48 protein-coding genes and 1 riboswitch are annotated in these 54,929 nt (G+C 72.3%); of the genes, 37 read left to right on the top strand and 11 right to left on the bottom strand.

The features are described from left to right. Window positions 1-34: 34 nt before the first annotated feature. The 3 genes from glyA to gcvT all read right to left on the bottom strand — a co-directional run bounded on the left by glyA (window position 35) and on the right by gcvT (window position 2,929). Window positions 35-1,297, bottom strand: a complete 1,263-nt coding sequence (glyA, locus tag ACFC02_RS19790) for a serine hydroxymethyltransferase (RefSeq protein WP_376358535.1) — start codon at window positions 1,295-1,297, stop codon at window positions 35-37. Window positions 1,298-1,314: 17 nt separating this feature from the next. Beyond that, window positions 1,315-1,692: a glycine cleavage system protein GcvH gene (gene gcvH, locus ACFC02_RS19785; RefSeq protein WP_360974749.1), complete on the bottom strand. Its 378-nt coding sequence runs from the start codon at window positions 1,690-1,692 to the stop codon at window positions 1,315-1,317. A gap of 109 nt (window positions 1,693-1,801) precedes the next feature. After that, window positions 1,802-2,929, bottom strand: coding sequence for a glycine cleavage system aminomethyltransferase GcvT (gene gcvT / locus ACFC02_RS19780; protein WP_376358532.1), 1,128 nt, complete (start codon window positions 2,927-2,929; stop codon window positions 1,802-1,804). Window positions 2,930-3,088: 159 nt separating this feature from the next. Further along, a riboswitch (glycine riboswitch) is annotated at window positions 3,089-3,188 on the bottom strand. A gap of 170 nt (window positions 3,189-3,358) precedes the next feature. On the opposite strand from gcvT, the gene ACFC02_RS19775 reads away from it, so the two are divergent. The 10 genes from ACFC02_RS19775 to ACFC02_RS19730 all read left to right on the top strand — a co-directional run bounded on the left by ACFC02_RS19775 (window position 3,359) and on the right by ACFC02_RS19730 (window position 15,318). Continuing rightward, window positions 3,359-4,057, top strand: coding sequence for an AAA family ATPase (locus tag ACFC02_RS19775; RefSeq protein WP_376358529.1), 699 nt, complete (start codon window positions 3,359-3,361; stop codon window positions 4,055-4,057). 41 nt (window positions 4,058-4,098) lie between these two features. Next, window positions 4,099-4,902 carry an enhanced serine sensitivity protein SseB gene (locus tag ACFC02_RS19770; RefSeq protein ID WP_376358526.1) on the top strand — a complete coding sequence of 268 codons (804 nt, stop codon included), beginning with the start codon at window positions 4,099-4,101 and terminating at the stop codon, window positions 4,900-4,902. 396 nt (window positions 4,903-5,298) lie between these two features. Further along, window positions 5,299-6,093: an enhanced serine sensitivity protein SseB C-terminal domain-containing protein gene (locus ACFC02_RS19765; RefSeq protein WP_376358523.1), complete on the top strand. Its 795-nt coding sequence runs from the start codon at window positions 5,299-5,301 to the stop codon at window positions 6,091-6,093. Between the two features lie 324 nt (window positions 6,094-6,417). Next, window positions 6,418-7,425, top strand: a complete 1,008-nt coding sequence (locus ACFC02_RS19760; protein WP_376358520.1) for an ABC transporter permease — start codon at window positions 6,418-6,420, stop codon at window positions 7,423-7,425. A gap of 68 nt (window positions 7,426-7,493) precedes the next feature. Further along, complete coding sequence (locus ACFC02_RS19755; RefSeq protein WP_376358518.1) at window positions 7,494-9,281, top strand: ABC transporter substrate-binding protein; 1,788 nt, start codon at window positions 7,494-7,496, stop codon at window positions 9,279-9,281. Window positions 9,282-9,392: 111 nt separating this feature from the next. Then, on the top strand, window positions 9,393-10,391 hold the full coding sequence (locus ACFC02_RS19750; protein ID WP_376358515.1) for an ABC transporter permease: 999 nt from the start codon (window positions 9,393-9,395) through the stop codon (window positions 10,389-10,391). Then, window positions 10,388-11,485 carry an ABC transporter ATP-binding protein gene (locus ACFC02_RS19745; protein ID WP_376358512.1) on the top strand — a complete coding sequence of 366 codons (1,098 nt, stop codon included), beginning with the start codon at window positions 10,388-10,390 and terminating at the stop codon, window positions 11,483-11,485. Before ACFC02_RS19750 ends, ACFC02_RS19745 begins: the two co-directional genes overlap by 4 nt. 23 nt (window positions 11,486-11,508) lie before the next feature. Beyond that, on the top strand, window positions 11,509-13,113 hold the full coding sequence (locus tag ACFC02_RS19740; RefSeq protein WP_376358546.1) for an ABC transporter ATP-binding protein: 1,605 nt from the start codon (window positions 11,509-11,511) through the stop codon (window positions 13,111-13,113). 101 nt (window positions 13,114-13,214) lie between these two features. Continuing rightward, window positions 13,215-14,606, top strand: coding sequence for a M1 family metallopeptidase (locus ACFC02_RS19735; RefSeq protein ID WP_376358509.1), 1,392 nt, complete (start codon window positions 13,215-13,217; stop codon window positions 14,604-14,606). A 55-nt stretch (window positions 14,607-14,661) separates the two neighbouring features. After that, window positions 14,662-15,318, top strand: a complete 657-nt coding sequence (locus tag ACFC02_RS19730) for a trimeric intracellular cation channel family protein (RefSeq protein WP_376358506.1) — start codon at window positions 14,662-14,664, stop codon at window positions 15,316-15,318. On the opposite strand, the gene ACFC02_RS19725 is transcribed toward ACFC02_RS19730, so the two are convergent. Continuing rightward, window positions 15,227-16,471: an alpha/beta hydrolase gene (locus tag ACFC02_RS19725; protein WP_376358503.1), complete on the bottom strand. Its 1,245-nt coding sequence runs from the start codon at window positions 16,469-16,471 to the stop codon at window positions 15,227-15,229. The genes ACFC02_RS19730 and ACFC02_RS19725 overlap by 92 nt on opposite strands. 154 nt (window positions 16,472-16,625) lie before the next feature. Between ACFC02_RS19725 and ACFC02_RS19720 the strand changes: the two genes are divergently transcribed. Further along, window positions 16,626-17,486, top strand: coding sequence for a thioesterase family protein (locus ACFC02_RS19720; protein WP_376358501.1), 861 nt, complete (start codon window positions 16,626-16,628; stop codon window positions 17,484-17,486). 101 nt (window positions 17,487-17,587) lie between these two features. Here ACFC02_RS19720 and ACFC02_RS19715 read toward each other — a convergent pair whose 3' ends face one another. Then, window positions 17,588-18,214 carry a TetR family transcriptional regulator gene (locus tag ACFC02_RS19715; protein WP_376358498.1) on the bottom strand — a complete coding sequence of 209 codons (627 nt, stop codon included), beginning with the start codon at window positions 18,212-18,214 and terminating at the stop codon, window positions 17,588-17,590. A gap of 134 nt (window positions 18,215-18,348) precedes the next feature. Between ACFC02_RS19715 and ACFC02_RS19710 the strand changes: the two genes are divergently transcribed. The 3 genes from ACFC02_RS19710 (at window position 18,349) to ACFC02_RS19700 (ending at window position 20,153) form a co-directional block, all read left to right on the top strand. Then, the gene (locus ACFC02_RS19710) at window positions 18,349-18,513 is read left to right on the top strand and encodes a hypothetical protein (RefSeq protein ID WP_376358496.1); all 165 of its coding nucleotides are present in this window, start codon (window positions 18,349-18,351) and stop codon (window positions 18,511-18,513) included. Between the two features lie 103 nt (window positions 18,514-18,616). After that, the gene (locus ACFC02_RS19705) at window positions 18,617-18,883 is read left to right on the top strand and encodes a DUF4190 domain-containing protein (RefSeq protein ID WP_376358494.1); all 267 of its coding nucleotides are present in this window, start codon (window positions 18,617-18,619) and stop codon (window positions 18,881-18,883) included. Window positions 18,884-18,983: 100 nt separating this feature from the next. Beyond that, on the top strand, window positions 18,984-20,153 hold the full coding sequence (locus ACFC02_RS19700) for a cysteine desulfurase family protein (protein WP_376358491.1): 1,170 nt from the start codon (window positions 18,984-18,986) through the stop codon (window positions 20,151-20,153). A 15-nt stretch (window positions 20,154-20,168) separates the two neighbouring features. On the opposite strand, the gene ACFC02_RS19695 is transcribed toward ACFC02_RS19700, so the two are convergent. Next, window positions 20,169-20,948, bottom strand: a complete 780-nt coding sequence (locus tag ACFC02_RS19695) for an N-acetylmuramoyl-L-alanine amidase (protein ID WP_376358488.1) — start codon at window positions 20,946-20,948, stop codon at window positions 20,169-20,171. Between the two features lie 60 nt (window positions 20,949-21,008). On the opposite strand from ACFC02_RS19695, the gene mnmA reads away from it, so the two are divergent. Further along, the gene (gene mnmA / locus ACFC02_RS19690) at window positions 21,009-22,139 is read left to right on the top strand and encodes a tRNA 2-thiouridine(34) synthase MnmA (protein WP_376358485.1); all 1,131 of its coding nucleotides are present in this window, start codon (window positions 21,009-21,011) and stop codon (window positions 22,137-22,139) included. Between the two features lie 44 nt (window positions 22,140-22,183). Here the strand turns inward: mnmA and ACFC02_RS19685 are convergent, their stop codons facing one another. Next, window positions 22,184-22,963 (bottom strand): alpha/beta fold hydrolase, encoded by a 780-nt coding sequence (locus tag ACFC02_RS19685; protein ID WP_376358544.1) that lies wholly within the window; start codon window positions 22,961-22,963, stop codon window positions 22,184-22,186. A gap of 38 nt (window positions 22,964-23,001) precedes the next feature. Then, window positions 23,002-23,325, bottom strand: a complete 324-nt coding sequence (locus ACFC02_RS19680) for a DUF427 domain-containing protein (protein ID WP_360974692.1) — start codon at window positions 23,323-23,325, stop codon at window positions 23,002-23,004. 96 nt (window positions 23,326-23,421) lie between these two features. Between ACFC02_RS19680 and ACFC02_RS19675 the strand changes: the two genes are divergently transcribed. From ACFC02_RS19675 to ACFC02_RS19655, 5 genes are all read left to right on the top strand, one after another. Further along, window positions 23,422-23,961 (top strand): TIGR00730 family Rossman fold protein, encoded by a 540-nt coding sequence (locus ACFC02_RS19675; RefSeq protein ID WP_376358480.1) that lies wholly within the window; start codon window positions 23,422-23,424, stop codon window positions 23,959-23,961. A 15-nt stretch (window positions 23,962-23,976) separates the two neighbouring features. Further along, window positions 23,977-24,675 carry an SDR family oxidoreductase gene (locus ACFC02_RS19670; protein ID WP_376358477.1) on the top strand — a complete coding sequence of 233 codons (699 nt, stop codon included), beginning with the start codon at window positions 23,977-23,979 and terminating at the stop codon, window positions 24,673-24,675. Window positions 24,676-24,756: 81 nt separating this feature from the next. Next, window positions 24,757-25,713 (top strand): methionine synthase, encoded by a 957-nt coding sequence (locus ACFC02_RS19665; RefSeq protein ID WP_376358541.1) that lies wholly within the window; start codon window positions 24,757-24,759, stop codon window positions 25,711-25,713. 15 nt (window positions 25,714-25,728) lie between these two features. Then, a complete protein-coding gene (gene ligA / locus ACFC02_RS19660; protein ID WP_376358474.1) occupies window positions 25,729-27,924 on the top strand; it encodes an NAD-dependent DNA ligase LigA in 2,196 nt (731 codons plus the stop codon). Between the two features lie 259 nt (window positions 27,925-28,183). Beyond that, a complete protein-coding gene (locus ACFC02_RS19655; protein ID WP_376358471.1) occupies window positions 28,184-30,448 on the top strand; it encodes a putative bifunctional diguanylate cyclase/phosphodiesterase in 2,265 nt (754 codons plus the stop codon). Window positions 30,449-30,789: 341 nt separating this feature from the next. On the opposite strand, the gene ACFC02_RS19650 is transcribed toward ACFC02_RS19655, so the two are convergent. Next, window positions 30,790-31,377: a TetR/AcrR family transcriptional regulator gene (locus ACFC02_RS19650; protein WP_376358468.1), complete on the bottom strand. Its 588-nt coding sequence runs from the start codon at window positions 31,375-31,377 to the stop codon at window positions 30,790-30,792. 96 nt (window positions 31,378-31,473) lie between these two features. On the opposite strand from ACFC02_RS19650, the gene ACFC02_RS19645 reads away from it, so the two are divergent. The 12 genes from ACFC02_RS19645 to ACFC02_RS19590 all read left to right on the top strand — a co-directional run bounded on the left by ACFC02_RS19645 (window position 31,474) and on the right by ACFC02_RS19590 (window position 43,963). Then, window positions 31,474-31,845, top strand: a complete 372-nt coding sequence (locus ACFC02_RS19645; protein ID WP_376358465.1) for a DUF4267 domain-containing protein — start codon at window positions 31,474-31,476, stop codon at window positions 31,843-31,845. A gap of 121 nt (window positions 31,846-31,966) precedes the next feature. Beyond that, window positions 31,967-32,263 carry an Asp-tRNA(Asn)/Glu-tRNA(Gln) amidotransferase subunit GatC gene (gatC, locus tag ACFC02_RS19640; RefSeq protein WP_006130840.1) on the top strand — a complete coding sequence of 99 codons (297 nt, stop codon included), beginning with the start codon at window positions 31,967-31,969 and terminating at the stop codon, window positions 32,261-32,263. 3 nt (window positions 32,264-32,266) lie between these two features. Then, window positions 32,267-33,760: an Asp-tRNA(Asn)/Glu-tRNA(Gln) amidotransferase subunit GatA gene (gene gatA, locus ACFC02_RS19635; RefSeq protein ID WP_376358462.1), complete on the top strand. Its 1,494-nt coding sequence runs from the start codon at window positions 32,267-32,269 to the stop codon at window positions 33,758-33,760. Beyond that, window positions 33,757-33,999, top strand: a complete 243-nt coding sequence (locus ACFC02_RS19630) for a hypothetical protein (protein ID WP_037858086.1) — start codon at window positions 33,757-33,759, stop codon at window positions 33,997-33,999. The genes gatA and ACFC02_RS19630 overlap by 4 nt, the downstream gene beginning before the upstream one ends. 16 nt (window positions 34,000-34,015) lie before the next feature. Next, a complete protein-coding gene (gene gatB, locus ACFC02_RS19625) occupies window positions 34,016-35,530 on the top strand; it encodes an Asp-tRNA(Asn)/Glu-tRNA(Gln) amidotransferase subunit GatB (RefSeq protein ID WP_376358459.1) in 1,515 nt (504 codons plus the stop codon). Between the two features lie 229 nt (window positions 35,531-35,759). Continuing rightward, entirely contained in the window at window positions 35,760-36,158 is a 399-nt protein-coding gene (locus ACFC02_RS19620; RefSeq protein WP_376358456.1) for a hypothetical protein, read from the top strand. 363 nt (window positions 36,159-36,521) lie between these two features. Beyond that, window positions 36,522-38,759, top strand: a complete 2,238-nt coding sequence (locus ACFC02_RS19615; RefSeq protein WP_376358453.1) for an MMPL family transporter — start codon at window positions 36,522-36,524, stop codon at window positions 38,757-38,759. Continuing rightward, entirely contained in the window at window positions 38,737-39,309 is a 573-nt protein-coding gene (locus tag ACFC02_RS19610) for a GNAT family N-acetyltransferase (RefSeq protein WP_376358450.1), read from the top strand. Before ACFC02_RS19615 ends, ACFC02_RS19610 begins: the two co-directional genes overlap by 23 nt. Before the next feature lie 51 nt (window positions 39,310-39,360). After that, window positions 39,361-40,089, top strand: coding sequence for a hypothetical protein (locus ACFC02_RS19605; protein WP_376358448.1), 729 nt, complete (start codon window positions 39,361-39,363; stop codon window positions 40,087-40,089). 212 nt (window positions 40,090-40,301) lie between these two features. Beyond that, window positions 40,302-40,487, top strand: coding sequence for a hypothetical protein (locus ACFC02_RS19600; RefSeq protein WP_376358445.1), 186 nt, complete (start codon window positions 40,302-40,304; stop codon window positions 40,485-40,487). Window positions 40,488-40,654: 167 nt separating this feature from the next. After that, window positions 40,655-43,705 (top strand): AAA family ATPase, encoded by a 3,051-nt coding sequence (locus ACFC02_RS19595; RefSeq protein WP_376358442.1) that lies wholly within the window; start codon window positions 40,655-40,657, stop codon window positions 43,703-43,705. Window positions 43,706-43,741: 36 nt separating this feature from the next. Beyond that, window positions 43,742-43,963: a DUF6191 domain-containing protein gene (locus tag ACFC02_RS19590; RefSeq protein WP_376358439.1), complete on the top strand. Its 222-nt coding sequence runs from the start codon at window positions 43,742-43,744 to the stop codon at window positions 43,961-43,963. Window positions 43,964-43,972: 9 nt separating this feature from the next. On the opposite strand, the gene ACFC02_RS19585 is transcribed toward ACFC02_RS19590, so the two are convergent. Then, a complete protein-coding gene (locus ACFC02_RS19585; protein WP_376358538.1) occupies window positions 43,973-45,109 on the bottom strand; it encodes a PQQ-dependent sugar dehydrogenase in 1,137 nt (378 codons plus the stop codon). A 190-nt stretch (window positions 45,110-45,299) separates the two neighbouring features. After that, complete coding sequence (locus ACFC02_RS19580; protein ID WP_376358436.1) at window positions 45,300-46,298, bottom strand: aldo/keto reductase; 999 nt, start codon at window positions 46,296-46,298, stop codon at window positions 45,300-45,302. Between the two features lie 77 nt (window positions 46,299-46,375). Here ACFC02_RS19580 and ACFC02_RS19575 point away from each other — a divergent pair, with 77 nt between their 5' ends. The 5 genes from ACFC02_RS19575 to ilvC all read left to right on the top strand — a co-directional run bounded on the left by ACFC02_RS19575 (window position 46,376) and on the right by ilvC (window position 54,892). Continuing rightward, window positions 46,376-47,338: a 2-hydroxyacid dehydrogenase gene (locus ACFC02_RS19575; RefSeq protein ID WP_376358433.1), complete on the top strand. Its 963-nt coding sequence runs from the start codon at window positions 46,376-46,378 to the stop codon at window positions 47,336-47,338. Between the two features lie 400 nt (window positions 47,339-47,738). Further along, window positions 47,739-51,089 carry an EAL domain-containing protein gene (locus ACFC02_RS19570; RefSeq protein ID WP_376358430.1) on the top strand — a complete coding sequence of 1,117 codons (3,351 nt, stop codon included), beginning with the start codon at window positions 47,739-47,741 and terminating at the stop codon, window positions 51,087-51,089. A 266-nt stretch (window positions 51,090-51,355) separates the two neighbouring features. Next, window positions 51,356-53,203 (top strand): acetolactate synthase large subunit, encoded by a 1,848-nt coding sequence (locus tag ACFC02_RS19565; RefSeq protein ID WP_376358427.1) that lies wholly within the window; start codon window positions 51,356-51,358, stop codon window positions 53,201-53,203. A 35-nt stretch (window positions 53,204-53,238) separates the two neighbouring features. Next, window positions 53,239-53,766 (top strand): acetolactate synthase small subunit, encoded by a 528-nt coding sequence (gene ilvN, locus ACFC02_RS19560; protein WP_376358424.1) that lies wholly within the window; start codon window positions 53,239-53,241, stop codon window positions 53,764-53,766. 127 nt (window positions 53,767-53,893) lie between these two features. After that, complete coding sequence (gene ilvC, locus ACFC02_RS19555; RefSeq protein WP_376358421.1) at window positions 53,894-54,892, top strand: ketol-acid reductoisomerase; 999 nt, start codon at window positions 53,894-53,896, stop codon at window positions 54,890-54,892. Window positions 54,893-54,929: the final 37 nt, after the last annotated feature.

Raw genomic sequence — 54,929 nt, 5'->3', positions numbered from 1 at the left:
GGGTCACCGGCGCCCGCGCGCTGCTGCCGGTGACTTACTTGTTCAGCCCCGCGTACAGCGGGTGCTTGTCGGCCAGGGCCTTCACCCGGGCCTTGAGGGCCTCGGCGTCGTAGGACGGCTTCAGCGCCTCGGCGATCACGTCCGCGACCTCGGCGAAGTCCTCGGCCGCGAAGCCTCGGGTGGCCAGGGCCGGGGTGCCGATGCGCAGTCCGGAGGTGACCATCGGCGGCCTCGGGTCGTTCGGGACGGCGTTGCGGTTGACCGTGATCCCGACCTCGTGGAGGCGGTCCTCGGCCTGTTGGCCGTCCAGCTCCGAGTCGCGCAGGTCCACCAGGACCAGGTGCACGTCCGTGCCGCCCGAGAGCACGTCCACGCCGACCGCCTTGGCGTCCTCCTGGACCAGGCGCTCGGCCAGGATGCGGGCGCCCTCCAGGGTACGCCGCTGGCGCTCCTTGAAGTCGTCGCTCGCGGCGACCTTGAACGCGACCGCCTTGGCGGCGATCACGTGCTCCAGCGGGCCACCCTGCTGACCGGGGAAGACCGCGGAGTTGATCTTCTTGGCGAGTTCGGCCGTGGACAGGATCACACCGCCGCGCGGGCCGCCCAGCGTCTTGTGGGTCGTGGTGGTGACCACGTGGGCGTGCGGCACCGGGTTGGGGTGCAGGCCCGCCGCGACCAGACCGGCGAAGTGCGCCATGTCGACCATCAGGTACGCGCCGACCTCGTCCGCGATCCGGCGGAACGCGGCGAAGTCGAGCTGCCGCGGGTACGCCGACCAGCCGGCCACGATCAGCTTCGGCTTCTTCTCCTTGGCCAGCCGCTCCACCTCGGCCATGTCGACCTGACCGTCCTCGCCCACGTGGTAGGCGACGACGTCGTAGAGCTTGCCGGAGAAGTTGATCTTCATGCCGTGGGTCAGGTGCCCGCCGTGCGCGAGGTTCAGGCCCATGATCGTGTCGCCGGGCTTGAGCAGGGCGAACATCGCCGCCGCGTTGGCCTGGGCGCCGGAGTGCGGCTGCACGTTGGCGTGCTCGGCGCCGAACAGCGCCTTGACCCGGTCGATCGCGATCTGCTCGACCACGTCGACGTGCTCGCAGCCGCCGTAGTAGCGGCGGCCCGGGTAGCCCTCGGCGTACTTGTTGGTGAGGACCGAGCCCTGCGCCTCCATGACCGCGACCGGGGCGAAGTTCTCCGAGGCGATCATCTCCAGCGTGGACTGCTGGCGGCGCAGCTCGGCGTCGACCGCGGCGGCCACGTCCGGGTCGAGTTCGTGCAGGGGCGTGTTGAGAACAGTCATCTGGGTCCCTTTGCTCCTCAGCCGGCGTTCTGCGCGCTGTACTCGTCGGCGGAGAGCAGGTCGGCCGGCTCCTCCGACAGGCGCACCTTGAACAGCCAGCCGCCCTCGAAGGGCGCGGAGTTCACCAGGGACGGGTCGTCCACCACGTCCTGGTTGATCTCGGTGATCTCACCGCTGACCGGGGAGTACAGGTCGGAGACCGACTTGGTCGACTCCAGCTCGCCGCAGGTCTCGCCCGCGGTCACCGTGGAGCCCACCGCCGGGAGGTCGGCGTAGACGACATCGCCGAGCGCGTTGGCCGCGAACTCGGTGATGCCGACCGTCGCCACGCCGTCCTCGGCGGGCGACAGCCACTCGTGCTCCTTGCTGTAGCGCAGCTGCTGGGGGTTGTTCATGGCCTGAATTCTCCTGTACGCGGGGGAGTGCTGGTGAATGAGGGACTGCGCAGGGCGTGCGTGACCGGGGCGATGTGGCCCACGTCACCCCTGACCGGTGACGACGGCGTCACTTCCGCCGCTTGTAGAAGGGCAGCGCCACGACTTCGAGGGGCTCGTGGTTGCCCCGGATGTCCACGCCGACACCGGCCGTGCCCGGCGCGGCGTGCGCGGCGTCGACGTACGCCATGGCGATCGGCTTGCCCAGGGTCGGGGAGGGGGCGCCGGAGGTGACCTCGCCGACGACCTCGCCGCCGGCGACGACGCCGTAGCCCGCGCGCGGGATGCGGCGGCCCTCGCAGACGAGGCCGACCAGGACGCGCGGAGGTGCCTGCTCGGCGCGCTCGGCAGCGGCGAGCAGCGCCTCACGCCCGACGAAGTCCCCCTCCTTCTCGAACTTGACCACCCGGCCGAGCCCCGCGTCGAACGGGGTCAGTTCCTCGGTCAGCTCGTGCCCGTACAGCGGCATGCCCGCCTCCAGGCGCAGCGTGTCGCGGCAGGACAGGCCGCAGGGGACCAGGCCGGCGCTCTCCCCGGCCTTCGTCAGCGCCTGCCACAGCTCCACGGCGTGCTCGGGCTTCACGAACAGCTCGAAGCCGTCCTCGCCGGTGTAGCCGGTGCGTGCGATCAGCGCGGGCACGCCCGCGACCGTGCCCGGCAGGCCGGCGTAGTACTTCAGGCCGTCCAGGTCGGAGTCGGTCAACGACTTGAGGATGCCGGGGGACTCCGGGCCCTGCACGGCGATCAGGGCGTAGGCGTCGCGGTCGTCGCGGACCTCGGCGTCGAAGCCGGCCGCCCGCTCGCTGAGCGCGTCCAGCACCACCTGGGCGTTGGAGGCGTTGGCGACGACCATGTACTCGGTCTCGGCCAGCCGGTAGACGATCAGGTCGTCCAGGATGCCGCCGTCCTCGCGGCAGATCATGGTGTAGCGGGCCCGGCCGACGCCGACGGAGGCGATGTTGCCGACCAGGGCGTGGTTCAGCAGGGCGGCCGCCTGCGGGCCGGTCACCGTGATCTCACCCATGTGGGACAGGTCGAAGAGACCGGCCTTCGTGCGCACGGCGACGTGCTCGTCGCGCTCGGAGCCGTAGCGCAGCGGCATGTCCCAGCCGGCGAAGTCGGTCATCGTCGCGCCGAGCGAACGGTGCACCGCGTCGAGTGCGGTACGGCGGAGCGGACGGGACGCGGAACTGCTCATCGGTCGGTCTCCCAGGAAGGAACGGGCGAGGACAGGTCGGGTGTCCTCCCCATCTGTCATCGGAACCTGAGAGGTTCGCCATGACCGCCGTCGGACGGACGGGCACGGCTTGCACCTTGGGTGGAGCCACTGCGGCAGCGGCCCGCTTTTCAGATGTGCCTCGCCCGCGCGGTACGGGGCCTGAGAGATTCAAGGGAGGGACTTGCTCCTTCGGCGCCCCGGGCAGACGTACTGCCGGGGACTCTCCCGCGCGGATTCAAGCGGCCGGTATGCAGTTGGCGCGGACATCATCGCACGCCCGGACTCTTCGCGGCAGGCCGGATCTGTAACCGGCCTGTGGCAGAACGCGCACGCAAACGGCAGACACCGCGTATTACCTTCTCTTTGCACTCAAGGGGGAGGTGAACCGTCACCACCCCGGGGAGGACGATGACGGTGAACAGGACAGCGCCGGCGTACGCGACGACCCGGGCCCTCGCCCTGCCGGCACGGCCGACGGCCGCCGGCCGCGCCCACCGCGGCGAGCGCACCGCGCCCGTCGTCCGCGACCTGCGGCAGCGGGCCGGCCGCACCCCGCACGCCCTGCTCTTCGGCCCCCGCGACCTGGTCGTGGTCACCGGCCTGCCCGGCAGCGGCAAGACCACGCTGATGCGCCGCGCGGCCCGCGGCGCGCGGATCGACTCCGAGGACACCCGCGACCGCTGGGACGCCCGCCTGGCCGGCCGCCTCCCGTACGCCCTGTACCGCCCCCTGGTCCGCCTCGCCCACTACGCCGCGCTGCGCCGCGCCCTGCGCACCGGCGAGGGTGTCGTGGTCCACGACTGCGGCACCCAGGCCTGGGTCCGCGCCTGGCTCGCCCGCACCGCCCACCGGCGCGGCGGCGCCCTCCACCTGCTGCTGCTGGACGTGGCGCCCGCCGCCGCCCTCTGCGGCCAGCGCGAGCGCGGCCGGGGCGTCTCCCGCTACGCCTTCCTGCGCCACCGCAGGGCCACGGCCCGCCTGGTCGCCGCCGTGGAGCGCGGTGAGCTGCCCCGGGGGTGCGACGCGGCGGTCCTGCTGGACCGGGAGGCGGCGGCCGGTCTGCGGCGGATCGGGTTCACCGGCCCGCCCGGCGACGGCACCCGTTAGCCTTTCGGTCACAGCAGTGGTTCCCAGCAGGCGGTAGGCAGATGGACTTCCCGGCGGACTTCTCCGCGGACTTTCCGGGGGACTTCCCGGCACAGGCGCACCCCCACCCGCACGGCGGGTGGCCCGGCAACGAACTGGAGGAAGTGCTCTCCGCCGCCCTCGGCATCCCGACGGCCGGCGGCCGGATCATCGAGGTCCTGGGCCGCAGCTTCCTGTGGGTCCCGCTCCCGAGCGGCGGCGGCCCGCACAGCGGCTCGCTCGACCTGCCCACCCTGGAGATCGAGGGCCAGGCCTACGTACCGGTCTTCAGCTCCGAGGAGCAGCTGCGCCAGGTCGCCGGCCACCACATGGCGTTCACCGTCGCGCCCGCCGTCGAGTTCGCGCGGGGACTGCCCGCCCAGGTCGGCATCGCGCTGAACCCGGACGGCGTGGCCGGTCTCCCGCTGCCCCCGCAGGCCGTGGCGGAACTGTGCCGGGCCGGGCGCACCGAACTGGACGGCCCCGCCGGCGGCGGCCGGGTCCGCCTCTACGAACCCGACTGGCAGGACGACCCGGTGGACTTCCTGTCCGCCGCCGGTACCGAGTTCGCCGCCACCGGCGTGGTCCGCACCGCCCGCCGCTGCCTGGCCGCCGTCGAGACGGCCGACCCGGTCATGTTCGTCGGGGTCGAGCTGTCCCAGTGGGACGACGACCTGCGCAGCCGCCCGCTGGACGCGCTGGGCCGCGCCCTGGCCAAGGCGCCCACCCCCTGGCCGGTCAACCTCGTCCTCCTGGACATCACGGACGACCCGGTGGCCGAATGGATGCGCGAAAGGGTCCGGCCGTTCTACGAGTCGGGTCACTGAGGCACCCCGTGCGGGCGTCGCGGCCCGACCCGCGCCGCCGCACCGCGGGGACGGGCCCGGCCGAGCGCGCCCGCCGTCCCGCGACCACGGCACGCACCGCGCCCCACGGGCGGCCTTAAGCTAGTGCTGCGGCCGGAAAGGTCCACCGGCTCGCGACGCCCGGCACGGTACCTCGCCGCGTTGTCGCATCACCCGAGTACGTCCAGTACGCGGGCGATGCTCCGCCTTGCGAGGCACCCCACCGGACGCCGCGAGTCATCGGCAAACCTTTCCGGCCACAGCACTGGGCCCTGCCTCGCCTTCCCGTCCGACCCGCGCGCCGGGCGGACGACGGGAAGGCGACGACAGGACCCAGGTCCACAGCTCGGTCGGAGCACGACGAAGGGGCGGTAGAAGGTGAGCGCCAGCGGCACCACGGCCGGGCACGTGGAGCAGATGCTCCGCCAGGTGACACCCGGGCGGTACGACGCCTACGAGGCGCTGCTGCGCACCCTCGCGACCCCCTCCTCCGGCCAGGTCTGGATGCTGCTGTGGCACGGCCAGGCCGGTTCCCCCGACGCCCAGTACGGCCACATGGAGGTCGACGGCCACGGCTACGCGCCCTGTGTCACCTCCGCCCAGGAGCTGTCGGCGAGCGGCTGGATGCGCTCCTACGAGGTGGTCGACGGGCTCGACGTCGCCCGCACCCTCTACCCCGACCACTACGGCCTCTGGCTCAATCCGCACGCCCCGGGCGGCGGCGTCGGCATCCCCTGGCTGGACCTGCGCCGCATGGCCGAGGGCCTGGACCGCCAGCCCGCCGGGCCGCTGCGGCTGTCCGAACCGGCCGTCGAGATCCCGCAGTTCTACGCGCTGCTCACCCAGGCCGCCCACCGCACCCCCGCGCTGCGCTCGCTGCGCCGCGCCTGGGTGCAGCCCGCCGTCGGAGCGCCGTACCTGGCCATCGGCCTGGACGTGTACGACACCTCGCCGCAGGCCGTCGACTCGGTGCGGGCGATGATGCAGCAGTCCATGACGGCCGTCCCGGACGGGCTGCCGGTCTCGACCGTGGTGATGTCGGACGAGTTCGACCCCGTGGCGATGTGGCTGCGCGCCAACTCCCGCCCGTTCTACGACCGCGAGGCGCACGCGGTGGCCGGCCCCCCGGCGGTGGGCGGGTACGGCTACCCGCCGGCCGGTCCCGGACACTGATCCGGAACCGCACGCTCCGCCCGGCGGTGATCGAGGGACCAGGAGCCCGTCTGCGCGCGTAGATGAGGGCGGAAGGTCCGATTCTGCGGGAGAAAGACCCAACTGGCCCGCGTCCGCCCCCCGTTACCCAACGTCCGGATAACGGAACCCCCCTACCCGCATCACGTTTGCGCATCCTTTCACCGTCAAGTCTGGCAACGGATCGCCTGCGCGTTGAAGACTCCCGCAACAAGGGGCGTTCGCCCCTGTGTACGACGGACTGACGATGCCGCCACAGCGGCAAGTGCGGGCCGGCTACCGCCGGTTGAGAGGGGTCCCTGCCTAATGACGGCACCATTGCACGAGCCGACCGCCGAAGCGGCCCCCAGCGCGGCCGATGAAGCGGCGGTGGCCACCACGGGCGCCAAGGCCGTCCAGGGCCGCTCCCTGGGGCGGATCGCCTGGGAGCGGCTGAAGCGGGACAAGCTCGCCCTGACGGGCGGTGTGGTCGTGCTCGTCCTCATCCTGGTCGCGCTGCTCGCGCCGGTGCTCGCGAAGCTGATCGGGCAGGACCCGAACGCCTACCACGAGAACCTGATCGACCCGCTCTTCGGCACGCCCACCGGGTCCCTGGGCGGCATCGGCGGCGACCACCTCCTGGGCGTCGAACCGGTCAACGGCCGTGACATCTTCGCCCGCATCCTCTACGGCGCGCAGATCTCGCTCCTGGTCGGCTTCCTTTCCGCCTTGGTCGCGGTGGTGCTCGGCACGGTCCTCGGTATCCTCGCGGGCTTCTTCGGCGGCTGGGTGGACGCGACCATCAGCCGTGTCATGGACGGCCTGCTCGCCTTCCCGCAGCTGCTCTTCATCATCGCGCTCGTCTCGGTCATGCCCAGCGACATGCTGGGTCTGACCGGCTCCAGCGTGCGCGTGTTCGTGATGATCCTGGTCATCGGTTTCTTCGGCTGGCCCTACATCGGCCGCGTGGTGCGCGGCCAGACGCTCTCGCTGAGGGAACGCGAATACGTCGAGGCGGCGCGGTCGCTGGGCGCGGGGCGGTTCTACATCCTGTTCAAGGAGCTGCTGCCCAACCTGGTCGCGCCCATCATCGTGTACACGACGATGATGATCCCGACGAACATCCTCACCGAGGCGGCACTCAGCTTCCTGGGCGTGGGCGTCAAGCCTCCGACGGCGTCCTGGGGACAGATGCTGTCGAGCGCGATCGACTACTACGACTCGGACCCCATGTACATGGTGATCCCCGGCGTGGCGATCTTCATCACCGTCCTTGCCTTCAATCTCTTCGGCGACGGCGTGCGCGACGCGCTGGACCCCAAGGGCTCCCGCTGAACCGCCGTAACCAAGCGACCCGTGGCGCATGCACGGGGTCTCTCATCTATTCCGGAGGAACCGAGATCGTGACTACCCAACGCACCTCAGGGCGGCGCAAGCAGGCACTGGCCGCTGCGGCCGTGGTCGCAGGGCTGCTGACCACGGCGGCGTGCGGCGGCGGAGGCGGCGGCGACTCGAAGAGCGGCGCCGCCGGCTTCGACGCGGCGAACAACAAGGTCGTCAACGCCGCGAAGGTCAAGAAGGGCGGCGAGCTGAAGTTCGCCGGCGCCCAGGACGCCGACTCGTGGGACACCACACGCGGTTACTACGGCTTCATGTGGGACTTCTCGCGCTACTACAGCCGTCAGCTGCTCACCTACTCGACCGCGCCGGGCGCCGGGGGCGCCAAGCTCACGCCGGACCTGGCGGCGGACATGGGCAAGGTCACCGACGGCGGCAAGACGTACACGTTCACCCTGCGCGACGGGATCACCTGGGAGGACGGCAAGCCGATCACCTCCAAGGACCTCAAGTACGGCATCGAGCGCGTCTGGGCGCAGGACGTCCTGTCCGGCGGCCCGATCTACCTCCAGCAGGCGCTCGACCCCAAGAAGTCCTACCCGGGCCCGTACAAGGACAAGGCCGCCGACCACCTGGGCCTGAAGGCGATCGACACGCCGGACGACAAGACGATCGTCTTCCACCTGCCCACGGCGAACTCCGACTTCATCCAGATGCTGGCGCTGACCTCGGCCTCCCCGGTCCGCCAGGACAAGGACACCAAGTCGCAGTACGGCCTGCACCCGTTCTCCTCCGGCCCGTACAAGTTCGAGTCGTACTCCCCGGGCAAGAGCCTCGTGCTGGTGCGCAACACCAACTGGAAGGCGTCCTCGGACCCCGTCCGCAAGGCGTACCCGGACAAGGTCTCGCTCAAGCTCTTCACCAACGCCAACGACCTGGACCAGCGCCTGATCAACGGCGACTACGACCTGGACCTCAGCCAGACCGGTCTGTCCCCGCAGGGCCGCCAGATCGCCCTGAAGCAGCACAAGGGCAACCTGGACAACCCGGTCTCCGGCTTCATCCGCTACGCGGTCTTCCCGCAGAGCGTCAAGCCGTTCGACAACGAGCACTGCCGCAAGGCCGTGATCTACGGCGCCGACCACGTGTCGCTGCAGACCGCGCGCGGCGGCCCGATCGCCGGTGGTGACATCGGCACCAACATGCTCCCGCCGTCCGTCGCCGGTGGCGAGGGCCAGAAGTACGACCCGTACCAGCTCGCCGGGGCGGGCAAGAACGGCGACGCCGCCAAGGCCAAGGAAGAGCTGAAGGCCTGCGGTCAGCCGAGCGGCTTCAAGACCACCATCGCGGTCCGCAACAACAAGCCGGTCGAGGTGGCCACCGCCCAGTCCCTGCAGGCGTCGCTGAAGAAGGTCGGCATCACCGCCGACATCTACCAGTACGACGGCTCGCAGACCGCCGGCATCATCGGCAGCCCCTCGAACGTGGCGAGCAAGAAGTTCGGCATCATCATCATGGGCTGGGGTCCGGACTTCCCGACCGTCCAGGGCTACGGCGTGCCGCTGTGGGACAGCCGCTACATCCTGCAGAGCGGCAACAACAACTACGCCCTGATCAAGGACAAGTCGGTCGACGGCCTGTTCGACCAGTACAACACCACGCTGGACGAGGCGAAGAAGTCGCAGCTCGCCACCCAGATCAACCACAAGGTCATGGAGGGCGGCTACTACCTGCCCTTCACCTTCGAGAAGCTGCTCAACTGGCGCTCCACGCGCCTGGGCAACGTGTACACGACGAACGCGTACAGCGGGTACTACGACTTCGTCAACCTCGGCCTGACCTCCACGAAGTAAACCCGGCACACCCGCCGAACGGCACGAAAGGCAGGTGAAGGCCGGCGCGGCGTGAGCGCGGTCCCGCCGGAAGATCTCCGGCGGGCCGCGGTCCGCGGCGGGCCGTAAGCTGTGCTCGCTTACCTCATCAGGCGGCTGTTCGCCGCCGCAGTGATGCTGGTGGTCATCATCGTGGTGGTCTTCTGCATCTTCTTCCTCGTCCCCAAGTGGGCGGGCGTCGACATCGCCCTGAGCTTCGTGGGCAAACAGGCCGACCCGGCCGCCATCGAGGGGGTCCGGCAGAAACTGGACCTGGGCGCCCCGGTCTACACCCAGGTCTGGCACTTCTTCCAGGGGATCTTCGCGGGCCGCACCTACTCGGGCGGTGGCAGCGTCACCCACTGCCCCGCGCCGTGCTTCGGCTACTCCTTCAAGAGCGAGCAGGCCATCTGGCCGGTGCTGACCGACCGCTTCCCGGTGACGCTGGCCCTCGCGCTCGGCGCCGCGGTGCTGTGGCTCGTCTTCGGAGTCGCCGCCGGCGTGCTCTCCGCCCTCAAGCGGGGCAGCATCTGGGACCGCAGCGCGATGGTCGTCGCCCTGAGCGGCGTCTCGCTGCCGATCTACTTCACCGGCATGCTCTCCATGGCGATCTTCGTCTTCGGACTGAAGCTGTTCAAGGGCCAGTACGTGCCGCTCAGCGAGAGCTTCACCGGCTGGTTCGGCGGCATGATCCTGCCCTGGATCACCCTCGCCTTCCTCTACGCCGCGATGTACGCGCGCATCACCCGGGCCACCATGCTGGAGGTCCTCGGCGAGGACTACATCCGCACCGCCCGCGCCAAGGGCCTGCGCGAGCAGACCGTCATCGGCAAGCACGCCATGCGCTCGACGATGACGCCGATCCTGACCATGCTCGGCATGGACCTCGGCGCCCTGATCGGCGGCGCGATCCTGACCGAGACGACGTTCAGCCTGCCCGGCCTCGGCCAGGCCGTGCTCAACGGCATCAGGAACCAGGACCTGCCCATCATCCTGGGCGTCACCCTGATCACCTCGCTCGCGGTGCTCATCGCCAACCTCGTGGTGGACGTCCTGTACGCCGTGATCGACCCCCGAGTGAGGCTCGCATGACCGACCTCAGCAAGACGGGAGCCGCCGTGGGCGAGCCCACCGCCGCCTCGGCCGCCCCGAGCGCCTTCCTGGAAGTGCGCGACCTGAAGGTGCACTTCCCCACCGACGACGGTCTGGTCAAGTCCGTCGACGGGCTCAGCTTCACGCTGGAGAAGGGCAAGACCCTCGGCATCGTGGGCGAGTCCGGCTCCGGCAAGTCGGTGACCTCGCTGGGCATCATGGGCCTGCACACCGCCGGCCAGTACGGCAAGCGCAAGGCGCAGATCTCCGGCGAGATCTGGCTGGACGGCACCGAGCTGCTGTCCGCCGACCCCGACCACGTGCGCAAGCTGCGCGGCCGGCAGATGGCGATGATCTTCCAGGACCCGCTCTCCGCGCTGCACCCGTACTACACGATCGGTCAGCAGATCGTGGAGGCGTACCGCATCCACCACGACGTCGACAAGAAGACCGCGCGCAAGCGTGCGGTCGAGATGCTCGACCGGGTGGGCATCCCGCAGCCGGACAAGCGCGTGGACAACTACCCGCACGAGTTCTCCGGCGGTATGCGCCAGCGCGCGATGATCGCGATGTCGCTGGTCAACAACCCCGAACTGCTCATCGCGGACGAGCCGACCACCGCCCTGGACGTCACCGTCCAGGCGCAGATCCTCGACCTCATCCGGGACCTGCAGAAGGAGTTCGGCTCCGCGGTCATCGTCATCACCCACGACCTGGGCGTCGTCGCCGAACTCGCCGACGACATCCTGGTGATGTACGGCGGCCGGTGCGTCGAGCGCGGTCCGGCCGAAGAGGTGTTCTACGAGCCCCGCCACCCCTACACCTGGGGGCTGCTCGGCTCGATGCCGCGCCTGGACCGGGAGCAGCAGGAGCGGCTCATCCCCGTCAAGGGGTCCCCGCCCTCCCTGATCAACGTCCCCTCCGGCTGCGCCTTCAACCCGCGCTGCCCGTACGCCGACGTACCCAAGGACAACGTGACCCGCACGGTGCGCCCCGAGCTGACCGATGTGGGCGGCGGGCACTGGGCCGCCTGCCACATGTCGCAGGAGCAGCGGGAGCGGATCTGGACCGAAGAGATTGCGCCGAAGCTGTGAGCGAGAACGCCAAGGACAAGGCAGTGGGCATCCCTGCGCAGAGCGACGGCGACGAGGCCGCGGCGAAGGCCGGGGCGACCGGCACGGCCACCCTCACCAAGGAGGCCGCGCCCGGCGAGGTCCTGCTCAAGGTGAGCGGGCTGCAGAAGCACTTCCCCATCAAGAAGGGGCTGCTGCAGCGTCAGGTCGGCGCCGTGCGCGCCGTGGACGGGCTCGACTTCGAGGTGCGCTCGGGTGAGACCCTCGGTGTCGTGGGCGAGTCCGGCTGCGGCAAGTCGACGATGGGCCGGCTGATCACGCGGCTGCTCGAACCCACCGCGGGCCGGATCGAGTTCGAGGGCAAGGACATCACGCACCTCGGGGTCGGCGGGATGCGCCCGATGCGCCGCGACGTGCAGATGATCTTCCAGGACCCGTACTCGTCGCTGAACCCGCGCCACACCATCGGCACCATCGTCGGCGCCCCCTTCCGGCTCCAGGGCGTCGAGCCCGAGGGCGGGATCAAGAAGGAGGTGCAGCGGCTGCTGTCGGTGGTCGGGCTCAACCCCGAGCACTACAACCGCTACCCGCACGAGTTCTCCGGCGGCCAGCGCCAGCGCATCGGCATCGCCCGCGCGCTCGCGCTCAAGCCGAAGCTGGTGGTGGCGGACGAGCCGGTCTCCGCGCTCGACGTGTCGATCCAGGCGCAGGTCGTCAACCTGCTCGACGACCTCCAGCAGGAGCTGGGCCTGACGTACGTGATCATCGCGCACGACCTGTCGGTCGTCCGGCACGTCTCGGACCGGATCGCGGTCATGTACCTCGGCAAGATCGTCGAGCTGGCCGACCGGGACGCCCTCTACAAGGCGCCGATGCACCCGTACACCAAGGCGCTGATGTCCGCGGTGCCGATCCCGGACCCGCGGCGCAAGAACGCCAAGAGCGAGCGCATCCTGCTCCAGGGCGACGTGCCCTCGCCGATCTCCCCGCCGAGCGGCTGCCGCTTCCACACCCGGTGCTGGAAGGCGACGGAGGTCTGCCGCACGACCGAGCCGGAGCTCAAGGAGCTGAAGCCCGGTCAGCGGGTGGCCTGCCACCACCCGGAGAACTTCGCGGACCAGGCACCGCAGGACACGGTGCTGCTGTCGGCCGCGAAGGAGGCGGCGGAGCTGGTCTCCGAGGAGGTCCTGGCCAAGTCCGCCGAGACCTCGGCGGCGGTCGCGGCGGAGGTCACGGAGGCGGCGGGGGCCACGACGGAGCCTGAGCCGGGGGCTTCCACCGAGCCCGCGGAGGGCGCCCCCGAGTCCGCCGAAGCCGGCGCCGAGCCCGCGGCTCAGGCCGGTGAGCCGGCCGACGGCGCCGCGGAACCCGCGCAGCCGGCCAAGACGGCCACGGCGAAGGCAGCCAAGACGGCGCAGACAGCCAAAACGGCCACGGCCAAGACAGCGAAGACGGCGAAGACGGCCAAGTCCGCGAAGACGGCGAAGACCGCCGGGCCCGCGAAGGCCGCCAAGTCCGCGAAGGCTGCCAAGTCGGTCAAGTCCGTGAAGCCGGCGAAGGCCGCCGAAGCCGCCGTCCCGAAGGACGTGGACAGCGGCGCGGGCGCGGACGCGGGCGACGCGGAGCGTCAGGAGTCAACCGACGACTGAGGCGTGACGACTTGGCAAAGTCATGCTCATGACCGAACGGGAGAGCGCAGAGTCGTCCCTGTCCGTGTGATCCACTGATCCACGCGCGAAGGGACGACTTCATGGCACTCTCCCGTTCGGCACGTCTGGGGGCCGTCGCGACCGCGGCGGCCTCCTTCCTCGCGATCGCCGCCTCCTCGGCCCCCACCCACGGTGCCCCGGGCATCGGCGACTCGTACTTCCCCCAGCTGGGCAACGGCGGCTTCGACGCCCGTCACTACGCCCTCGACATCGCCTACAACCCGGACACCGACCGCCTCGACGGGCGCACCACCCTCACCGCCCGTGCCACCGAGAACCTGTCCTCCTTCGACCTGGACCTGCAGAAACTGGAGGTCACCCGGGTCGAGGTGAACGGCAGAGCCGCCCACTTCACGCGTGACGGCGACGAACTGCGCATCACCCCGCGCGGGGTCCTGCACAAGAACCGCACCTTCACGGTCACCGTCACCTACGGCGGCATACCCGAGCCGCTCAGCGGCCCCATCGTCTTCGGATCCCAGTACGGCTGGATGAAGACCGAGGACGGCGTCTTCGTCGCGTGCGAACCCAACGCCGCCTCCACCTGGTTCCCCTCCAGCGACCACCCCTCCGACAAGGCCACCTACGACATCCGGATCAAGGCGCCCAAGGGCCTGACCGGCGTCTCCAACGGCCGGCTCGTCTCGACGTACGACAAGGGCGGCTCGACGTACACGCACTGGCGCGAGAGCCGGCCGATGGCGAGCTACCTGGCGACCGCCACGATCGGCAAGTTCGACGTGCGCACCGGCCGGACCCCCGGCGGCACCCCGATGTACGTGGCCATCGACCCGAAGCTGAAGAACAGCAACAAGGTCGACGTGTACGCGGTGACCGCCGCCGCCACCGACTACTGGTCGCAGGTCTTCGGGCCGTACCCGTTCGAGGAGACCGGCGCGATCGTCGACGACATGCCGCAGGCCGGGTTCTCGCTGGAGGTCCAGAGCAAGCCCGCCTACTCGGCCGTGCGCAGCGAGTCGACCATCGTGCACGAACTGGCCCACCAGTGGTTCGGCGACTCGGTGTCGGTGAAGCACTGGAAGGACATCTGGCTCAACGAGGGCTTCGCCACCTACGCCCAGTGGCTGTGGGCCGAGCACAAGGGCACCCGCTCGGCGCACGACTCCTTCCGCGCCGCGTACGACTCCATCGCGGCCGACGACTCCTTCTGGCAGATCAGGCCCGCCGACCCGCAGCGCGACACCATGTTCGCCGACGCGGTCTACGACCGGGGCGCCATGACCCTCCAGGCGCTGCGCGAACGCATCGGCGACACAGCGTTCTTCCGGCTGCTGCCCGCCTGGACGACACTGCACCGCTACGGCAACGCGCAGACCGCCGACTTCGTCCGTCTCGCGGAGCAGGTCTCCGGGCAGCGGCTCGGCGACTTCTTCCACACGTGGCTGTACACCCAGGGCAAGCCCGCGCTGTAGGGGACAGGGGCCTCGTGCGGCGGGGCCCGTACCGCGCCCTGAGTAAGAATGTGGGGTGCTTCAGCAACTGTTCAGCCCCTCCGTCCAGCACACGGTCGACGTCATCGGCATCTTCGTGTTCGCCATCTCCGGCGCGCTGCTGGCCGTACGCAAGAACTTCGACGTCTTCGGCATCGCCGTGCTCGCCGAGGTCACCGCGCTGGGCGGGGGGCTGTTCCGGGACATCGTCATCGGGGCCGTGCCGCCGGCCGCCTTCACCGACCTCGGGTACTTCCTCACCCCGCTGATCGCCACGCTGGTGGTCTTCTTCCTGCACCCGCACGTGGAGCGCATCCAGCGGGCGGTCTACGTCTTCGACGCGGCGGGCCTCGGCCTGTTCTGCGTCTCCGGAACGACCAAGGCGTACGACTACGGGCTCGGCCTCACCTCGTCGGCGACCCTGGGACTGGCCACCGCCGTGGGCGGCGGTGTGCTGCGCGACGTGCTGGCCAACGAGGTGCCCTCACTGCTGCGCTGGGACCGCGACCTGTACGCGGTCCCGGCGATCGTCGGCTCCACCATGGTGGTGCTGTGCATCCACTACGCCGTGCTGACGCCGGTCACCAGCGGGTTCGCGGCGGTCACGGCTTTCGCGCTCCGCCTGCTCGCGATGCGGTACCACTGGCGAGCTCCGCGGGCGTGGAACCGGCGTTCGACCGTCCGTGAGGAGTAGGCGGGGTCACGGTGTGCCCGCCGTGGCCGGCCTTGCGGCTCATCTCCACGGTCAGCCAGCGGAACGCCGTCGGCACCTGGGGCCGCCACAGTGCCATGCTGTGCCCGCCCGCGCTGCGCGGCAGGAAGACCACGTGCACGGTCGTCGGAGGCTTCGCGATCTGCTCCAGCGCCACTCCGGCCTGGTAGCCGTCGCCGGCCTCGCCGGAGAGGTAGAGCGCGACGCGCGGCGGCTTGCGGTACTTCTTCAGCAGTACGTAGGGGTTGTTCGCCCGGCGCAGGGCGGGGCTCTGCGCGGCCAGCGAGGCGCTCTCGCCGATCGGGTCGTTGTAGCCGGACAGGCTCACCGCGGCCCGGTAGCGGTCGGGGTGGGCGACGACGAGCTTGGCCGCGCAGTGGGCGCCGGCCGAGTAGCCCGCCGCGGCCCAGCCGTCGGGCGCGGACCGGGCGCGGAAGTTGTCGGTGATCATCTTCGGTACGTCGATGCTCAGCCAGGTGTCCGCGTTGACCGTGCCCGGGATGTTGGCGCAGCCCGTGTCGGCCTTCGCGATCACGTTGGTGCGCGGCGAGACCAGGATGAACGGGGCGACCTGTCCGCTGCGCATCAGCGGTTCGAGCTGCTCGTGCACCTTCAGTGAGCCGAACCACGCCTTGGCCGAGCCGGGGTAGCCGGACAGCAGCTCGACGACGGGGAACTTCTTGCCGCGGTAGGCCGGCTCGTCGTACTGCGGCGGCAGCCAGACGTAGACCTCGGCGCTGACCCCGGATACCCGGCCCTTCAGCTGGGTGACCCTGACCCCGCCAGCCGCGTGCATGCGGGGCCCGTCGGCCTGTGAGAACTTCTGCTCGACCTTGGGCAGCTTGCGGTAGGCGATGCCGCCGGTGCCGTCGGCGCCGAGGTCGGCGGCCTGCTGCACGTGGTTGCCGGTGCCGAGCAGGTCGGACCAGTTGTCGTACAGGTTGTTGGAGTTGTTCACCAGGACGAAGACCAGGGTGATGGCGGTGGCCTGGGCGAACAGCAGCATCAGTGCCCGCAGGGCGGCGCGCAGCGCCTTGGGGCCCTTGGTCCGCGTCCACAGGGCGAACGGCAGGACCAGGGCCACCACGGCCAGCGCGATGGTGGTGTACAGGAACGGAGTCCCGGTGAGGCTCATGTCCCCGTAGAGGGAAAACAGGGGCTTCGGGTTTACGGACGAGTACGGACACTTACCGAGAAATTGCCTGGCGTTCACGCAGTGGAAGGCGCCCGTCACGCAGCCGTCATATCAAAAGCTACCGCTTAGTAGTTACCTGTTGTACCGTTCCCCTATGCCAGATGCAGCCTCCGCCCCGGCCGTGCGGGCCTCGATCGGCGACAGCGAGTTCGACCGGGACACCGCGGTCACCCGGCGTGCCCCGGGCGTCTACGACACCGACCTCTCCGCCGGCTGGACCATCATCAACGCCGTCAACGGCGGTTATCTGCTGGCCGTCCTCGGCCGCGCGCTCGCGGACGCCCTGCCGCACCCGGATCCGTTCACGATCTCCGCGCACTACCTGACCGCCTCGCAGCCCGGCCCGGCCGTCGTGCGCACCGAGGTGGTCCGCACCGGCCGCACCCTCTCCACCGGCCAGGCCTCGCTCTTCCAGCGCGGCGAGGACGGCACCGAGGTGGAACGCATCCGGGTTCTCGCCTCCTACGGCGACCTGGACGCGCTCCCCGACGACGTCCGCACCACGGCCGAGCCGCCCGCGATCCCGCCCCTGGAGCAGTGCTTCGGTGCCGACGACGGACCCGCGCCGGTCGAGGGCGGCTCCGCCATCGCCGACCGCCTGATGCTCAAGCTCGACCCGGCCACCCTCGGCTGGGCGCTCGGCTCGCCGTCCGGCAGGGGCGAGATGCGCGCCTGGTTCGGACTGGCCGACGGCCGCGACGCCGACCCCCTCTCGCTGCTGCTCGCGGTGGACGCGCTGCCGCCGACCGCGTTCGAACTCGGCCTCAAGGGGTGGGTCCCGACCGTCGAGCTGACCGTGCACGTCCGCTGCCGCCCGGCCCCCGGCCCGCTGCGCATCTCGATCACCACCCGCAACCTGGCCGGCGGCTTCCTGGAGGAGGACGCCGAGGTGTGGGACAGCACCGGCCGGCTGGTGGCGCAGTCCCGGCAGCTCGCGCGGGTCAGGCTCGGCTGAGCGTACGCCGCCCCGGCCGGATCGCCGGCCACCCTCGCGTGCCGCACCTCCCGGGCGGGGCGGCCTGCTCCGTGCCCGCGGTGCGGAGCACGGGGTGGCCCTCACTCCCGCCAGTGCCGGCGGCCGATGCTGATCAGCCGCAACTGCCGGGTCGCGAGCCGGGTGACGTGCTCGCGCTCCGCCTCCGGGGCCTCCAGCGCCTCCAGGAAGAGCGAGGCGGTGATCAGCATCTGGTCGACGTACAGATGCGCGAGCATCAGCAGGTCGTCGTCGCTCCACCCTTCGGCCAGGGCGTCCTCGGCCAGTTCCGCCTTGACCTCGCGGGCGAAGCGGGACAGTTGTGCGCGGATCTCCGCGCGCACCGGCTGGACCCCGCCGTGCCGCTCCCGGGCGATGAAACGGACGTGGGCCGGGTACTCGGCCACATGACGGGCGATCAGGTCGACGGCGCGCGCGATGCGTTCATCGCTGTCGTCCGCGGTGGACACCGTGGTCCTGATCAGTGGATGCAGGCTGCCCAGCACCTCCTCGACCAGGGCCACGCCGAGGTCCGCGGTGGAGCGGAAGTGCCGGTAGAAGGCGGTCGGGGCCACCCCGACGGCCCGTGTGACCTCGCGCAGGCCCAGGCTGCTCAGGCTCTGCTCCTCCAGCAGCGTCAGCGCCGCGTCCAGCAGGGCCTGACGGGTCTTCTGCTTCTGGGCCTGCCGGACACCGGGGGTGTGACTCATACCATACAGTTAACAACTGTTCTCTGGAATTTCCAAGCGGTGGGCGGCGCTAGACTGGGTAGTCAGTGAACAACTGTTACCGCAAGCGTCCGCCGGAAGCACCCCCGGCCGGCGCCGAAGGGGGATCGGATCCCATGCTGTTCCTCGTCGCCGCACTGCTGCTGCTCGGTGTCACCCTGGGCACCGTCGCCCACGCGCCGCTCGGCTTCACCGTCGTCGCGGCCGTCGTGATCGCCGTCTGGCTCGCCGTCTTCGCGCTGCGCGAGCGCCACGCCCGCCGTCGCGGCACCTCCCACTGACGCAGCCCGGCCGGCCCGCCCGGCAGGCCCGACGCCCCTCGCACCGTCCCGCCCGGTCCGCCGGCCCCTTCGACCGTCCGTACGACCCAAGGAGCCACCCGCCATGCAGCTCACCGCACCGGCCACGCGCCGCACGGTCACCCGCGACGCCGACGGCATGGCCGTCGCGTCCTTCATCCTCGGCCTGATCGGCCTGCTCGTCCTCAACGTCGTCCTCGGCCCCATCTCCGTCGTCCTGGCGTCGGTGGCCCTGTGGCGCGGCACCGAACGCCGCGGGCGCGCCCTGCTCGGCCTCACCCTGGGCATCGCCGACCTCGTCGTCCTCGTGTCCCTGATGCAGGTGGACCACACGGTGTCCTGGAGCTTCTAGTTCTCCGGAGGTCTTGCCGGGCCCCCGGCCGCCCGGGCGGCGATCCGGCGCGACCTTGCCCCGTGCCCCCCGCCGGGCGCCCCGTAGAATCAGCCTCACCATGGCTTACCTCGACCACGCCGCGACCACCCCCATGCTCCCGGAGGCGGCAGAGGCGCTGACCGCCGCGCTGGGTGTCACCGGCAACGCCTCCTCCCTCCACGCGTCCGGCCGCCGGGCCCGCCGCACCGTCGAGGAGTCCCGCGAAAGCCTCGCCGAAGCACTCGGCGCCCGCCCCAGCGAGGTCGTCTACACCTCCGGCGGCACCGAGGCCGACAACCTCGCCGTCAAGGGCCTGTACTGGTCCCGGCGGGACGCCGACCCCGCACGCACCCGCGTCCTGGCCAGCCCCGTCGAGCACCACGCCGTCCTCGACGCCGTCCACTGGCTCGGCGAGCACGAGGGCGCCACCGTCGAGTACCTGCCGGTCGACTCCTTCGGACGCGTCCACCCCGAGGCCCTGCGCGAGGCCGTCGCCCGCGACCCGGACAATGTGGCCCTGGCCACCGTGATGTGGGCGAACAACGAGATCGGCACGGTGCTGCCGGTCCGTGAACTGGCGGACGTGGCCGCCGAGTTCGGCATTCCGCTGCACGCCGACGCCGTCCAGGCCTTCGGCCAGGTCCCCGTCGACTTCGCCGCCTCGGGACTCGCCGCGATGACCGTCTCCGGACACAAGATCGGCGGACCGTACGGCATCGGCGCGCTGCTGCTCGGCCGCGAGCACACCCCCGTACCCGTGCTGCACGGCGGCGGCCAGGAACGCCATGTCCGCTCCGGCACCCTCGACGCGCCCGCCATCGCCTCCTTCGCCGTGGCCGGCCGGCTCGCCGCCGAGCGGCGCGAACGGTTCGCCCGCGAGATCGGCGCCCTGCGCGACGCGCTGATCACCGCCGTCCGCACGGCGGTCCCCGACGCGATCCTAGGCGGCGACCCGGCACCCGGGGGGCGGCTTCCGGCCAACGCCCACTTCACCTTCCCCGGCTGCGAGGGCGACTCGCTGCTGCTCCTGCTGGACGCCCAGGGCATCGAGTGCTCCACCGGCTCCGCCTGCACCGCGGGCGTCGCCCAGCCCAGCCACGTCCTCCTCGCCACCGGCACCGACCCCGACCTGGCCCGCGGCACCCTCCGCTTCACCCTGGGCCACACCTCCACGCAGGCCGACGTCGACGCGGTCGCCGAGGCCATCGGCCCGGCGGTGGAACGGGCGCGGGCGGCCGGTCTCAGCTGACACCGGGCGGCGGGCTCAGGTGCGCCCGGTGTGCTCGGCGCGGCCGGTGCCCGAGGCGTGCGCGGTGCGCTCGGCCGGTGAGGGGTGCGCGGTGGGCGCGGCGGGTGAGGCGCGCGGGGTGGGCGCGGTGCGCGCGCGGCGCACCAGCCGCAGGTAACGGTCCCAGTCCCAGTACGGCCCCGGGTCCGTGTGGTCGGTTCCCGGCACCTCCACGTGGCCGATGATGTGCTCGCGGTCGACGGGTATGCCGTACCGCCCGCAGATCCCCGCCGTCAGCCGCGCCGAGCCCGCGTACATCGCGTCGGTGAACGACGAGGCCTTCTCCACGAAGCCCTCGTGCTCTATGCCGACGCTCCGCTCGTTGTACTCCCGGTTGCCCGCGTGGAAGGCCACGTCCAGCTCGCGGATCATCTGCGTCACGTGCCCGTCCGCGCGCACGATGTAGTGCGCCGCGGCCTTGTGCCCGGGGTCCTGGAACACCTTCACCGCGCTCGCGTAGCTGCCCTGCGTGACATGGATGACCACCCGGTCGACCGCGTAGTCCTCGGGCCGGTCCGCGCGCCGGTAGTTCGCCGGTGAGGCCGCCACCCACCGGGCTCCTGCGAAGTCCACCGCACCGGCCACCCGCGGTCTGCCCTCGCCCGGCAGGGCCGCCCAGAACCGGGCCAGTTCGTCGTGCCACAGCACCGCACCGCCCGCGACGGCCACCGCCCCGCCCACGAGTACCGCGCGGCGCGCCGGCCACCGCCCCGCGCCGCCGTCCCCGCCGGTCCGCCCGGCCTTCTTCGCCCCCATGCGACCTCCAACGGATATCCGGCAGCCCGGGTTCCCGCACCCCCGTACCCTGGAGGGGCTATGACTGACACCCCGCCGCGTTCCCGCCCCCTCCGCGTCCTCGCCGCCATGTCCGGCGGAGTGGACTCCGCCGTCGCCGCGGCCCGCGCCGCGGAAGCCGGACACGACGTCACCGGCGTCCACCTCGCGCTCTCCGCCAACCCGCAGTCCTTCCGCACGGGCGCGCGGGGCTGCTGCACCATCGAGGACTCGCGCGACGCCCGCCGTGCCGCGGACGTCATCGGCATCCCCTTCTACGTGTGGGACCTCGCCGACCGCTTCCGCGAGGACGTCGTCGAGGACTTCGTCGCCGAGTACGAGGCCGGCCGCACCCCCAACCCGTGCCTGCGCTGCAACGAGAAGATCAAGTTCGCCGCGCTGCTGGACAAGGCGCTCGCCCTCGGCTTCGACGCGGTGTGCACCGGCCACTACGCGAAGGTGATCCTCCGCGAGGACGGCACCCGCGAGCTGCACCGAGCCTCCGACATGGCCAAGGACCAGTCGTACGTCCTCGGCGTCCTCGACGAGAAGCAGCTCGCGCACGCGCTGTTCCCGCTCGGCGACACCGTCACCACCAAGGACGAGATCCGCGCCGAGGCCGAGCGCCGGGGCCTGGCCGTCGCCAAGAAGCCCGACTCGCACGACATCTGCTTCATCGCCGACGGCGACACCCAGGGCTTCCTGGCCCGCCGCCTGGGCAAGGCCGAGGGGGACATCGTCGACGAGTCCGGCGCGGTCGTCGGCTCCCACGAGGGCGCCTACGGCTTCACCGTCGGCCAGCGCAAGGGCCTCAGGATCGGCACCCCGGCCCCCGACGGCAAGCCGCGCTACGTCCTGGACATCTCCCCGGTGACCAACACGGTCACGGTCGGCCCGGCCGCCGCCCTGGACGTCGACGCCCTCACCGCGGTCAAGCCCCGCTGGTGCGGCACCGCCCCGAGCGGCCCCGGCACCTACACCGCCCAGCTCCGCGCCCACGGCGGCGAGACCGAGGTGAGCGCCGAACTCGTCGACGCCACCCTAGAGGTCACCTTCACCGAGCCGGTGCGCGGTGTCGCCCCCGGGCAGGCGATCGTGCTGTACGACGGCACGCGGGTGGTCGGCTCGGCGACGATCGCGACGACCCGGCGGGCGCGGGCCGGCGCGGCCTGACCCGGTCCGGGGTGAGACCGGGGCGGGCCGGGCCGAAGCCGGTCCTACGCCCCGTAGAACTCCGCCAGCACCGGCGCCAGGACCTCCGGCTCCACCGCGTGGGTCTGGCCCTCCAGGACGCGGTACGTGCCCTGGGGGGCCGCACGGGCCACCTGGCGGGCCGCCTCGCGCATCCACGCCGGGCCCGCGTCGCCCGCGGCGGCCAGGACCGGGACCGGGATCGACGCCAGCAGGTCACGGGGGACCGTGCCGTCGCCCATGACCGCGTCGTCGTACGCGAGGGTCGGCGCGACGGCCTCCAGGCCCGGCCACATGGGGGACTGGCGGGCGTTCACGATCATCTGCTCGGCCAGCCCGGTGACGCGCAGGAACAGCTCCACCGCGTCCCCGCGCCGGCCCTCAGCCAGCGCCCGGCCCAGGTCGGCCGAGTAACGCGCGCGCTCCGGGCCGCGGTCCTCGCGCACGTCGAACGGCGGCTCGTACACCGCGACCCGCCGCACCGGCAGCCCGGCCGCCGCCGCCCGCAGGGCCAGCGCTCCGCCCGACGAGACGCCGTAGAGCGCCGCCTCGCCGCCCACGGCGTCGATCACGGCGGCGAGGTCCTCCACCTCGCGCTCCACCGCGTACGGCGTGGTGTCACCGCTCTCCCCGCGGCCGCGGCGGTCGTAGACGACCGCGCCGAACCGCTGCGAGAGCGCCACCGCGAGCGGCGCGACCGTGGCACCCGTCGACATCGCCCCGCTGACCAGGACGACCACCGGGCCGGTGCCGGTGCGCTGGTAGGCGATCGGGGTGCCGTCACGCGAGAGCGTCTTCTTGTCCATGGCCATGAAGACTGTCACGGCGGCGGCGGCTCACCGGGCTACAACACTTCGGCGCCGTAGAAGCACAGGTGGTCCTTGATCTCCGCGACCTCGGGCTTGGGGTCCGGGTAGGCCCACACCAGGTCGGCGGCGCCCGGCACGGACCAGTAGGACGCCGTGCCCTTGAAGGGGCACTCCGTGTGGGTGTCCGAAGGGGTCAGCAGGTCGAGGCGTACGTCCTCGGACGGCAGGTAGTAGCGCGGGGGGCAGCCGGTCTCGCGCAGCACCAGGGGACGGCGGCTCTCCGCCAGGACCTGCCCGCCGTGCACCACGCGCACGTGCTCGTCGCCCTGCTCGATGGTGATCGTGTGTCCTTGGGTCATACAGGGGAAGCGCTCGCGCGCGCGGGGTTCTTCCCGCGCCGTCCACCGTCCTTCCCGCGCGCGGGAAGCCGCCTGGGGCCGCGTACCGTGGGGCGCATGAACATCTGCGTCTTCCTCTCCGCCGCCGACCTCGACGACCGCTACACGCGACCCGCGCGGGACTTCGCCCGGCTGCTGGGCAAGGGCGGGCACAGCCTGGTGTGGGGCGGCTCGGACAGCGGGCTGATGAAGGTCGTCGCGGACGGCGTGCAGGAGGCGGGCGGCCGGCTGATCGGCGTGTCGGTCGACTTCCTGTCGGCCAAGGCCCGGCCCGGCGCCGACGAGATGGTGATCGCGGGCGACCTGGCCGAGCGCAAGAAGCTGCTCCTGGAGAAGGCCGACGCAGTGGTGATCATGGTGGGCGGCACCGGCACCCTCGACGAGGCCACCGAGATCCTGGAGCTGAAGAAGCACGGCCGGACCGGCAAGCCGGTGGTGCTCCTCAACACGGCGGGCTTCTACGACGGCCTGCGCGAGCAGTTCCGCCGGATGGAGGAGGAGGGGTTCCTGCCCCGGCCGCTGGCCGAGCTGGTGTTCTTCGCCGACGAGCCCGCGGGCGCGCTGGCCTACCTGGAGGAGTCGCTCACCGCCCGCTGACCCACGGGTGCGAGCATGGCGGGCATGGCTACACATGTGATCACCGGGGCCGGTTCCGGCATCGGCGCGGCCGTCGCCCGCCGCCTGCACGCGCGCGGGGACGACCTCGTGCTGCACGCGCGCGACGCGGGGCGGGCCAAGGAACTGGCCGCCGGGTTCCCCGGCGCCCGCACCCTGGTCGGCGACCTGGCCGACCCGGACCGGCTCAGCTGGGCGTTCTCGCACCAGACGCTCCCCGACCGGGTGGACTCCCTGCTGCACGTCGCGGGCGTGGTCGACCTCGGTCCGATCGGCGAGCTGACGCCCAGGTCCTGGCACCACCAGCTGAACGTCAACCTGGTCGCCCCCGCCGAGCTGACCCGTCACTTCCTGCCCCAGCTGCGGGCCGCACGCGGCCACGTGGTGTTCGTCAACTCGGGCGCGGGCCTGAGCGCGCACGCCGCCTGGGGGGCCTACGCCGCCTCCAAGCACGGCCTCAAGGCGCTCGCGGACGCCCTGCGCGAGGAGGAGCACGCCGGCGGCGTCCGCGTCACCTCCGTCTACCCCGGCCGCACCGCGAGCCCCATGCAGGCCAAGGTGCACCAGCAGGAGGGCAAGGAGTACGAGCCCGGGAAGTGGATCGACCCCGAGTCCGTGGCGACCAGCATCCTGATGGCCCTCGACCTGCCGCGCGACGCGGAGGTGAACGACCTGACGGTACGACCGGGGCGCTGACCGCCCTCCCTCGTTCCGTACGCTGCTGCGGTGAGCGAAAACAGCCAGTCCGGCTTCGGTGCGGCCACCGGCCTCGGGTCGATGCCCGGCGGGGACGCCCGAGAGGCCGTCAAGACCGTCACCGGAACTTTCGAGGACTTCCCCTTCCTGCCCGAACTGCCCGCGCGGGGCCCGGGCGCCGACATGATCGGGCGCACCGCCGGAATGCTCGTGGAGATGTACGCGCGCGTGGAGCCCAGCGGATGGCGCCTCGGTGACCGGCCGGGGCGGGACACCAGACGGGCGCGGTCCTGGCTGGGCGAGGACCTGGACGCGCTGGAGGAGTTCACGCAGGGGCACCAGGGCGCGCTCAAGGTGCAGGCGGTGGGCCCGTGGACGCTCGCCGCCGCCCTGGAGCTGCGGAACGGCGAGGCGGCCCTGTCGGACCCCGGCGCCTGCCGGGACCTCGCCGCCTCGCTCGCCGAGGGACTGCGGCTGCACCTCGCGGAGGTCCGGCGGCGGGTGCCCGGTGCCCGCCTCGTCCTCCAGCTCGACGAACCGTCGCTGACGGCCGTGCTGCGCGGGCGGGTGCGGACCGCCAGCGGGTACCGCACCCACCGTGCCGTCGACCGGCAGGTCGTGGAGGCCACGCTGCGGGACGTCCTCGCCGCGCACCCCGCGGGCCCCGTCGTGGTCCATTCCTGCGCGCCGGACGTCCCGTTCGCGCTGCTGCGCCGGGCGGGCGCGGCCGGTGTCTCCTTCGACTTCTCCCTCCTCACCGAGCGTGACGACGAGGTGATCGGGGAGGCCGTGGAAGGCGGCACGCACCTCTTCGCCGGTGTCGTCCCGACCACGGACGGCCCATTGTCAGACCCTGCCGGTAGCGTCATGGGTGTCAGAACGCTGTGGCGCAGGCTGGGGCTGCGACCGGGGCTGCTCGCCCAGTCGCTCACCCTCACCCCGGCGTGCGGCCTCGCGGGCGCTTCCCCCGCGTACGCACGCCAGGCGCTCGCCCACTGCGTCCAGGCGGCGAGATCCCTCGCGGACAACCCAGAGTAACGGGAGGACAACACGGTGGCCGGCGACAAGCAGCAAGCGGAAACAGCGGTGCCCGCCGAGGCGCGGGAGGAGCACGCCCGGCTCGCGGAGCAGGTCGAGGAGCACCGCTTCCGGTACTACGTCAAGGACGCGCCTGTCATCGGCGACGCCGACTTCGACCGGCTGCTGCGGTCCCTGGAAGCGCTGGAGGACAAGCACCCCGAGCTGCGCACACCCGACTCGCCGACCCAGAAGGTCGCCGGCTCGTACGCCACGGAGTTCACCGCGGTCGAGCACCGCGAGCGGATGCTCTCCCTCGACAACACCTTCAACGACGACGACCTCGCCGCCTGGACCGACCGCATCGCCAGGGAGCTGGGCGAGCAGGAGTACCACTTCCTGTGCGAGCTGAAGGTGGACGGCCTGGCCGTCAACCTCACCTACGAGCGCGGCCGGCTCACCCGAGCCGCCACGCGCGGCGACGGCCGCACCGGCGAGGACATCACCCCCAACGTCCGTACGATCGCGGAGATCCCCGACCGGCTGCACGGCGAGCGGGTCCCGGACCTCGTGGAGATCCGCGGCGAGGTCTACTTCCCGATGGAGAAGTTCGAGGAGCTGAACGCCCGGCTGGTCGCGGCCGGGGACAAGCCCTTCGCCAACCCGCGCAACGCGGCGGCCGGTTCGCTGCGCCAGAAGGACCCGCGGGTCACCGCCACCCGCCCCCTGCACATGGTGGTCCACGGCATCGGCGCCCTCGAGGGGTACACAGGCCTCACCCGCCTCTCGCAGGCCTACGAGCTGCTGCACACCTGGGGCCTGCCCACCTCCCCGCACAACCGGGTGGTCGACGACCTCGCGGGCGTAAGGGAGTTCATCGCCTACTACGGCGAGAACCGGCACTCCGTGGCGCACGAGATCGACGGCGCCGTCATCAAGCTCGACGAGATCCGCCTCCAGGGCCGGCTCGGTTCCACGGCCCGCGCGCCGCGCTGGGCGATCGCGTACAAGTACGCGCCCGAAGAGGTCAACACCAAGCTGATCGACATCAAGGTGGGCGTCGGCCGCACCGGCCGCGTCACGCCCTACGCACAGGTGGAGCCGGTCACCGTGGCCGGTTCGGAGGTCGAGTTCGCCACCCTGCACAACCAGGAGGTGGTCAAGGCCAAGGGCGTCCTCATCGGCGACACGGTGGTGCTGCGCAAGGCCGGTGACGTGATCCCGGAGATCCTCGGTCCGGTCGTCGACCTGCGCGACGGCAGCGAGCGGGAGTTCGTGATGCCCGCCGAGTGCCCCGAGTGCGGTACGCCGCTGCGGGCCATGAAGGAGGGCGACATCGACCTCCGCTGCCCCAACGCCCGCACCTGCCCGGCCCAGTTGCGCGAGCGCGTCTCCTACCTCGCGGGCCGTCAGTGCCTGGACATCGAGCACTTCGGCGAGGTGGCCGCCGCCGCGCTCACGCGCCCGCTGGAGCCGGCCGACCCGCCGCTGGCCGACGAGGGCGACCTGTTCGGCCTGACCGTGGACAAGCTGCTGCCCATCAAGGCGTACGTCCTCGACCCGGACAGCGGCCTGCCCAAGCGCGACCCGAAGACGGGCGAGGAGAAGGTCGTCACGGTCTTCGCCAACCAGAAGGGCGAGCCGAAGAAGAACACCCTCGCGCTGCTGCAGAACATCGAGGCGGCCAAGGACCGTCCGCTGGCCCGGTTCCTGAACGGGCTCTCCATCCGCCATGTCGGCCCGGTGGCGGCCCAGGCCCTGGCGCGCGAGTTCCGTTCCGTCGAGCGCATCGAACAGGCCACCGAGGAGGAACTGGCCGCCACCGACGGGGTCGGCCCGATCATCGCCGCCGCCCTCAAGGAGTGGTTCGCCGAGGACTGGCACCGCGAGATCGTACGCAAGTGGAAGGCCGCCGGAGTCGCGCTGGAGGACCAGTCCTCGGGCGAGGACGAAGGGCCGCGTCCGCTGGAGGGCCTGACGGTCGTGGTCACCGGCACCCTGGAGCACTTCACCCGCGACGGCGCCAAGGAGGCCCTGCAGAGCCGGGGCGCGAAGGTGACCGGGTCGGTCTCGAAGAAGACCGCTTTCGTCGTGGTGGGGGACAACCCCGGTTCGAAGTACGACAAGGCGATGCAGCTGAAGGTTCCCGTTCTGAACGAAGAGGGTTTCGGGGTACTTCTGGAACAAGGACCGGACGCGGCGGCCGAAGTCGCTCTCCCGACCGGCGAGTAGGGGTTGAAGACCCCTTGTTCGGCGCATACCAGATGCATACGGGTGGCCGGGGCGCATTCGGGCAACCGTCGACGACCGCTGCCCGAGGAAGCGTTCTGCGGCCTACTGTTGAGGGGTGCGCCGCCGTGCCCAGCTGCGGTCGGGGCATCCCCGTGCTCCTGACGAGTACGTGGAAGTGTTTTCCAGCGCGGCCGTGCCCAGCGGACGTCGGGCACCGGGCCGCGTGGCGTGGGCACCGCCGGCTGTGAGAGGGACGGGAATGGAACCGACCGAGAGCGCCGCCCCGCACTCACGGCTGCGCCGGATGACCGGCGCGTGGCGCGGGTACCGGGAGCGGGCGGGGGAGCGTTCGGACACGGACACGTACGCGGGGCGCGCCGGACGACCCGGCGGCGCCACCGGACCGTACCCGGGGACGAGGGCCCGCGCCGCCGCGCGGCCGCCCGGGCCGCGCACGGCGGGGCTGCCGGACGACGAGTCCGATCGGCCGCCGTCCCGGCCGGCCCTGCCCACGGTGGTCGTCGCGGTGGCCGCCCTCGCCCTCGGCGCCGGTTTCTACCGCGCTTTCACCGCCGGGCACGCGCTCTTCCCGTCCGGCACGGCCGGCTGGTCGCTGGCCGTGCTCACCGGCATCATCGTCGGCCACCTGGTCCTGCTCGGCCGGGCCCGCTGGTGGGGCGGCACCGGCTCCGGCGCCGCCCTCACCCTCGCGGTGCTCCTGCTCTACGGCTGGGTTCCGGCCGGCCTGGTCAGCCTGACCGTCGTCGTCCTGGTCGGCATAGCCAGGCGGCACCGCTGGCGCCCCGGCGTGCTGCACGGCGCGGTCGACATCCTCGGCATCGGTGCCGCCGCACTGGTCCTCGGCGCCTTCGGCCGGGTGCCGACCGTGGAGCGGCCCTGGGACCCGGGCACCTGGACCGCGTACACCGCCCCCCAGGTGGTGCTGGTCGCCGCCGTCTACCTCGCGGTCACCCGCGTCCTGCTGTGGTACCTGCACGCCCCGCGCACCGACCCGGTGCCCACCGTCGCCCGCACCGCGCTGGTCAGACAGGGCCTGGTCGCGGTGGCCCTGCTCGGCATCGCACCGCTGGTCTGCGCCGTCGCGGTCGCCGACCCCGTGCTGCTGCCGCTGTTCGCCATCCCGCTCATCGCCCTGGACTCCACCCTCTGGATCGCCCGCGCCCGCGCGGAGGAGCAACTGCGCGACCCGCTGACCGGGTTGCCCAACCGGCAGTGGCTCCTGGAGCGCATCTGGACCGCCCTCGACGACGCCGAGCGCATCGGTGCCCGTTCCGCCCTGATGCTGATCGACCTCGACCGTTTCCGCTCGGTCAACGACACACTCGGTCACCTCGCCGGGGACCGGCTGCTGTTGCAGATCGCCGACCGGCTGCGGCAGGCGCTGCCGCGCGGCGCGGAGGCGGCGCGGCTCGGCGGCGACGAGTTCGCCGTGTTACTCCCCGTCGCCGACTCCACCACGTCCGCGACCCGCATCGCGCGCGGCCTGGTCACCACCCTCAGCTCCCCGCTCGACCTCGACGGGCTCACCCTCGTCCTGGAGGCCAGCGCCGGCGTCGCCGTCTTCCCCGACCACGCCCTGGACGCCGAAGGCATGCTGCGCCGGGCGGACGTCGCGATGTACCAGGCCAAGCGGGACCGCACGGGCGTGGAGGCCTACGAGTCCAAGCGGGACTCCAACACCCCCGACCGGCTCGGTCTGCTCGGCGATCTGCGCCGGGCCCTGGACGCCCACGAGGTCCAGCTGCACTACCAGCCCAAGGTCCGCTTCGACGGCCAGGTCGCCGGCCTGGAGGCGCTGGTGCGCTGGGTGCACCCCGAGCGCGGCAAGGTCCCGCCGGACGAGTTCATAGCGATCGCCGAGTCCTCCGGGCTGATGCCCCATCTGACGGAGTACGTGCTCGAAACCGCTCTCGGGCAGGTCGCCGCGTGGCGCGCGCAGGGCCTGTTCGTCCCGGTGGCCGTCAACGTCTCCCCGCGCGACGTGCACACCCCCGGATTCGCCGGCTCGGTGGCCGCCCGGCTCGCCCGGCACGGCGTCCCGGCGGGCGCCCTCCAGCTGGAGATCACCGAGCACGTGCTCCTGGAGGACCCCCAGCGGGCCGCCGACACCCTGGCGGGCCTGACCGCGCACGGCGTGAAGATGTCGCTGGACGACTTCGGCACCGGCTACTCCTCGCTGGTGCACCTGCGGCGGCTGCCGGTGAGCGAACTGAAGATCGACCGTTCGTTCGTGGCCCGTCTCGCGGTGGACACCGAGGACGCCGAGATCGTGCGCTGCACCGTCGACCTCGCCCATTCCCTGGGCCTGCTGGTCGTCGCGGAGGGCGTCGAGGACGACGAGACCTGGGAGCGGCTGCGCGATCTGGGCTGCGACGCCGTACAGGGCTGGCTGGTCGCCGCGGCCATGCCGCCCGAGGAGACGACGGCATGGCTGCGGGCGCGCGGCTCACGGGGCTGGGTACGCCCCGCCGCCGCCCTGCCCGCGGCGGCCGGCGACGAGTGAGACCGCGGCCCACCGTGACGACGGCGAGGGCGTCAGGGCGTGGTCCCGTTCCCCGCGGCACCGGCCTCACAGGATGCCGTTTCACGGGGCGCCCGGGTCAGGGGGGTGCCGACTTCCGGCGCGACTGACTCCGTGGGCGCCGTCCCCCTGGAGCCGGACTCGGGGAGGCCCGTCTCCCCTGGCCGAGGGCGCGCCGTCCGTGGGGGCCCGGCTCATGGAGACCCGCTTCCCGGGGCGGCTGGTCCGCCGCTTCCAGGCGCGCCCAGCCTGGGGAGTCCGCTCTCCCGGGACAGCCGGCCCGCCGAGTGCCCGGGCCGGCGGTGTGCCCGGCCCGGCTGGGCTCAGCGCATGCCCTGCGGCACGAAGTGGCTGATCAGCAGGGACAGCCGGCGCTCATGGGCGGTCTGCGGCAGCCGCCCGCTGCGCATCAGGGTCACCAGGCCGTGCAGGGCGGCCCAGTACGTCTCCGTGAGGAGCCCCGGCTCCTCGCCCTGGGCCGCGAACGGCTCGACGGCGGCCAGCAGCTCACCGAACGCCTCCCGCAGCGCCGCCGGGGCCTCGGGCGTGGCGAACGGCAGGTCCACCAGGTGCGTGAACATCGCGTCGTAGAGCGCGGGCCGTTGCCGCCCGAAGGCGGTGTACGCCTCGCCCACCGCCGCCAGCGCCTCGCGCGCGCCCTGCGCCGCCGTACGCGCCGTGCGCATCTGCGCGGCCATCTCCGCGCAGCCCTGCACCGCGACCGCCGCCATGATCGCGCCCTTGCCCTTGAAGTGGCTGTAGAGGACGGGCTGGCTGTACTCGATCTCGGCGGCCAGGCGGCGGGTGGTGACCGCGTCCCAGCCCTCCGCCTCGGCCAGTTCCCGGGCGGCCGTCACGATCAGCCGCTCGCGTTCCGCTCGTTCGCGCTCCCGGCGCGTCTGGATCGTCATGCTTCTCATTCTAGCGGTGCTAGCCAACCTGTCGATGCTCTGCTAGCTTCACTCTCGTCGCTAGCGCCGCTAGCATCTGACCTCCGGGAGTAGAACATGACCGTCACCGCGTACACCCTGGCCGTCGTGCTCGACCTGTTCTGCCTGTTCCTCGGGTACCGCTTCCTCTTCCAGCCCGCACCCGCCGCGGCCGGCTACGGCGTCCCGGCCGACCCGGCCGGCGACGCCGGTGCCTACCTGACGATCAAGGGCCTGCGCGACGGCACCTTCGGCCTCGTCGGTCTCGCGCTGCTGGCCTTCGCGGGCGCCCGCGCCGAGGCCTGGTTCATGCTCTGCGTGGCCGTCGTGCCCCTCGGCGACATGCTGATAGTCCTGCGCCACGGCGGCTCGAAGGCCGTCGCCTTCGGCGTCCACTGCGCGACGGCGGTCGTCATCCTGATCAGCGCCGCGCTGCTGTTCCTCGTCTGATGCCGCCCGGGCGGCCGTTCCGCCGCTTCGGGGCGCCACCGGCAAACCGTTGTACGGACACACGTCCCCGCCCCATAGGATTGGCCCCAAACCACACACACTCACCCCAGAGGAACGCTGCATGCCTGGCATCACGCGCGAGGAGGTCGCCCACCTCGCCCGGCTGGCGCGTCTGGAGCTGAAGCCCGAAGAGCTCGACCACTTCGCGGGACAGCTGGACGACATCATCGGCGCGGTGGCCCGCGTCAGTGAGGTCGCCGACCAAGACGTACCGCCGACCTCCCACCCGCTGCCGCTGACGAACGTCATGCGCGCGGACGAGGTCCGTCCGTCGCTCACCCCCGAGCAGGCGCTCTCCGGCGCCCCGGCCCAGGAGCAGCAGCGTTTCAAGGTGCCGCAGATCCTGGGGGAGGAGTAGACGATGACGGACATCATCAAGCTCACCGCCGCCGAGACCGCCGAGAAGATCGCCGCCGGCGAGCTGACGGCCGTCCAGGTCACCGAGGCGCACCTCGCCCGGATCGACGCCGTCGACGAGAAGGTGCACGCCTTCCTGCACGTCGACCGTGAGGGCGCCCTCGCCCAGGCCCGCGCCGTGGACGAGAAGCGGGCGCGCGGCGAGAAGCTCGGCCCGCTGGCCGGCGTACCGCTCGCGCTCAAGGACATCTTCACCACCGAGGGCGTGCCGACCACCGTCGGCTCCAAGATCCTCCAGGGCTGGATCCCGCCGTACGACGCGACGCTCACCAAGCGGCTGAAGGACGCCGACGTCGTCATCCTCGGCAAGACCAACATGGACGAGTTCGCCATGGGGTCCTCCACGGAGAACAGCGCCTACGGCCCGACCGGCAACCCCTGGGACCTCACCAAGATCCCCGGCGGCTCCGGCGGCGGTTCCTCCGCCGCGCTCGCCTCCTTCCAGGCGCCGCTCGCCATCGGCACCGACACCGGCGGCTCCATCCGCCAGCCGGCCGCCGTCACCGGCACGGTCGGCGTCAAGCCGACGTACGGCGCGGTCTCCCGCTTCGGCATGGTCGCGTTCTCGTCCTCCCTGGACCAAGGCGGCCCCTGCGCCCGTACGGTCCTGGACGCCGCGCTGCTGCACGAGGTGATCGCCGGGCACGACCCGCTGGACTCCACCTCCATCGAGGAGCCGGTCCCGCCGGTCGTCGAGGCCGCCCGCAACGGCAGCGTCGCCGGCATGCGCGTCGGCGTCGTCAAGCAGTTCCGCGGCGAGGGCTACCAGGCCGGCGTCATCCAGCGCTTCGACGAGTCCGTCGAGGTGCTCAAGGAACTGGGCGCCGAGATCGTCGAGCTGGACTGCCCCTCCTTCGACCTCGCCCTGTCGGCGTACTACCTGATCGCGCCGTCCGAGTGTTCGAGCAACCTCGCCCGCTTCGACGGCCTGCGCTACGGCCTGCGCACCGGCGACGACGGCAGCCACTCGGCGGAGGAGGTCACCTCCCTCACCCGTGAGGCGGGCTTCGGCCCCGAGGTCAAGCGCCGCATCATGCTCGGCACGTACGCGCTCAGCTCCGGCTACTACGACGCGTACTACGGCAGCGCCCAGAAGGTCCGTACGCTCATCAAGCAGGACTTCGACAAGGCGTTCGAGCAGGTCGACGTGATCGTCTCCCCGACGACCCCGACCACCGCCTTCGCGATCGGCGAGCGCGCCGACGACCCGATGGCGATGTACCTGGCCGACCTGTGCACCATCCCCACCAACCTGGCGGGCAACGCGGCCATGTCCCTGCCCTGCGGGCTCGCCCCGGAGGACAACCTCCCGGTCGGCCTGCAGATCATCGCCCCGGTGATGAAGGACGACCGCCTGTACAAGGTCGGCGCCGCCGTCGAGGCCGCGTTCGTGGAAAAGTGGGGACACCCGCTGCTTGAGGAGGCTCCGTCGCTGTGAGCAACGCACTGTCCAAGGCCAAGGGCTTCAAGAAGTCCAAGTCCGGTACGTACCTGTCGATGGCGACGACCGCGTTCGGCGCCGTCAGCGTCATCAAGCAGGCCAAGAAGGCCCGCACGGAGAGCGACACGCTGCGCCTGATCGACGCCGCCGTGTCCGCCGCCGCCATCGTCACCGGCCTCGCCATCCTCTACCGCGAGCTGAAGCGGCTGGGCGACGACGACGTCCTGCTGGGCTGAGAGGGAAGTTTTCACCGTGACCACCACGACCGACCTGGTGTCGTACGAGGACGCGCTGGCGTCGTACGACCCCGTCATGGGCCTCGAGGTCCATGTCGAACTCGGCACCCGGACGAAGATGTTCTGCGGCTGTTCGACCGCACTCGGTGCCGACCCGAACTCCCAGACCTGCCCCGTCTGCCTCGGCCTGCCCGGCGCCCTCCCGGTCGTCAACGCGACCGGCGTGGAGTCCGCCGTCAAGATCGGCCTCGCGCTGAACTGCTCGATCGCCGAGTGGTGCCGCTTCGCCCGGAAGAACTACTTCTATCCGGACATGCCGAAGAACTTCCAGACCTCCCAGTACGACGAGCCGATCGCCTTCGACGGCTACCTCGACGTACAGCTGGAGGACGGCGAGACCTTCCGCGTGGAGATCGAGCGCGCCCACATGGAGGAGGACACCGGCAAGTCGACGCACGTCGGCGGCGCCACCGGCCGTATCCACGGCGCGTCCCACTCCCTGCTCGACTACAACCGCGCCGGCATCCCGCTCATCGAGATCGTCACCAAGCCGATCGTCGGGGCCGGCGAGCGCGCCCCGGAGGTCGCCAAGGCGTACGTCCGTGAGCTGCGCGAGCTCATCCGGGCGCTCGGCGTCTCCGAGGCCCGCATGGAGATGGGCCAGATGCGCTGCGACGTGAACCTGTCGCTGATGCCCAAGGGCGCCGACAAGTTCGGCACGCGCAGCGAGACGAAGAACGTCAACTCGCTGCGTTCGGTCGAGCGCGCGGCCCGCTTCGAGATCCAGCGGCACGCCGCGGTGCTCTCCTCGGGCGGCACGATCGTCCAGGAGACCCGCCACTTCCACGAGGACACGGGCTCCACGACCTCCGGCCGGATCAAGGAGGAGGCCGAGGACTACCGGTACTTCCCCGAGCCCGACCTGGTGCCGGTGGCCCCCTCGCGCGAGTGGGTCGAGCAGATCCGCGCCGCGCTGCCCGAGCTGCCGCTGGCCCGCCGCACCCGGCTGCTCGCGGAGTGGGGCATCTCGGCCACCGACATGCAGGCCATCCTCAACGCCGGTGCGCTGGACCCGATCGTCGCCACCATCGACGCCGGTGCCGACGCCGCCTCCGCCCGCAAGTGGTGGATGGGTGAGCTGGCGCGCAGCGCCAACGAGTCCGGCAAGGCCCTGGACGAGCTGGCCATCACCCCGCAGCAGGTCGCCCGGGTCACCGAGCTGGTCACCGCGGGAGAGCTGAACGACAAGCTGGCCCGCCAGGTCATCGAGGGCGTCCTCGCGGGCGAGGGCACCCCGGACGAGGTCGTCGACAAGCGCGGTCTGAAGGTCGTCTCCGACGAGGGCGCGCTGACCGCCGCCGTCGAGGAGGCCATCGCCGGGAACCCGGGCGTCGCGGACAAGATCCGCGGCGGCAAGGTGGCCGCGGCCGGCGCCCTGGTCGGCGCCGTCATGAAGGCCACCCGCGGCCAGGCCGACGCGGCCCGCGTCAAGGAGCTGATCCTGCAGAAGCTGGGCGTCAGCGAGGGCTGAGCCGGCGGCGGCCGTGACGCAGTGACCCCGAGGGGATGTACCGCAGTGCGGTGCATCCCCTCAGGTGTGTCTGCCACCGGTGCCCCGGTGCCCCGGTGCCCCGGTGGCTCTCCGGGCCTCGGTGCCACGGTGCTCGGTGCTTCCGTGTCCGGGTGCTTGGGCGCCTCGGTGCCTGGACCCGCCGACCCCGTGTCCGAGACGCGGGGCGCAGGCGTTACGCTCGCGCGCCATGAGTGGACGCGCCGATTCCGATACGCCCGCCGCGATATCCCCCGCACCGATGTCCTCGACGGGCGGCACTGAAGTGGCCCACGGAGCCCGGGGAGCCCGAGAGGCACCGGAGGACCACGGCTGGGCGGAGGGCGGCTGTCCGGAGGGTGTCTCCGTCGCCCGCCGGGCCCGCTGGACGGCGGCCGGGACCGGTGTCCTGCTGACGCTCGCGGGTCTTGCCGCATCCCTGCTGCGCCTCACCGACGCGGCCCCGGCCCGCGTACCGGCCGCCTACGCCGCCGGCGCCGTCGTCTGCGCCTGCGCGGCCGCCCTCGGGCAGCGGGGCCGCACCCGGCGGGCGCTGTGGCTGCTCGTCGCCGGCGTGATGATGATGGCCCTCGGCGACCAACCCGGCTGAGACCGGCGGGGGTGTGACCGTGGGGTTGACCGGCTCGGCTGAGACCGGCGGGGGTGTGACCGTGGGGGCTGACCGGCTCGGCTGAGGCCGCGGCGCCGGCCGGCGGGCGGCCCGGCTGAGACCGGCCCGCCCGCGATCGCCCGCCTGAGGCCCGGCCGCTGCGGCCGATTCGGCCGGGCTTCACCCGGTCGTCGCCTGCTGATCGGGTCACACGGGTGTGAGGAACACCACGAATGCGCTAAACGATCATATTTGCCTGCAAGAGTGTCTTCACCTTGCTCACGCGTTCTTTGCGGGCTGTTCCGTTCATCGACGACTGTTCCCGGTCAAAGATCCATAAAAAGACACCTGGGAGCACGTTTCGTGGCAGCCCTCGCGCGCTGGTGTGTCCGGCACCGCCTCGTCACCGTTCTGCTCTGGCTCCTCGCCCTCGGCGGGGTCACGGTCGCCGCCGCCGTCGCCGGCCCGGCGTACTCCAACGACTACGAGGTCCCCGGCACCGAGTCGGGACGCGCCACCCAGCTGCTGCAACAGGGCTTCCCCGGCCTCGGAGGGGACAGCGACACCGTCGTCTGGCACACCGCGCCCGGCTCCGTCCGGGCCGCCGACGTCGAGCAGACGATGACCCGCACCCTGGACCGCGTCGAGTCCCTGCCCGGGGTGGCCTCCGTGACCAGCCCCTACAAGGGACAGAACGCCCAGGGCACCGACCGGATCAGCCGGGACGGCCACACCGCGTACGCGACGGTCACCTTCGACCGCCCCGCGCAGGACATCACCGCGGACCAGGCCCAGGCCGTCGTCCACACGGCCAAGGCGGCCCAGACCGACGGGCTCCAGGTGGAGCTGGGCGGCAGCGCCGTCGGCGCCACCCAGTCCTCCGGCGGCCACCTGGCAGAGATCCTGGGCGTCGCCGTGGCCGCCGTGGTGCTCCTGGTCGCCTTCGGTTCACCGGCCGCGTCCCTGCTCCCCATCGCCACCGCGCTGGTGAGCGTCGGCACCGCCCACGCCGCCATCGGACTGCTCGGCCACACCATGACGGTGGCCGACTTCGCCCCGATGCTGGGCATGCTCATCGGTCTCGGCGTGGGCATCGACTACGCGCTGTTCATCGTCACCCGCCACCGGCGCGGCCTCAAGCGCGGCCTGCCCGTCACCGAGGCGGCCACGAACGCCGTCGCCACCACCGGACGCGCCGTGGTCTTCGCGGGCGCGACCGTCTGCATCGCCCTGCTGGGCATGCTGATCCTGCGGCTCGGGTTCCTCAACGGCGTCGCCGTCGCCGCCGCGTCCACCGTCGTCCTCACCGTCGCGGCCTCGGTGACCCTGCTGCCCGCCCTGCTCTCCTTCATCGGCCCGCGCGCACTGAGCCGCCGCGAGCGCCGGCGGCTGGCCGAGCACGGCCCCGAACCCGAGGTGCCCACCGGGTTCGCCGCCCGCTGGTCGGCCTTCGTGGAACGCCACCCCAAGCTGCTCGGCTCCCTCGCCCTCGGCGTCGTCACCGTGCTCGCCCTGCCCACCCTCTTCCTGCACCTGGGCACCTCCGACCAGGGCAACGACCCGTCCTCCTCGACCACCCGGAAGGCGTACGACCTCCTCGCCGACGGCTTCGGACCCGGCGTCAACGGACCGCTCACCCTGGTGACCCGCGTCGACGGGGCCGAGGACCGGCTCGCCCTGGACAACCTCGGCACCACCCTGCGCGCCACCGACGGCGTCGCCGATGTCACCCCGGTGACCTACGACACCGGCGGCACCACCGCCTACCTGAACGTCCTGCCCGACTCCGCGCCCCAGTCGCAGCGCACCAGCGACCTCGTCGACCGGCTGCGCGAGAGGGTGCTGCCGCGCGCCGAGACCGGCACCTCGCTCGACGTGCACGTCGGCGGCGTGACCGCGGGGTACGACGACTTCGCCGGCGTCATCGTCGACCGGCTGCCGCTCTTCGTGGGCGTCGTCGTCGGCCTCGGCTGCGTCCTGCTGCTGCTCGCCTTCCGTTCGGTGGGCATCCCCCTCAAGGCCGCCGCCATGAACGTCGCCGCCGTGGCCGCCTCCTTCGGCGTCGTCGTCACGATCTTCCAGTGGGGCTGGGGCAGCGAGTTCCTCGGCCTCGGCCGGGCCGGGCCCATCGAACCCTTCCTGCCCGTGATCATGGTCTCGGTCCTCTTCGGGCTCTCCATGGACTACCAGGTCTTCCTGGTCAGCCGGATGTACGAGGAGTGGCTGGAGACCGGCGACAACCGGCGCGCCGTCCGGGTCGGACTGGCCGAGACGAGCCGGGTGATCAACTCGGCCGCGGTCATCATGATCTCCGTCTTCCTCGCCTTCGTGCTCGGCGGCGACCGGGTGATCGCCATGTTCGGCATCGCGCTCGCCGCCGCCGTCGCCCTGGACGCGTTCGTGCTGCGCACCCTGCTCGTGCCCGCCCTGATGCACCTGCTGGGCCGTGCCAACTGGTGGCTGCCACGCCGCCTGGACCGCGTCCTGCCCCGCATCAGCATCGAGCCGCCCGAGTGCCGCGCCGCCCATGAGAAGCTCGGCGACGTCATGGCGGAACTCGCGAAGGAGCACCGACCGGATGTACGCGATATCCCTGGGTGACGGAGCCGAACTGCGGCCCCTGGAGCCCTGGCACGCCGAGGAGTTCCTCGCGCACCTCGACCGCGGCCGCGCGTTCGTCAACCGGCACGTCCCGTTCGGGGCGAACGCCACCGACGTCGATTCCGCCCGCGCCGTCCTCCAGGCGTACGCCGACAGGCGCGCCGCCGACACCGGCTTCCTGCACGGCCTGTGGCTGACGGGCACCCTGGTCGGCGGGCTGCTGTTCCCCGCCTTCGACGCGGCGACCGGAACGTGCGAGATCGGCTGCTGGCTGGAACCGGACGCGACCGGCCGGGGGCTGGTCACCCGGGGTGCCCGGGTCCTGATGGACTGGGCCTTCGAGGAACGCGGCATGCACCGCGTGGCCTGGCACGTCTCCTCGGCCAACGAGCCGAGCATCAACGTGGCGCGGCGTCTCGGCCTGACCCGTGAGGGCGTGCTCCGCGAGAACTACCCGTACCGGGGCGTGCGCCAGGACACCGAGATCTGGGCCGTGCTCGCCCCCGAGTGGCGTGCGGCACGGGCGCGCTCCGGCCGCGGCGACCGGTGAGGACGTCCGCCGTTAAGAGACCTCTCAGACTCCGTCCGTACGGTGCCCGGCATGGGAACCAGGACCGCAGACGAGGCCCGAGCCACCACCGGCACCGAGGCGACGCACGAGACGGAGGCGAAGGGCGCCCCGCAGGAGACGAACCAGGCGGAGGCGACGAACCGGACGGAAGCGCAGGGGGCGAGCACCGCCCCGCAGGCCGAGGCGACGAGCACCGCCGAGGCGGCCGGTGAGGCCGGAGCGCAGCCGGAGACCAGGGAAGCCGGGGAGGCCGGCCAGGCCGGCGAGACCGCTGTGACAAGCGAGGCCGCTGAGTCCGGCGAGTCCGGCGAGACCGCTGAGACCGACGAGGCCGGTACCGAGTCCGCCGGGTCCGCCAAGGCGGCCCCCGCGGGCATCGGACAGGGCGCCGGCGCCGTCGTGTCGGCCGCCCTGGGCCTCGTCTCGCTCACCGGCAGCTGGCTCGGCACCGTCGCCGGCGCGCGCGAGCAACTGGTCGGCCAGCTGCGGACCTCCACCTCCGCGAGCGTCGCCACGCAGATCAAGGAGGTCTACGGTGACGCCTGGCACACCACCGCCCTGTGGGGCGGCCTGTTCGCGCTGCTCGCCCTGATCGTCGGCGTCGTGGTGCTCGCCCGGCCCGCGTTCGGCGCTCCGGGCAGGCCGCAGGCGCCCTGGACCAAGTCCGTCGCCTGGGCGGGCGTCGCGCTCGGCGCCGTCGGCCTGCTGCTGGCCGTCCTGAAGTACACCGACGTGCTGCTCGCCCTGCCGTCCGCCTGAGTCCGACCCCGCCGCCCCCGGCCGTGCCGTGCGGGGCCTCAGCAACGCCGTAAGGACCTTATGGCGGCCCTGAGGCCCCGCACGCGCGTCTAAGGCCCCGGGCGCCGCCGAAGATGCGGAACTCGCCCGATGCGGGCAGGCCCCCCGGCGGACGAAGGTGGAGTTCGGCACCGGGAGACGGTGCCGGACGCCACTTCACCAGGGGAGTCACCATGTTCACGTACGAGTTCCACGAGCAGCGTTCCAGCGAGATGCGCCGCCGGGCCGAGCAGGAACGCCTCGCCCTGGCGGTGCTCCGCGGGCGCCGCGCCGCCCGCCGCAGGGCCTACCGAGGGGCCCCGGAGGCCGAGGCGCATAGCGACGGCCCCCGCCGTCACCGGTTCACCCGGGCCGCGTGAGCGAGGGGCCCCCGAGGACGGCGCCCGGTCTCCCGCAGGGGGGCCGGCGCCGTCCGCCGGGCGGCGACACGAGAATCGCTCCCACCGACACGGAAACGGGCCCCGCCCACATGCGAACCGGCCCCGCCGACACGAAAACCGGTCCCGTGCTGTCGTACCCCCGTGCGATGCTCGGGCCCGTGGAGACCAGGTCTGTCAGTCCGGTGTTCGTGGGCCGCGCGAACGAGTTGGACACGCTGCACGAGGCGCTCACCCGCGCGAACGCGGGGGAGCCGCGGGCGCTGCTGATCGGCGGCGAGGCCGGAGTCGGCAAGACCCGGCTGATCGAGGAGTTCGCCGCTGCCGCCGCCCGGCGGGGCGCGGTCGTCGCGCTCGGCGGCTGCGTCGAGATGGGCGCCGACGGGCTGCCCTTCGCCCCCTTCTCCACCGCCCTGCGCGCCCTGCGCCGCGAACTGCCCGACGCCCTGGATGCCGCGACCGCGGGCCAGCAGGAGGAACTCGCCCGGCTACTGCCCGAACTCGGCGAGCAGCCCGCCCCGCGCGGCACCGGCCGGCACGACGAGGAGGGCATGGCCCGCCTCTTCGAACTCACCGCCCGCCTGCTGGAACACGTCTCCGCCGAGCAGACCGTCGTCCTCGCCCTGGAGGACCTGCACTGGGCCGACGCCTCCACGCGGCACCTGCTCACCTATCTCTTCCGCACCCTGCGCACCGGCCGGCTCGTCGTCCTGGCCACCTACCGCTCCGACGACATCCACCGCCGCCACCCGCTGCGCCCCCTGCTCGCCGAACTCGACCGGCTGCGCACGGTGTGCCGCATCGAACTCGACCGCTTCACCCGGCACGAGGTCGGCCGCCAGATCGCCGGCATCCTCGCCACCGAACCGGACCCGGCCCAGGTCGACCGGATCTTCGAACGCTCCGACGGGAACGCGTTCTTCGTCGAGGAACTCGCCGTCTGCGCCCACGAGGGCTGCGCCGACCTCAGCGACTCCCTGCGCGACGTGCTGCTCGTGCGCGTCGAAGCCCTCCCGGAGGCCGCCCAGCGGGTCGTCCGGATCGCCGCCGAGGGCGGATCCACCGTCGAGTACCGGCTGCTCGCCGCCGTGGCCCGGCTCACCGAGGACGACCTCATCGAGGCGCTGCGGGCCGCCGTGAACGCCAGCATCCTCATCGCCGCCCCCACCGGCGACGGCTACCGCTTCCGGCACGCCCTGGTCCGCGAGGCCGTCGGCGACGACCTGCTCCCCGGCGAACGCTCCCGCCTCAACCGCCGCTACGCCGAGGCACTTCAGGACGACCCGTCCCTCGTCGCCGCCGACCAGCGCGTCATGCGGCTGGCCAGCTACTGGTACCACGCCCACGACCCGGCCAAGGCCCTGCCCGCCGTCCTGGACGCCTCCGTCACCGCCCGCGCCCGGCACGCCTACAGCGAGCAGCTGCGCCTCCTGGAGCGGGCCATGGAACTGTGGGACACCACCCCCGAGGACGTACGGGACCGGTTGCGTCCCGTGGACTACACGGAGGTCTGTCCGCCCTGCGGCGGCGACCCCGCCACCACGCCCCTGTGCTACCTCGACCTGCTGGCCGAGGCCGCCGTCGCGGGCCGCTTCTGCGGCGAGCGGGACCGCGCCATGAAGATCATCAAGCGGGCGCTGCGCCTCCTGGAGGACGAGCACGACCCCCTGCGCGCCGCCTGGTTCTGGATCCAGCGCTCCCGCCTGGTCCAGGCGAAGGCCCAGGGCAACGGCCGGCGTGAACTGGCCCGCGCCCAGGACCTGGTGCGGGGTCTGCCGCCGTCCGAGGTGCACGCCGAGGTGCTCGCCAACGTCGCCAACTGGTCCATGGTCCACGAGCCCGGCCCCGAGGCCTTCTCGGCCGCCGAGCGGGCCGTGGAGTACGCGCGCATGGTCGGCGCCTGCGAGATCGAGATGACCGCGCGCCTGACCCTCGGCGGCCTCAGGGTCCAGGCGGGCGACGTCGAGGCCGGACTCGCCGAGATGCACGAGGTCAACCAGCGCACGGTGGAGCGCGGCATCGCCGCCGTCGCCGGACGCTCCTACGTCAACCTGCCGTCCGAGCTGGAGTCCGTCGGCCGCTCCCGCGAGGCCGTCCCCCTGCTGGAACGGGGCATCGCCCACACCCGGCGCTACGGCCTGCTCGACCAGGAGGCCTGGGTCTGGGGCAACCTCGCCGAGTCGCTGTTCACCCTGGGCCGCTGGGAGGAGGCCGCCGAGGCCGCCTCCCGGTCGCGGCGCGTGGGCCAGAGCGCCAAGCCGCGCGCCTTCCACGCCCGCATACGCGCCGAACTGGCCCTCGCCCGGGGCGAACTGGCCGAGGCCGCAGCCCAACTCGCCGACGGCCGCTCCCACTTCGGCACCCATGACTGCGCGCCGCAGCACACCCTGCCCCTGGTCCGCATCGCGATCGGCGTCGCGGCGGGGGAGGGCCGCCTGCTCGACGCCCGCACCGAACTCGCACGCGCCCTGGAGGACGGCTTCCCGCCCGGCACCCAGCGCTACGGCTGGCCCCTGCTGCTCGCCGCCGCCACCGTCGAGGCCCGCACGGCCGGGCTGCCCGCGGCGGGCCCGGGCCGCCCCGACGCCCTCGACCGCATCCGGAAGGCCGCCAAGTCACTGACCGTCAACGTCCCCGTCTGGCAGGCCTACGAACGCTGGGTACGCGCCGAGCTGCTGCGTGCCGAGGGATGCTCCCGGCCCGAGGAGTGGGCCGCCGTCGTCGCCGCCTTCGAGACCCTGGAGCGCCCCTACGACCTCGCCCGCGTCCGGCTGCGCCTGGCGGAGGCGCTGCTCGCCGCAGACGAGGACCAGCGGGAGCGCGCCACGGAACTGCTCCGCCTGGCCCATGCGGTCGCCGGCCACCTCGGGGCCCGGCCGCTCGCCGACTCCGTGGCCCTGCTCGCCCAGCGCGCCCGGCTGCCCCTGACGAAGCCCGCCCAGCGGCCCGCTGCCCCCGGGGACCCCGCCGAGTCCCTGGGCCTCACCAGCAGGGAACGTGACGTCCTGCGCCTGGTCTCCCTCGGCCGCACCAACCGCCAGATCGCCGGGGAACTGTTCATCTCCCCCAAGACGGCCAGCGTCCACGTCTCCAACATCCTGGCCAAGCTCGGCGTCTCCGGCCGGGTCGAGGCGGCGGCGGTGGCGCACCGGCTGGAGATGTTCCCCGGTGCCCCGCTCGCCGCCCGGGCCGCCGGCTGAGCCGTACGGTGGAGGCAGGACGGTGAGGGAGGGGGCGTGTTCGACGCCTTCGAGGAACTGTTCGCCCCAGGGCGGGGGCACACCCGTGACGAGCAGAAGCGGCTGGAGCTGACCCGTGAGGACGTCGGGGACGACGATCCCGGGCGGGGACCGGTCGACCTCGCCTCGGGACGGGTCGTCGTACGGCCACCGAGGACCGAAGAGCCCTGCGAGGCGGACGCCGGACCCCGGGGGGAGGACGAGCCGGGCGACGCGTGAGCGCCCGGGTCACCTCACCTCGAGTTCCAGGATCCGGTCGTCGCCCTTCTTCGGTGTGCCCCGGCCGTCGGTGTTGCTCGTGACCAGCCAGAGCCTGCCGCCGCCCGCCGCGGCGACCGTGCGCAGCCGCCCGTAGGTGCCCGTGAGGAATGCCTGCGGGGCGGCGGACGCCACCGTGCCCTTCAGCGGGATCCGCCACAGGCGCTCGCCCCTCAGCCCCGCCATCCACACGCAGCCCTCGGCGTACGCGATGCCGCTCGGCGAGGCCTGGTCGGTGTGCCACTGGGCGACGGGGTTGCGAAAGCGCGCGTCGGTGGACCTGCCCTCCGCGTCGGGCCAGCCGTAGTTCCCGCCGGGTGCGATCGCGTTCAGCTCGTCCCAGGTGTCCTGGCCGAACTCGGACGCGAACAGCCGCTGCTTGCCGTCCCAGGCGAGGCCCTGCACGTTGCGGTGGCCGTAGGAGTACACCGGGGAGCCGGGGAAGGGGTTGCCCGGAGCCGGCTCGCCCTCCGGGGTCAGCCGCAGGATCTTGCCGCGCAGGGACTTCGTGTCCTGGGCCGGCCCGCGCTCGCCGTTCTCGCCGGTACCCGCGTACAGCATGCCGTCCGGGCCGAAGGCGATCCGGCCGCCGTTGTGGACGACGCCCTTGGGAATGCGCTTGAAGATCGTGTCGGGCGCGCCCAGTTGCTCCCCGGCGGGCTTCTTCGCGTCGTACAGCATCCGGACGATGCGGTTGTCCGAGGCCGAGGTGAAGTAGGCGTACACCATGTGGTCGGCGGCGTAGTGGGGGGAGAGGGCGATGCCGAGGAGGCCGCCCTCGCCCTGGGGCGCCACTCCGGAGACCGTGCCCAGCTCCGTCTTCCTCCCCGTGCGCTCGTCGACGCGGGTGATCGTCGCCCGGTCGCGGGAGGAGACGAGGAGGCCACCGTCCGGAAGCGGGGCCAGGCCCCACGGGGAGTCCAGGCCCTCCGCCACCGTGCGCAGCACTTTCACGGTGCCCTTGGCCGGCGGGGTCTTCTCCGCGGCGGGCCGCCCGGGGGAGGGGGAGGACCCCACCGCCGGGCCGGGCGGGGTGCTCCGGTCGCCGGGTGGCGGTCCACCGGAGGAGCACCCGGCGGTCAGCAGCAGTGCGGCGGCGGCCAGCATGCCGGTCACGGCCCGAGCCCGAGCCTGCACGATCGTGTCCCTTCGACGCGGAGGTCGCTCTCTGTCGAACACCGCCCGCGCCCTCCCAGGTTCCCGATGGCCCGCAATCCACGCGGACCCGCCTCCCCGCGCACCGCCCCTGCCCCCGCGCGCAAGTCCCCGTCCCCGCGCCCGGTCACCGCCCCCGCGTTCAGTCCCACGACCCCCGCGCCGCCGGAAGCCGTGCCAGCTCCGTCAGGTCCTGGACCGTCAGGCGCAGCTCCACCGCGGCGGCGTTCTCCGTGACCCAGTGCTCGCGCTTGGTGCCCGGCACCGGGATCACGTGCCGTCCCTGGGCGAGCACCCAGGCCAGGGCCACCTGGGCCGGTGTGACGCCGTCGCCGTGCCGTGCGGCCACGCGCCGCAGACCGGCGACGATCGGCTGGTTGGCGGCCATCATCTCGGCGGTGAAGCGGGGGTGGCGGGCCCGCAGGTCGTCCGGTTCGAATCCCTGGCCGGGGGTGAGCGTGCCGGTCAGGAAGCCGTTGCCCAGGGGCATAGCGGCCAGCACGCCGACACCCCGGGCCGCGCACCACGGCAGCAGGGCCTCCAGTGGTTCGGGCGACCACACCGACAGCTCGGCCTGCACCGCGCTCACCGGGAACACCTGCTGCACCCGCTCCAGCTGCCGGATCGTTCCGTCATGCAGCCGCCCCCGCGACCGGCGTCCGCCGCGCGCCCCCACGGCGCACAGACCGAGCGCCCGCACCTTCCCGGCCCGCACCAGATCCGCCATCGCCCCCCAGGTCTCCTCCACCGGCACCTCCGGGTCGGCCCGGTGCAGCTGGTAGAGGTCGATCACGTCCGTCTGCAGCCGCCGCAGCGACGCGTCACAGGCCCGTCGCACATACCCGGGGCGGCCGTTGGCCACGATGTGCTGGTCGCCCACCAGCAGCCCGACCTTGGTCGAGACGAAGGCGTCCGGGCGCCGCTCCTTCAGCACTCGCCCCAGCAGCAACTCGTTGGTGAACGGGCCGTACATGTCGGCGGTGTCCAGCAGCGCCGAGCCCAGGTCCAGCGCCCGGTGCACGGCCCGCAAAGACTCCTCCCCGCGCCGCCGGGACGCGCTGTAGGCCCAGCTCATCGGCATGCAGCCAAGTCCTACGGCCCCCACCGCGAGTGCCGCCGCGCCGATCGTCCTGCGCTCCACCTCGCCGTAACCCTCCCTCTCCTCGGCTCACCAACCTAACCTCTGCGCCCGCGCGCACCTGGCATAGCCTCCTGAGCATGAGTGCTGACGTGTGGCTGCCCATCCCGCCCGAGGAGATCAAGGGGCTCCCCGAGGGGCCGAACTACCTGTTCTGGGACGGGGGCGACGACGGTGCGCAGCCGTTCCCCGGGGATCCGGCCGACTGCGCCTTCTACGTCGTGCCGTACATGAGGCCGGCCGGGCTCGTCGTACGCCCGCTGGACCGCATGCGCTCGGTACGGGTCGTGCAGACGCTGTCCGCCGGCACCGACAACGTGGAGGCCGGCCTCGGGCAGCTCCCGCCGGGAGTCGTGCTGTGCAACGCGCGCGGGGTGCACGAGGCGAGCACGGCCGAACTGGCCCTGACACTCGTCCTCGCCTCCCTGCGCGGCGTCCCCGGCTTCGTGCGGTCCCAGGACCGCGGGGAGTGGGGCGGAGGTTTCCACCCCGCGCTGGCCGACAAGAACGTCCTCATCGTGGGCTACGGAGCCATCGGCGCCGCCATCGAGGACCGGCTCGTGCCGTTCGAGGTCGCGCGGGTGGCGCGCGTGGCGCGCTCCGCGCGCACCACAGCGCGCGGCCCGGTGCATCCGCTCACCGATCTGCCCGCCCTGCTCCCGGAGGCCGATGTCGTCGTCCTGTCCACGCCCTTGACCCAGGCCACGTACGGCCTGGTCGACGCGGACTTCCTCGCCCGGATGAAGGACGGCGCGCTCCTGGTGAACGTCGCGCGCGGCAGGGTCGTCGACACCGAGGCGCTGCTGGCCGAGCTGGAGAGCGGCCGGCTCACCGCCGCCCTCGACGTCACCGACCCCGAGCCGCTGCCCGCGCACCATCCGCTGTGGCACGCGCCCGGCGTGCTGATCAGCCCGCATGCCGGCGGCCCCACCTCGGCGTTCCGGCCGCGCGCCGAGCGGCTGCTGACGGGGCAATTGCGCCGGTTCGTGAACCAGGAGCCGCTCGCGAACGTGGTTCTGACGACGAGTGGGGCAGGCGTATAGCCCCAGCCCGGCACCGTCCGCAACCCCCCGGACGCGGGGCGTATCCGCATATGCGCTGGTCGTCACGGAGCGTAGAGGAACTATGTCCCTGAGTGACGAGACTGGTGTATCGTCCCCGACAGGGGCTGCGCCGTGCACCGTTCGGCGCCGGGGATGGACATTTCGGACTGCGAGGGGGGCGACGGGCGATGCACGGCCTATGGACGAACGATCCGACGCGGCGGAGCCGCCGGAGGCCCTGGCACACGGCCGCTCGCGGAAGCGGCCCGCACAGCGACCGGCCCGGCTGCCACCGAAGCCGGCACCGGTACCGGCGCCGCGAACCCGGTGCCCGCGTGAGGCAGGGGCACCCGGCGTGCCGGGGCGCGAGGGACACGGCGGTGCGGACCGGGAGCCTCCGGTGAGCCCGCCCGCCCCCACCGTGACCGCGCCCGAGGGAGCGCGCCGGACCCCGCCCCCGGCGGGAGCCCGGCCCGCCCGGCCGCCGGCGGCGCCCGGCGGATTCGGCCAAGTGGCCTCCCAGCTCGTCCTGGCGCTGGTGTGCGCGGGCTACGCCGTGGGCTCCGCCTGCGACTGGGGTTCGCGCGAAATCGCACTGGTCATGGGCGACTTCGGGCTGTCCGCCGCGGCCGGCACCGCCGCCGTGTCGTGCGCCCTGTACGCCCGCAGACACCAGGTCCGCTTTCGGTCCGCCTGGCTGCTGTTCGCCCTCTCCTCGGCGATGGCCTCCCTGGGCAACGGCGTCTGGGGCTGGTACGAGGTCGTCCTCGACGAGCCCGTGCCCAGCCCCAGTTACGCCGACCTGTTCTTCCTGTGCTTCGCGCCGCCCGCGATCGTCGGGCTGCTGGTGCTCGCCAAGCGCCCGGTGACGAGGGCCGGCTGGGTCTGCCTGGCGCTGGACGCCTGGCTGATCGGCGGCTCGCTGCTCACGCTCTCCTGGAGCCTGGCGCTGGCCCAGGCGGCCAGGTTCGACGGGCCGAGCGTCGCGCACACCGCGCTCTCCCTGGCGTACCCGTTGCTGGACATCGCCCTGGTCAGCATGGTGCTCGCCCTGCACTTCCGGCGCTCACCGCTCAACCGCACCGCCGTGAACACCGCGATCGGCGGACTCGCCCTCACCGTGCTGAGCGACGCCTTGTTCACGTCGCCGCTGATGCACCACAGCTACCGCTCCGGGCAGCTCCTCGACGCGGGCTGGTTCGCCGGCTCGCTGCTCCTGGCGTACGCCCCCTGGGTCGGGCCCCACAACGCGCCCGCACGCGGGAGCGGTCCCACTCCGGCGGCACACTCCCACGACGGACCCACGGCCGACCGCCACGAGAGGGCCCGCCCGAAGACGGGCCACCCGGGGACGGGGCGCACCGGGGCCGGCCGGCAACGACCCGACCGTCACGGAGCCGACCGCCACGGGCCCGTCGGGCAGCACGGCCCCGACCGCCCCGGGACCATCCGGCGCCCCGCGGCACACGAGGCGGCCGACGCGCCCCCGCACGGCACCGACGGGCACGTGCACGCGCGCGTGCCCGACGGCCCCGCGCCCGAGGCCGACGGCCGCGCCCCGGCGGGCGGCGCCCCCGGGACCGACGGACACGCGCGCGTGGGGCACGAGCGGCTGCCCGGACAGCGCCAGGCGCCGCCCGGCGGCTCCGCCCGGCCGCCCCTCGCACCGGAGACCGATCACGAGCGGTACCCGGCCGCCCGGCCCATCGCCGGTTCCCTGGCCGCCCTCACGCCCTACCTCGCCGCCGCCGTGTGCACGCTGGGAGTCCTGTACAACGTGCTCAACGGCCACAGCGTCGACCGGGTGGTGCTGATCACCGCCGGTGCGGTGGTGCTCGCCCTCGTCGTGCGCCAGGGCATCATGCTGCTCGACAACATCGCCCTCACCCAGGAACTCGCGCAGAAGGAGAACCACTTCCGCTCCCTGGTGCAGGGCTCCAGCGACGTCATCATGATCGCCGCGCCCAACGGCATCCTGAGGTACGTCTCCCCGGCCGCCGCCGGGGTGTACGGGCGGCCCGCCGAGGAACTCGTCGGCACCGAACTGGCCGGCCTCATCCACCCGGAGGACCTGGGCTGCGTCGTGCACGAGGTGCGCCGGTTCCTCGCCGCCAGCCCGCTGGAAGAACCCACCACGCGCATCGAGTGCCGCTTCAGGTCCGGGGGTGGGGGCACCTCCCGCCCGGGCGGAGCCGAGAGCGGGGGAGGCTGGCTCAACGTGGAGTCGACCATCAACCGCCACCACGGCGGCCTCATCTTCAACAGCCGTGACGTCACGGAACGCGTGCGCCTGCAGGCGCAGCTCCAGCACAACGCCGAGCACGACCCGCTCACCGACCTGCCCAACCGCGCGCTGTTCACCAAGCGCGTGCAGCAGGCGCTGTCCGGCCGCCGCTCCACCGACCGCGGCACCGCCGTGCTCTTCATCGACCTGGACGGCTTCAAGGCCGTCAACGACACCATCGGGCACCAGGCCGGGGACGAACTCCTCGTGCAGGCCGCCCGCAGACTCCAGGAGTCCGTCCGGTACGGGGACACCGCCTCCCGGCTCGGCGGCGACGAGTTCGCCGCGCTGATCGTCGGCGGCGGCACCCGCGACCGCACCGCCCGCGAAGGGCACATCCTGGAGCTGGCCGACCGGCTCAGGATCACCCTGTCGCAGCCGTACCTCATCGACGGCAACGATGTCCGCGTCGCCGCGTCCATCGGCGTCGCCTTCGCCGAGCCGGGCCTCGGCGCCGGAGAACTGCTGCGCAACGCCGACCTCGCCATGTACCGCGCGAAGGCGGCCGGGAAGGGCCGCGTCGAGCTGTACAAGCCGCAGATGCAGCAGGACGTCGTCCGCAAGGCGGAGCTGGCCGGCCGGCTCAGGTCCGCCCTGCACGACGGCGAGTTCACGCTGCTGCACCAGCCGGTGGCCTGCCTGGCGACCGGCCGGATCACGTCGGTCGCCGCCCAGGCGCGCTGGCGCTCCTCCCAGGGGGTCCTCTTCACGCCGGCCGAGTTCCTGAGGGTCTCGGAGGACAGCGACAAGACGGCCGAACTGGGCCGCTGGATGCTGGAAGAGGCCGTCGAGCAGGCAGCCGAGCGCGCCCGGACCGGGCTGAACGCGCCGGTGGTGGTCCGGGTGGGCGCGCGCCGCCTGGTCGACCGCTCCCTGCCGCCCGGCACCGTCGAGACCCTGCTGACCCGGCACGGGCTGCCCTCCGGGGCCCTGGTGCTCGAGCTGGCCGACACCGATCCGCGGGTGTCGCTGGACGAGCTGGAGCGCCGCCTGTCCGCCCTGCGCCGGCTCGGCGTGCGGATCGCCCTGGACGGCTTCGGCAGCGGCCACGGCGCTCTCACGGCGCTCAGGAAGCTCCCCGTCGACGTACTGAAGCTCGACCGCTCCCTGGTCGAGGGCGTCGTCGAGTCGGCCCGCCTGCACAAGATCACCAGTGGGCTGCTGCGCATCGCGGGCGACCTCGGGCTGCAGTCGGTGGCCGACGGCGTGGACCTGCCCGAGCAGATCGCCGCCCTGCGCGCGATGGGCTGCACCCACGGCCAGGGCATGGCGTTCTCCGGCCCGCTCGACGAGTACCGGCTGCGCCGGGCGCTCACCTGCGGCCACTACCCGGTACCGCACGGCGCGGCCGAACCGGCGTTCGCCGGGGGCGGCGGCGCGGGCGTGTACACGGGCCAGGTACCCGCCGTCCTCGGTGGTGGGACGAGCCTTCGCCCACATGATGAGACTCCCGTCCCACCCACTTGACAGTGGATGTGTGCCGGGGGGAGGGTCAGTTCCATGCGCACCCGAATTCTCGTACTTGGACAGCGCGTCGGCTGAGCTGGGACCCACCGGAGGACGATCCGGAATCCCCAGCGACCTTCACCGGCGCGCTCCCCTCGCTTGCCTCACGGCACGAGGGGTTTTTTGTTGCACGGGCACCTGCCGCCCAGCGGTCGCGCACCGTGCGAACCTGGCGAAAGCCGACACCCGAACCCTCGCAGAACCTCAGCATCGAGAAGAGAATGCCGATGACCGAGCAGGCCACCGGGGCCCACCATCCGCAGCCGCGGCCCCGTTCCGGAGGACACCAGATGGCGCCCGAGCACGTCACGGGTGCGCAGTCCCTCATCCGCTCCCTCGAGGAGGTCGGCGCGGACACGGTATTCGGCATTCCGGGCGGCACGATCCTGCCGGCGTACGACCCGCTGATGGACTCCACCCGAGTGCGGCACGTCCTGGTCCGGCACGAGCAGGGCGCCGGCCACGCCGCCACCGGCTACGCGCAGGCCACCGGCAAGGTGGGTGTCTGCATGGCCACCTCGGGCCCCGGCGCCACCAACCTGGTCACCCCGATCGCCGACGCCAACATGGACTCGGTGCCGCTGGTCGCGATCACCGGGCAGGTGGTGTCCTCCGCCATCGGCACGGACGCCTTCCAGGAGGCGGACATCGTCGGCATCACCATGCCGATCACCAAGCACAGCTTCCTGGTCACCAAGGGCGAGGACATCCCGCGGGTGATCGCCGAGGCGTTCCACATCGCCTCCACCGGCCGCCCCGGCCCGGTCCTGGTCGACATCCCCAAGGACATCCTCCAGAAGAAGACCACCTTCTCCTGGCCGCCCGTCATGGACCTGCCCGGCTACCGGCCCGTCACCAAGCCGCACGCCAAGCAGATCCGCGAGGCGGCCAAGCTCATCACCGCCGCCAGGCGCCCGGTCCTCTACGTCGGCGGCGGCGTCCTGAAGGCCAAGGCCACCGCCGAACTGAAGGTGCTGGCCGAACTCACCGGAGCGCCCGTCACCACCACCCTGATGGCGCTCGGCGCGTTCCCCGACAGCCACCCGCTGCACGTGGGAATGCCGGGCATGCACGGTGCGGTCACCGCCGTCACCGCGCTGCAGAAGGCCGACCTGATCGTCGCCCTCGGCGCCCGCTTCGACGACCGCGTCACCGGCAAGCTGGACAGCTTCGCGCCGTACGCCAAGATCGTCCACGCCGACATCGACCCCGCCGAGATCGGCAAGAACCGCGAGGCCGACGTGCCGATCGTCGGCGACGCCCGCGAGGTCATCGCCGACCTGGTCCAGGCCGTCCAGAAGGAGCACGCCGAAGGCCACAAGGGCGACTACACCGCATGGTGGAAGGACCTCGGCCGCTGGCGCGACACCTACCCGCTCGGCTACGAGGAGCCCGCGGACGGCTCCCTGTCCCCGCAGCACGTCATCGAGCGGATCGGGCAGCTCGCCCCCGAGGGCACGATCTTCGCGGCGGGCGTCGGCCAGCACCAGATGTGGGCCGCGCACTTCGTCCAGTACGAGCAGCCCGCCACCTGGCTGAACTCCGGCGGCGCCGGGACCATGGGCTATGCCGTCCCGGCCGCCATGGGCGCCAAGGCCGGCATGCCGCAGCGGACGGTCTGGGCGATCGACGGCGACGGCTGCTTCCAGATGACCAATCAGGAGCTGACCACCTGCGCCCTGAACAACATCCCGATCAAGGTCGCCGTCATCAACAACGGCGCCCTCGGGATGGTCCGCCAGTGGCAGACCCTGTTCTACAACCAGCGCTACTCCAACACGGTCCTGCACTCCGGCCCGGACGACGTCAACCCGGACGCTCGCGGCACCCGCGTCCCCGACTTCGTGAAGCTGTCCGAGGCCATGGGCTGTCACGCGATCCGCTGCGAGCGCCCCGAGGACCTGGACAAGGCCATCGAGGAGGCGAACTCGATCAACGACCGTCCGGTCGTCATCGACTTCATCGTCCACGAGGACGCGATGGTCTGGCCGATGGTCGCCGCCGGCACCTCCAACGACGAGATCATGGCCGCCCGCGACGTCCGCCCCGACTTCGGCGACAGCGCCGACGACTGAGAGCCGTCCGAGGACTTCAGGAAGGTACGACCGTCATGTCCACCAAGCACACGCTCTCGGTCCTGGTCGAGAACACCCCCGGCATCCTCGCCCGGATCGCCGCCCTCTTCTCCCGCCGCGGCTTCAACATCGACTCGCTCGCGGTCGGCGTCACCGAGCACCCCGACATCTCCCGCATCACCATCGTGGTCGGTGTCGAGGACCTTCCGCTGGAACAGGTGACCAAGCAGCTCAACAAGCTCGTCAACGTGCTGAAGATCGTCGAACTGGAACCCGGTTCGGCCGTGCAGCGCGAACTCGTCCTGGTGAAGGTGCGCGCCGACAACGAGACGCGCTCCCAGATCACCGAGATCGTCCAGCTCTTCCGCGCCAAGACGGTCGACGTCTCCCCGGACGCCGTCACCATCGAGGCCACCGGCTCCAGCGACAAGCTGACCGCCATGCTCAAGATGCTGGAGCAGTACGGCATCAAGGAGCTGGTGCAGTCGGGCACCATCGCGATCGGCCGCGGCGCCCGTTCGATCACGGACCGGTCGCTGCGCGCCCTGGACCGGTCGGCGTAACCACACGAAGCGACGTGTACCGGCGGCCGGGTGACACCGTCCGCCCGTATACCGAGACCCCGAGACTTCCCGTCCCCCCACCGGCATACGGTGGGACGCACAACCTGCACACCAAGGAGAGAACCCAGTGGCCGAGCTGTTCTACGACGCCGACGCCGACCTGTCCATCATCCAGGGCCGCAAGGTCGCGGTCATCGGCTACGGCAGCCAGGGTCACGCCCACGCCCTGTCGCTGCGCGACTCGGGTGTCGACGTGCGTGTCGGTCTGCACGAGGGATCCAAGTCGAAGGCCAAGGCCGAGGAGCAGGGCCTGCGCGTGGTGAGCCCGTCGGAGGCCGCCGCCGAGGCCGACGTCATCATGATCCTGGTGCCGGACCCGATCCAGGCCCAGGTCTACGAGGAGCACATCGCCCCCAACCTGAAGGACGGCGACGCGCTGTTCTTCGGTCACGGCCTGAACATCCGCTACGGCTTCATCAAGCCCCCGGCCGGCGTGGACGTCTGCATGGTCGCCCCCAAGGGCCCGGGCCACCTGGTGCGCCGTCAGTACGAGGAGGGCCGCGGCGTCCCGTGCATCGTGGCCGTCGAGCAGGACGCCTCCGGCGAGGCGTTCGGGCTGGCGCTGTCCTACGCCAAGGGCATCGGCGGCACCCGCGCCGGCGTCATCAAGACCACCTTCACCGAGGAGACCGAGACCGACCTGTTCGGTGAGCAGGCCGTCCTGTGCGGTGGCACCGCCGCCCTGGTCAAGGCCGGCTTCGAGACGCTGGTCGAGGCGGGCTACCAGCCGGAGATCGCCTACTTCGAGTGCCTGCACGAGCTGAAGCTGATCGTCGACCTCATGTACGAGGGCGGCCTGGAGAAGATGCGCTGGTCGATCTCCGAGACCGCGGAGTGGGGCGACTACGTCACCGGCCCGCGCATCATCACCGACGCCACCAAGGCCGAGATGAAGAAGGTCCTCGCCGAGATCCAGGACGGCTCCTTCGCCAGGAACTGGATGGACGAGTACCACGGCGGTCTGAAGAAGTACAACGAGTACAAGAAGCAGGACTCCGAGCACCTGCTGGAGACCACCGGCAAGGAGCTGCGCAAGCTCATGAGCTGGGTGGACGAGGAGGCGTAGGCCTCGCGGCGGACGGGGCCGGGGCCGGCGCCCCGGC

The sequence above is a fragment of the Streptomyces sp. NPDC056160 genome, assembly GCF_042268205.1.
Taxonomy (GTDB): Bacteria; Actinomycetota; Actinomycetes; order Streptomycetales; family Streptomycetaceae; genus Streptomyces.
Note: the sequence above shows the minus strand (reverse complement) of the source record. Positions and strands in the feature narration are given on the sequence as shown.

Excerpts from the sequence above, each read along its gene's own strand:
- ACFC02_RS19575 (WP_376358433.1), top strand. The coding sequence starts at position 46,376 with ATGAGTGCTGACGTGTGGCTGCCCATCCCGCCCGAGGAGATCAAGGGG.
- ACFC02_RS19595 (WP_376358442.1), top strand. The coding sequence starts at position 40,655 with ATGCTCGGGCCCGTGGAGACCAGGTCTGTCAGTCCGGTGTTCGTGGGC.
- ACFC02_RS19745 (WP_376358512.1), top strand. The coding sequence starts at position 10,388 with ATGACCGACCTCAGCAAGACGGGAGCCGCCGTGGGCGAGCCCACCGCC.
- ACFC02_RS19710 (WP_376358496.1), top strand. The coding sequence starts at position 18,349 with ATGCTGTTCCTCGTCGCCGCACTGCTGCTGCTCGGTGTCACCCTGGGC.
- ACFC02_RS19600 (WP_376358445.1), top strand. The coding sequence starts at position 40,302 with ATGTTCACGTACGAGTTCCACGAGCAGCGTTCCAGCGAGATGCGCCGC.
- ACFC02_RS19735 (WP_376358509.1), top strand. The coding sequence starts at position 13,215 with ATGGCACTCTCCCGTTCGGCACGTCTGGGGGCCGTCGCGACCGCGGCG.
- ilvN (WP_376358424.1), top strand. The coding sequence starts at position 53,239 with ATGTCCACCAAGCACACGCTCTCGGTCCTGGTCGAGAACACCCCCGGC.
- ACFC02_RS19685 (WP_376358544.1), bottom strand. The coding sequence starts at position 22,963 with ATGGACAAGAAGACGCTCTCGCGTGACGGCACCCCGATCGCCTACCAG.
- glyA (WP_376358535.1), bottom strand. The coding sequence starts at position 1,297 with ATGACTGTTCTCAACACGCCCCTGCACGAACTCGACCCGGACGTGGCC.
- gatC (WP_006130840.1), top strand. The coding sequence starts at position 31,967 with ATGCCTGGCATCACGCGCGAGGAGGTCGCCCACCTCGCCCGGCTGGCG.
- ACFC02_RS19670 (WP_376358477.1), top strand. The coding sequence starts at position 23,977 with ATGGCGGGCATGGCTACACATGTGATCACCGGGGCCGGTTCCGGCATC.
- ACFC02_RS19610 (WP_376358450.1), top strand. The coding sequence starts at position 38,737 with ATGTACGCGATATCCCTGGGTGACGGAGCCGAACTGCGGCCCCTGGAG.
- ACFC02_RS19655 (WP_376358471.1), top strand. The coding sequence starts at position 28,184 with ATGGAACCGACCGAGAGCGCCGCCCCGCACTCACGGCTGCGCCGGATG.
- ACFC02_RS19605 (WP_376358448.1), top strand. The coding sequence starts at position 39,361 with ATGGGAACCAGGACCGCAGACGAGGCCCGAGCCACCACCGGCACCGAG.
- ACFC02_RS19620 (WP_376358456.1), top strand. The coding sequence starts at position 35,760 with ATGAGTGGACGCGCCGATTCCGATACGCCCGCCGCGATATCCCCCGCA.
- ACFC02_RS19650 (WP_376358468.1), bottom strand. The coding sequence starts at position 31,377 with ATGACGATCCAGACGCGCCGGGAGCGCGAACGAGCGGAACGCGAGCGG.
- ACFC02_RS19775 (WP_376358529.1), top strand. The coding sequence starts at position 3,359 with ATGACGGTGAACAGGACAGCGCCGGCGTACGCGACGACCCGGGCCCTC.
- ACFC02_RS19700 (WP_376358491.1), top strand. The coding sequence starts at position 18,984 with ATGGCTTACCTCGACCACGCCGCGACCACCCCCATGCTCCCGGAGGCG.
- ACFC02_RS19760 (WP_376358520.1), top strand. The coding sequence starts at position 6,418 with ATGACGGCACCATTGCACGAGCCGACCGCCGAAGCGGCCCCCAGCGCG.
- ACFC02_RS19665 (WP_376358541.1), top strand. The coding sequence starts at position 24,757 with ATGCCCGGCGGGGACGCCCGAGAGGCCGTCAAGACCGTCACCGGAACT.
- ACFC02_RS19705 (WP_376358494.1), top strand. The coding sequence starts at position 18,617 with ATGCAGCTCACCGCACCGGCCACGCGCCGCACGGTCACCCGCGACGCC.
- gcvT (WP_376358532.1), bottom strand. The coding sequence starts at position 2,929 with ATGAGCAGTTCCGCGTCCCGTCCGCTCCGCCGTACCGCACTCGACGCG.
- ACFC02_RS19585 (WP_376358538.1), bottom strand. The coding sequence starts at position 45,109 with ATGCTGGCCGCCGCCGCACTGCTGCTGACCGCCGGGTGCTCCTCCGGT.
- ACFC02_RS19695 (WP_376358488.1), bottom strand. The coding sequence starts at position 20,948 with ATGGGGGCGAAGAAGGCCGGGCGGACCGGCGGGGACGGCGGCGCGGGG.
- ACFC02_RS19725 (WP_376358503.1), bottom strand. The coding sequence starts at position 16,471 with ATGAGCCTCACCGGGACTCCGTTCCTGTACACCACCATCGCGCTGGCC.
- gatA (WP_376358462.1), top strand. The coding sequence starts at position 32,267 with ATGACGGACATCATCAAGCTCACCGCCGCCGAGACCGCCGAGAAGATC.
- ACFC02_RS19715 (WP_376358498.1), bottom strand. The coding sequence starts at position 18,214 with ATGAGTCACACCCCCGGTGTCCGGCAGGCCCAGAAGCAGAAGACCCGT.
- ACFC02_RS19565 (WP_376358427.1), top strand. The coding sequence starts at position 51,356 with ATGACCGAGCAGGCCACCGGGGCCCACCATCCGCAGCCGCGGCCCCGT.
- ACFC02_RS19675 (WP_376358480.1), top strand. The coding sequence starts at position 23,422 with ATGAACATCTGCGTCTTCCTCTCCGCCGCCGACCTCGACGACCGCTAC.
- ACFC02_RS19680 (WP_360974692.1), bottom strand. The coding sequence starts at position 23,325 with ATGACCCAAGGACACACGATCACCATCGAGCAGGGCGACGAGCACGTG.
- gcvH (WP_360974749.1), bottom strand. The coding sequence starts at position 1,692 with ATGAACAACCCCCAGCAGCTGCGCTACAGCAAGGAGCACGAGTGGCTG.
- ACFC02_RS19720 (WP_376358501.1), top strand. The coding sequence starts at position 16,626 with ATGCCAGATGCAGCCTCCGCCCCGGCCGTGCGGGCCTCGATCGGCGAC.
- ACFC02_RS19645 (WP_376358465.1), top strand. The coding sequence starts at position 31,474 with ATGACCGTCACCGCGTACACCCTGGCCGTCGTGCTCGACCTGTTCTGC.
- mnmA (WP_376358485.1), top strand. The coding sequence starts at position 21,009 with ATGACTGACACCCCGCCGCGTTCCCGCCCCCTCCGCGTCCTCGCCGCC.
- ACFC02_RS19770 (WP_376358526.1), top strand. The coding sequence starts at position 4,099 with ATGGACTTCCCGGCGGACTTCTCCGCGGACTTTCCGGGGGACTTCCCG.